General features: G+C 56.5%; 53 protein-coding genes and 4 tRNA genes. 5 read left to right on the forward strand and 52 right to left on the reverse strand.

Annotated elements, in window-relative coordinates; genetic code table 11:
- From DWX63_RS00005 to DWX63_RS00015, 3 genes are all read right to left on the reverse strand, one after another.
- Positions 1–757: hypothetical protein (locus tag DWX63_RS00005; protein WP_147336040.1), on the reverse strand; the 757-nt coding region annotated here is incomplete at its 3' end.
- A gap of 305 nt (positions 758–1062) precedes the next feature.
- On the reverse strand, positions 1063–2949 hold the full coding sequence (locus DWX63_RS00010; RefSeq protein WP_117842395.1) for a DEAD/DEAH box helicase: 1887 nt from the start codon (positions 2947–2949) through the stop codon (positions 1063–1065).
- A gap of 901 nt (positions 2950–3850) precedes the next feature.
- Positions 3851–4717 (reverse strand): DUF6273 domain-containing protein, encoded by an 867-nt coding sequence (locus DWX63_RS00015; RefSeq protein ID WP_158559566.1) that lies wholly within the window; start codon positions 4715–4717, stop codon positions 3851–3853.
- Between the two features lie 267 nt (positions 4718–4984).
- Between DWX63_RS00015 and DWX63_RS00020 the strand changes: the two genes are divergently transcribed.
- From DWX63_RS00020 to DWX63_RS00030, 3 genes are read left to right on the forward strand one after another with little or no spacing between them, the layout of a single operon-like run.
- A complete protein-coding gene (locus tag DWX63_RS00020) occupies positions 4985–5899 on the forward strand; it encodes a Dam family site-specific DNA-(adenine-N6)-methyltransferase (RefSeq protein ID WP_117842397.1) in 915 nt (304 codons plus the stop codon).
- Positions 5900–5952: 53 nt separating this feature from the next.
- Entirely contained in the window at positions 5953–6804 is an 852-nt protein-coding gene (locus DWX63_RS00025; RefSeq protein WP_199411041.1) for a site-specific DNA-methyltransferase, read from the forward strand.
- Positions 6805–6815: 11 nt separating this feature from the next.
- Entirely contained in the window at positions 6816–7865 is a 1050-nt protein-coding gene (locus DWX63_RS00030) for a DNA cytosine methyltransferase (RefSeq protein ID WP_199411042.1), read from the forward strand.
- A 526-nt stretch (positions 7866–8391) separates the two neighbouring features.
- On the opposite strand, the gene DWX63_RS00035 is transcribed toward DWX63_RS00030, so the two are convergent.
- The 26 genes from DWX63_RS00035 to DWX63_RS00160 form a co-directional block, all read right to left on the reverse strand.
- Positions 8392–8468, reverse strand: a tRNA-Pro gene (locus tag DWX63_RS00035).
- An 80-nt stretch (positions 8469–8548) separates the two neighbouring features.
- Entirely contained in the window at positions 8549–9763 is a 1215-nt protein-coding gene (coaBC, locus tag DWX63_RS00040) for a bifunctional phosphopantothenoylcysteine decarboxylase/phosphopantothenate--cysteine ligase CoaBC (RefSeq protein WP_233514427.1), read from the reverse strand.
- A gap of 3 nt (positions 9764–9766) precedes the next feature.
- Complete coding sequence (locus DWX63_RS00045) at positions 9767–10486, reverse strand: zinc ribbon domain-containing protein (RefSeq protein ID WP_117842399.1); 720 nt, start codon at positions 10484–10486, stop codon at positions 9767–9769.
- Entirely contained in the window at positions 10483–11292 is an 810-nt protein-coding gene (locus DWX63_RS00050; RefSeq protein WP_117842400.1) for a Nif3-like dinuclear metal center hexameric protein, read from the reverse strand. The genes DWX63_RS00045 and DWX63_RS00050 overlap by 4 nt, the downstream gene beginning before the upstream one ends.
- Positions 11289–12467: a cysteine desulfurase family protein gene (locus DWX63_RS00055; RefSeq protein WP_117842401.1), complete on the reverse strand. Its 1179-nt coding sequence runs from the start codon at positions 12465–12467 to the stop codon at positions 11289–11291. Before DWX63_RS00055 ends, DWX63_RS00050 begins: the two co-directional genes overlap by 4 nt.
- Before the next feature lie 6 nt (positions 12468–12473).
- Positions 12474–13145: a ribulose-phosphate 3-epimerase gene (gene rpe / locus DWX63_RS00060; RefSeq protein ID WP_117842402.1), complete on the reverse strand. Its 672-nt coding sequence runs from the start codon at positions 13143–13145 to the stop codon at positions 12474–12476.
- An 18-nt stretch (positions 13146–13163) separates the two neighbouring features.
- The gene (locus DWX63_RS00065; RefSeq protein ID WP_117842403.1) at positions 13164–14171 is read right to left on the reverse strand and encodes an NAD(P)H-dependent glycerol-3-phosphate dehydrogenase; all 1008 of its coding nucleotides are present in this window, start codon (positions 14169–14171) and stop codon (positions 13164–13166) included.
- Positions 14172–14180: 9 nt separating this feature from the next.
- Positions 14181–14864, reverse strand: coding sequence for a glycerol-3-phosphate 1-O-acyltransferase PlsY (gene plsY, locus DWX63_RS00070; RefSeq protein WP_117842404.1), 684 nt, complete (start codon positions 14862–14864; stop codon positions 14181–14183).
- The gene (der, locus tag DWX63_RS00075; protein WP_006236029.1) at positions 14857–16191 is read right to left on the reverse strand and encodes a ribosome biogenesis GTPase Der; all 1335 of its coding nucleotides are present in this window, start codon (positions 16189–16191) and stop codon (positions 14857–14859) included. The genes plsY and der overlap by 8 nt, the downstream gene beginning before the upstream one ends.
- Before the next feature lie 10 nt (positions 16192–16201).
- Complete coding sequence (locus tag DWX63_RS00080; RefSeq protein WP_117842405.1) at positions 16202–17644, reverse strand: DUF512 domain-containing protein; 1443 nt, start codon at positions 17642–17644, stop codon at positions 16202–16204.
- Positions 17645–17646: 2 nt separating this feature from the next.
- Positions 17647–18546, reverse strand: a complete 900-nt coding sequence (locus tag DWX63_RS00085; protein ID WP_117842406.1) for a 4-hydroxy-3-methylbut-2-enyl diphosphate reductase — start codon at positions 18544–18546, stop codon at positions 17647–17649.
- 2 nt (positions 18547–18548) lie between these two features.
- The gene (locus DWX63_RS00090) at positions 18549–19277 is read right to left on the reverse strand and encodes a lysophospholipid acyltransferase family protein (RefSeq protein ID WP_117842407.1); all 729 of its coding nucleotides are present in this window, start codon (positions 19275–19277) and stop codon (positions 18549–18551) included.
- Positions 19278–19280: 3 nt separating this feature from the next.
- Entirely contained in the window at positions 19281–19967 is a 687-nt protein-coding gene (gene cmk / locus DWX63_RS00095; RefSeq protein WP_117842408.1) for a (d)CMP kinase, read from the reverse strand.
- Positions 19968–20033: 66 nt separating this feature from the next.
- Complete coding sequence (locus DWX63_RS00100) at positions 20034–20999, reverse strand: pseudouridine synthase (protein WP_370445857.1); 966 nt, start codon at positions 20997–20999, stop codon at positions 20034–20036.
- Positions 20986–21714 (reverse strand): SMC-Scp complex subunit ScpB, encoded by a 729-nt coding sequence (gene scpB / locus DWX63_RS00105; protein WP_117842410.1) that lies wholly within the window; start codon positions 21712–21714, stop codon positions 20986–20988. Before scpB ends, DWX63_RS00100 begins: the two co-directional genes overlap by 14 nt.
- Positions 21715–21725: 11 nt before the next feature.
- The gene (locus tag DWX63_RS00110) at positions 21726–22538 is read right to left on the reverse strand and encodes a ScpA family protein (protein ID WP_117842411.1); all 813 of its coding nucleotides are present in this window, start codon (positions 22536–22538) and stop codon (positions 21726–21728) included.
- An 84-nt stretch (positions 22539–22622) separates the two neighbouring features.
- On the reverse strand, positions 22623–23306 hold the full coding sequence (locus DWX63_RS00115; RefSeq protein ID WP_117842412.1) for a site-2 protease family protein: 684 nt from the start codon (positions 23304–23306) through the stop codon (positions 22623–22625).
- 9 nt (positions 23307–23315) lie between these two features.
- Positions 23316–23612, reverse strand: coding sequence for a hypothetical protein (locus tag DWX63_RS00120; RefSeq protein WP_168170409.1), 297 nt, complete (start codon positions 23610–23612; stop codon positions 23316–23318).
- Positions 23599–25632, reverse strand: a complete 2034-nt coding sequence (locus DWX63_RS00125) for an ABC-F family ATP-binding cassette domain-containing protein (RefSeq protein ID WP_117842413.1) — start codon at positions 25630–25632, stop codon at positions 23599–23601. The genes DWX63_RS00120 and DWX63_RS00125 overlap by 14 nt, the downstream gene beginning before the upstream one ends.
- 75 nt (positions 25633–25707) lie before the next feature.
- A tRNA-Ala gene (locus DWX63_RS00130) sits at positions 25708–25780 on the reverse strand.
- Positions 25781–26323: 543 nt separating this feature from the next.
- On the reverse strand, positions 26324–27481 hold the full coding sequence (locus tag DWX63_RS00135; RefSeq protein ID WP_117767068.1) for a hypothetical protein: 1158 nt from the start codon (positions 27479–27481) through the stop codon (positions 26324–26326).
- A gap of 396 nt (positions 27482–27877) precedes the next feature.
- Positions 27878–27952 (reverse strand) — tRNA-Val (locus DWX63_RS00140).
- Between the two features lie 240 nt (positions 27953–28192).
- On the reverse strand, positions 28193–28696 hold the full coding sequence (locus tag DWX63_RS00145; protein WP_158559567.1) for a hypothetical protein: 504 nt from the start codon (positions 28694–28696) through the stop codon (positions 28193–28195).
- 8 nt (positions 28697–28704) lie between these two features.
- Positions 28705–28890 (reverse strand): hypothetical protein, encoded by a 186-nt coding sequence (locus DWX63_RS00150; protein WP_117842415.1) that lies wholly within the window; start codon positions 28888–28890, stop codon positions 28705–28707.
- Positions 28891–28901: 11 nt separating this feature from the next.
- On the reverse strand, positions 28902–29591 hold the full coding sequence (locus DWX63_RS00155) for a helix-turn-helix transcriptional regulator (protein ID WP_117842416.1): 690 nt from the start codon (positions 29589–29591) through the stop codon (positions 28902–28904).
- Positions 29572–30240, reverse strand: coding sequence for a DUF3990 domain-containing protein (locus DWX63_RS00160; RefSeq protein ID WP_117842417.1), 669 nt, complete (start codon positions 30238–30240; stop codon positions 29572–29574). The genes DWX63_RS00155 and DWX63_RS00160 overlap by 20 nt, the downstream gene beginning before the upstream one ends.
- A 648-nt stretch (positions 30241–30888) precedes the next feature.
- Between DWX63_RS00160 and DWX63_RS00165 the strand changes: the two genes are divergently transcribed.
- Both DWX63_RS00165 and DWX63_RS00170 read left to right on the forward strand, forming a co-directional pair.
- A complete protein-coding gene (locus DWX63_RS00165; protein ID WP_117842418.1) occupies positions 30889–31878 on the forward strand; it encodes a hypothetical protein in 990 nt (329 codons plus the stop codon).
- Positions 31862–32611 (forward strand): hypothetical protein, encoded by a 750-nt coding sequence (locus DWX63_RS00170; RefSeq protein WP_117842419.1) that lies wholly within the window; start codon positions 31862–31864, stop codon positions 32609–32611. The genes DWX63_RS00165 and DWX63_RS00170 overlap by 17 nt, the downstream gene beginning before the upstream one ends.
- A gap of 281 nt (positions 32612–32892) precedes the next feature.
- Here the strand turns inward: DWX63_RS00170 and DWX63_RS00175 are convergent, their stop codons facing one another.
- The 23 genes from DWX63_RS00175 to DWX63_RS00280 all read right to left on the reverse strand — a co-directional run bounded on the left by DWX63_RS00175 (position 32893) and on the right by DWX63_RS00280 (position 57636).
- Positions 32893–33171, reverse strand: a complete 279-nt coding sequence (locus DWX63_RS00175; RefSeq protein WP_117842420.1) for a hypothetical protein — start codon at positions 33169–33171, stop codon at positions 32893–32895.
- Between the two features lie 443 nt (positions 33172–33614).
- A complete protein-coding gene (locus tag DWX63_RS00180) occupies positions 33615–34514 on the reverse strand; it encodes an Abi family protein (protein WP_117842421.1) in 900 nt (299 codons plus the stop codon).
- A 295-nt stretch (positions 34515–34809) separates the two neighbouring features.
- Positions 34810–35898: a hypothetical protein gene (locus DWX63_RS00185; RefSeq protein WP_117842422.1), complete on the reverse strand. Its 1089-nt coding sequence runs from the start codon at positions 35896–35898 to the stop codon at positions 34810–34812.
- A 216-nt stretch (positions 35899–36114) separates the two neighbouring features.
- Positions 36115–36483: a DUF86 domain-containing protein gene (locus tag DWX63_RS00190; RefSeq protein ID WP_158559568.1), complete on the reverse strand. Its 369-nt coding sequence runs from the start codon at positions 36481–36483 to the stop codon at positions 36115–36117.
- Positions 36470–36769 (reverse strand): nucleotidyltransferase family protein, encoded by a 300-nt coding sequence (locus DWX63_RS00195; protein ID WP_117842424.1) that lies wholly within the window; start codon positions 36767–36769, stop codon positions 36470–36472. Before DWX63_RS00195 ends, DWX63_RS00190 begins: the two co-directional genes overlap by 14 nt.
- A gap of 264 nt (positions 36770–37033) precedes the next feature.
- Positions 37034–40108, reverse strand: coding sequence for a metallophosphoesterase (locus DWX63_RS00200; protein WP_117842425.1), 3075 nt, complete (start codon positions 40106–40108; stop codon positions 37034–37036).
- A gap of 370 nt (positions 40109–40478) precedes the next feature.
- Positions 40479–40682, reverse strand: a complete 204-nt coding sequence (locus tag DWX63_RS00205) for a hypothetical protein (RefSeq protein WP_199411043.1) — start codon at positions 40680–40682, stop codon at positions 40479–40481.
- Positions 40683–40807: 125 nt separating this feature from the next.
- Entirely contained in the window at positions 40808–43207 is a 2400-nt protein-coding gene (locus tag DWX63_RS00210) for a tetratricopeptide repeat protein (RefSeq protein ID WP_117842426.1), read from the reverse strand.
- 30 nt (positions 43208–43237) lie between these two features.
- On the reverse strand, positions 43238–43402 hold the full coding sequence (locus DWX63_RS11350) for a hypothetical protein (protein ID WP_199411044.1): 165 nt from the start codon (positions 43400–43402) through the stop codon (positions 43238–43240).
- A gap of 189 nt (positions 43403–43591) precedes the next feature.
- Positions 43592–43837, reverse strand: a complete 246-nt coding sequence (locus DWX63_RS00215; RefSeq protein WP_199411045.1) for a hypothetical protein — start codon at positions 43835–43837, stop codon at positions 43592–43594.
- Positions 43838–44280: 443 nt separating this feature from the next.
- Positions 44281–45042: an SGNH/GDSL hydrolase family protein gene (locus DWX63_RS00220; RefSeq protein ID WP_117842427.1), complete on the reverse strand. Its 762-nt coding sequence runs from the start codon at positions 45040–45042 to the stop codon at positions 44281–44283.
- Entirely contained in the window at positions 45035–46297 is a 1263-nt protein-coding gene (locus DWX63_RS00225) for a glycosyltransferase family 4 protein (RefSeq protein WP_117842428.1), read from the reverse strand. The genes DWX63_RS00220 and DWX63_RS00225 overlap by 8 nt, the downstream gene beginning before the upstream one ends.
- A gap of 10 nt (positions 46298–46307) precedes the next feature.
- Positions 46308–47759, reverse strand: coding sequence for a lipopolysaccharide biosynthesis protein (locus tag DWX63_RS00230; protein WP_158559569.1), 1452 nt, complete (start codon positions 47757–47759; stop codon positions 46308–46310).
- A gap of 77 nt (positions 47760–47836) precedes the next feature.
- Entirely contained in the window at positions 47837–49303 is a 1467-nt protein-coding gene (locus tag DWX63_RS00235; protein ID WP_158559570.1) for an O-antigen polymerase, read from the reverse strand.
- A 39-nt stretch (positions 49304–49342) separates the two neighbouring features.
- The gene (locus tag DWX63_RS00240; RefSeq protein WP_117842431.1) at positions 49343–50479 is read right to left on the reverse strand and encodes a glycosyltransferase; all 1137 of its coding nucleotides are present in this window, start codon (positions 50477–50479) and stop codon (positions 49343–49345) included.
- Position 50480: 1 nt separating this feature from the next.
- Complete coding sequence (wecB, locus tag DWX63_RS00245) at positions 50481–51608, reverse strand: non-hydrolyzing UDP-N-acetylglucosamine 2-epimerase (RefSeq protein ID WP_117842432.1); 1128 nt, start codon at positions 51606–51608, stop codon at positions 50481–50483.
- Between the two features lie 2 nt (positions 51609–51610).
- Complete coding sequence (locus DWX63_RS00250) at positions 51611–52465, reverse strand: sugar nucleotide-binding protein (RefSeq protein WP_117842433.1); 855 nt, start codon at positions 52463–52465, stop codon at positions 51611–51613.
- Between the two features lie 2 nt (positions 52466–52467).
- Positions 52468–53526: a polysaccharide biosynthesis protein gene (locus DWX63_RS00255; protein ID WP_117842434.1), complete on the reverse strand. Its 1059-nt coding sequence runs from the start codon at positions 53524–53526 to the stop codon at positions 52468–52470.
- Positions 53527–54726, reverse strand: coding sequence for a glycosyltransferase family 4 protein (locus DWX63_RS00260; protein WP_158559571.1), 1200 nt, complete (start codon positions 54724–54726; stop codon positions 53527–53529). It lies immediately after the preceding gene.
- 8 nt (positions 54727–54734) lie between these two features.
- On the reverse strand, positions 54735–55379 hold the full coding sequence (locus DWX63_RS00265; protein ID WP_117842436.1) for a sugar transferase: 645 nt from the start codon (positions 55377–55379) through the stop codon (positions 54735–54737).
- Between the two features lie 41 nt (positions 55380–55420).
- Positions 55421–56170, reverse strand: coding sequence for a sugar transferase (locus DWX63_RS00270; protein WP_233514415.1), 750 nt, complete (start codon positions 56168–56170; stop codon positions 55421–55423).
- Between the two features lie 67 nt (positions 56171–56237).
- The gene (loaP, locus tag DWX63_RS00275) at positions 56238–56783 is read right to left on the reverse strand and encodes an antiterminator LoaP (RefSeq protein WP_233514416.1); all 546 of its coding nucleotides are present in this window, start codon (positions 56781–56783) and stop codon (positions 56238–56240) included.
- A gap of 777 nt (positions 56784–57560) precedes the next feature.
- Positions 57561–57636 (reverse strand) — tRNA-Ala (locus DWX63_RS00280).
- Between the last annotated feature and the right edge of the window lie 35 nt (positions 57637–57671).

Here is a 57671-nt window from a genome sequence, read left to right on the forward strand (position 1 = left end):
ACCAATCAGAAAGGTTTTTCGGAAGAGTATCGTCAATCTCGGAGTAGCTGAGCGGGAACAGCTTTTCGGAGGTCGCCGTCACGGCGCAGGGTGGGTTTGGAACTCCACGGTTGTTGAACGAGACCTTGGTGACGGACTTTACCTTGGACTGGAAGTCGGCAGGCATGAGGTTCCATATCTCGCCGGAGTTCATCTTCTTGCGCAACTCGGATCCCTCCCACCCACGGTAGCTGGTATTCTTGGCGTTCATGCGGGATTTAATCCCCGCTGAGGTGGTAAGGAACGTGAGTCCCGCCTTGCCCGAACCGTCGGCCAAGTCATCGTGGTTGATGCCGATGATTCGGTACTCGAGCGTCTGCCCGTTCGTGAGCTTGACCGAGAACTTCGTCCCCGCATCCATGGCTGCCCTAGCTTTCGCGTACGCCGGCGACGCCTCGCCCTTGGCGGCGATGTCCTCGGCCACGGCCTCCTGCTCGCCGAGGCTCCAGTCCTTCGCGTCCTTGGCTGCCGCCGCCTGGACGGTCGCGGAATCGGCTCCCGTGGAGCCGTTGCTCTCCGTGCCTCCATTAGTCCCGCTATTGAGCGTGTTACCCACTAGGTTGAACTGGTTCCGGATGGCCCCGGCCACGCCGGGCCCCGCGAACACGATTACCAGGCCGATGACGGCGATGATCAGTACGCACTCGATGATTGATTGCCCTTGGAAGCGGGTCGTTTCAGGAGCGACCCCCCGAGGCGAAATTGCCGCTGCATGCATTGCGACTCCCCTCGTATGGGGATTGATATTGCATCCAGGAGCGTACGATGCGGTACTGAAAACACGTTTTGTCTTGCCGCCGCGGCAATGGTGGGGATTGAGGGATGACTAAGCGAATCAGTCAGTAAGGGAAAATACTGGAAATCAATCCAGTTGACCGTGGCAAGTGTGTAGCCTGGACGTAAGGATTAGATGGGTCACCACGTTTAGGTTGAGGAAGATGGCTGAAGGAATGGGGATGTGACGTTGTTCGGTCGTAAGGACTGAAAGGGTTTGAGTTGTGAAGTGTGAGGGCCGTGACCCTATCAGGAGTCATCATCGGCCTGCCCGATGCATCTGATGGCACTGAAGTCACCGGGGTTTCTCGCGGGCTCGAAGGCGTACTTCTTTCCGCGCCATACGTAGAAACCGTTCTCGCGAATGGCCTTGAGGTCGGCGGGTTTTATGCAATGGCCGTCGGCTCTCACCTTGAAGGTTGTCCCGCATCCCGAAACCAGCCTCCATGAACCATCTTGTGACCAGTGGTTTGATGTGCAGGTGAAGGATTTCTTGTTCTTGGTGATCTTTAGAGCCTGACCGCATTTGGGGCACAGGCCATAGATATCGGCGAAGGCCTTTTCCTGTTTCTCAAATGCGTTGTCCAGTACTGCCGCCGCCTCACGCTTCGTCAGGTGTTCGACATCGATTGCCTCGGCATCGTCACCAAGCATGCGCCTGATCTGCCCAATCTGGGCGCTGGAGGCGGGCTTGTTGCCCCATTTTTTAACAGATTCAGTGTCCCATAGGGATCTGTCTTGGGAGGGTACGGGATAGTGGTCTAACCAGCGGCGAACTGCGGCCTCGGCTTCAGCCTCATCGTCATATTCACGGACGGTCTTGTTGTTGCCGTTGAAATCGACCATGACGCGGTAAAGGATATCGGGGGCGTGCATGCGAACCGACCAGCCCTTGCCTCGGATGACCTTCGAGCCGTCTGCGCGGCGAATCCAAGCGATATTCTGGCTCGATGATGTGAGGTCGACCTTGCGGACGGAAAGAACCCAGCCCTCGGGAGTGTCCTCGGATGCCTCGATACGGTCGCGTAGACCCGACAGAGGGCCACGGACGGCCTTTTTCTCTTTCTCATCGAGGTCACTCGGGTCGATGCCGATCAGGCTCGGAGCCGTGCAGATATCGTTCTTGTCGGAATCGCCCACGCAGTCTATCAGCAGCAGGTTCTTTTTCCTGTACCCCGTTTCGGGGTCCTCGTAGAGACGCAGGCCGCGCCCGACCATCTGCGTATAGAGGGTTGAGTTTCGCGTCGGCCGGGCTAGTAGAATCGTCTCGATGAGAGGCATGTCAGTGCCTTCGGTGAATACACCGAAATTGATGATGACGGGAATCTTTCGAGCGGTGAAGTCCTCGATAATCTGGCGGCGCTCGTCCATTGGGGTCTTGCCATCGACGACCACCGCGCCATCGATGAGTTCGGCCAACGCGTAAGCATGTTTAACCGACGAGGCGAAGATGAGAGTCTGGCCGCGATGGAATCGGCGGTATGCCTCAGCGACCTGCGCGTTCGATTTCGGGCGATTCACGGCGTCGTTTAGGGCGTTCAGCTGGAAGTCTCCCGCGACGCGCTTCACGCCAGCGGTGGACCATTCGACCTCCACCTGCATGCAGTCGATATCGCAGAGGTACCCGCGGCGGATACCCCAGAGGAGATCGCGCTGGAAGACAATATCCTCGAAGATATCGTCCAATCCCCTACCGTCGCCTCGATTCGGCGTCGCCGTGAAACCGATGTGGAGACGGGGTTGCAGGTAATCGATTATCTTGCGGTAGGTTGGCGCTGAGGCATGATGCGCCTCGTCGGTCACAATGAGGTCGAAATCGCCCGGCTTGAAGTTCCGCTCGAGGCGGGTGCCGCGCGATAGGGTCTGCACCGAACCGGAGACGACTGGCTCGCCATCCGAATGCCTTTCGGCTTTCTCGATTCCCACGGGGCAATCGAAATACTTGACTGGCTGCGCCACCAGCTCGTCCCTATGGGACAGAATCAGCATTCGGCCGTGCCTGTGGATGTTCGCGAAAGTGACGGTCTTGCCCAAGCCGGTTGCCATCTGCACCAGATGGGCGCCGCCGTCTAGGTTGTCGATTATGTCGATACATTCCGCTTGGTAGTCCCTTAATTTCAAACCGCTCGCGGACATGTGGCTCCTATCTCATGGAGGCCTGTGCCGCGGATCCGTGGTATGGGTAATTTGCGTTTATGGATTCGCGGCATATGGCCATGAAGTCCGGCCCCTTGTCCAGGCGACGATCGGTCGCATTGAATTACGGAACCCTACGAGACCCTTTCCCTCTCAGGGTAATCGCTGGCAGGAGACGAAGTCTGCTAAAACCGCCTATATCGACCTCACCTGGGTACTCGGTATCCGAAATGGGTCCCGTCATCCTTTGCGCCTTTCGCCAAGTTTTGAGCACTTGCGGACTCTTTCAGGCCCTTAGTGGCCACGTCCTCCGCGCTCGGCGCTTTCCGATGCTGATCAGGCGTCGGGTCGCGCGGCAGGCAACCGGATGAGTCAAGAATAGCCAGTCGGGCGGTTTTAGGTTGGCTGGAAAGATGCCGCTGCGGCAGGCAAATAGCGTTGTGTTGCGTCTTGAGATAGGTGCTGTCAAGCGGGTGGGGTAAAGTCGGGTCGATAGACGCATAGGTAGGTGGTTATCGAGCGGGTAGATTTTGTGGGGAGTTTGAACGAAATATGGAGACGGTTCGGTAGCGGGGAGGGCGGCGCGTAGCTGGAGCGATGGTTATCTTAGGCTGTGCGATCGGGTTGGGTCGTGCGGGTCGTGATACCTTAGCGATGGTGCAGATAGCGTGGCGGTGTGGCGCAGGTAGCGAGCTACCGCGTAACTAGATTGGCAGGAATGGACAAATAGGCGCGAAATAAGGCTTCTGCTTTGCTGTATGAGGGATGATAACAAGGTGTTTTGCTGCGGGGCACCTTTTGGGGGCGCCCCGTGTGTTTGGCAGAGTGCTTGGGGGCAAAAAAGCCCGCGCGGAATTGTGCAGGCTTTTCAATAGATGCAGATGGATTTAGAAGCACCAAGCTAGAAGCACCAAGCGGGACAGACGCAAAGCAAGCCAGCCGCGCCATCAGTATTCGACGGATTGCCGCTGTAGCCGACACAGAAGTATCTCGTCGTAGAGCTGAACGGACTCACCGAACGCTCCCACCAATGGTAGCCAATCTGCAGGCAGGCATTTTCAGAATGGTTCTCCGTCACCTTGCCCTTGAAAGCCTCATACTGGAAACCCTCGGAGGAAGTCCAGGGATACTCGGCTGCCCAGTAGGAGGTGGGGACGATCTCGGAGTGGCTGAGCAGGAACAGTTTGTCCGAGGTGGCCGTCACGGCGGCATTCTTGTCGGTTCCGCCGACGTTGTTCGTCAGCTTCCTGACCGATTTCACCTTGGACTGGAAGTCGGCGGGCATGAGGTTCCAGATTTCGCCGGAGTTCATCTTCGCGCGGAGTTTGGACTTCTCCCAACCGCCAACGTTGGTTTCTGGTGCGTTCACGCTGGAAGAAATATTCCTCGAGGTGGTGAGGAACGTCAGGCCCGCTTTACCGCTTCCATCGGCCAAATCATCGTGGTCGATGCCGATGATCTTGTACTCAAGCGTCTGCCCGTCCGTCAGCTTCATCGAGAACTTCGTTCCCGTGTCCATCGCGGCCTTCGCCTTGGCGTAGGCGCGCGACGCCTCGCCCTTCGCAGCGATGTCCTCGGCCACGGCCTTCTGCTCGTCGAGCGTCCAGTCCTTGGCATCCTTGGCGACAGCCGCCTGGACTGCTGCGGATACGCCACCCTCTGAGCCTCCGCCCGTAGAGCCGCCGGTCGTCCCGTTGTTGACCGTGTTTCCGACCAGGTTGAACTGGTTTCGGATGGCACCGGAGACCTGCGGTCCCGCGAATACCACCACCAGGCCGATGATTGCGATGATCAGGACGTACTCGATGATGGATTGACCTCGAAGGCGGGCACTCCTAGGAGATACCCCCCCCCCGAGGCGAAAATGCCGCTGCATGCATATGCGGCTCCCTTCGCTCAGGGTTTGCAGATACATCACCGAGCGTAGGACAGGCGTGGCAATCCGCCACGGTCTTGCCGTTGCGGCATTAGTTTATTTAGGAGATCGGACCCATGTAAAAGTCCCAAGACGCAACGACGTCGAGAGGACAGTTCCATGGTTCAGGCCACCGATTCAGAAGTAAAAAATGCAATCGAGAAGGTTCACGTACCGCCTATCAAGACGCAGGGCATCAAGACAAAGCTCGTTCCTTGGATTTCGCAATACGCTTCGCTTGATGCCCAAACGGTTTGGGTCGAGCCGTTTATGGGCTCGGGCGTCGTCGGCTTCAATCTCGCGCCGAAGCGGGCACTGTTCTCGGACACGAACGTCCATATCATCGACTTCTACCGTTCCATCCAGGACGGAGAGCTTACCGCCGCGAGCTGTAGGAAGTTCCTCGAATCCGAAGGCGCCCGCCTGAAATCGAGGGGGGGGGATTACTACTATGAGGTCCGGGACCGCTTCAATGAATCGCATGACCCGTATGATTTCCTCTTCCTCAACAGGTCTTGCTTCAATGGGCTTATGAGGTTCAACCGCCAGCACCGCTACAACGTCCCCTATGGACACAACGACAACCGTTTCTCCAAGGCGTACGTCACGAAGATCGTGAATCAGGTCGAGTACGTCCAAGCAAAGATCACCGAGAATGATTGGGAGTTCCTAGCCATGAGCTACGGGGACGCCATAGATGCCTCGCCTAGCAATTCCCTCATCTATTGCGACCCGCCCTATATAGGCCTCACGAGCACCTATTACGACACCTGGGACGAGGAGAAGGAGAAGGGGCTGCACGATTCACTCATGGAAAGCGGATGCAGGTTCATGGTCTCCTCGTGGGCGCACAACGACTACAGAAGCAATGAACTCATCGGCACGCTTTGGTCGGATTGCCACGTCTCCTACGCAGACCATGCCTATATCGTCAACGGAAAGCACAAGCCCGTGGTCGAGGTGCTGCTGACGAACTATGTAACGGAGTGGCGGGGGGGGGTCGTGTTGCCGGGGAGGCAAGACTACCGAAGGTGAATTCACCTTCGGTAGGTTGGGCGAAACATAGCCCAGCACCGAAAAGGGGTCCCATGGAGACCACTACCGAAAAGGCATCCGATAGCCTGAAAATCGGAATGACAGCCGAAGACACCTTCGAACCTCGGCTTATCAACGGAGACTGCCTCGATTGGCTCAGGACACTCGCCGGCAGCAGCGTGGATCTCATTCTGACCGACCCGCCCTATAACCTTGGGCAATTCATGCGCGACCGTGCTACCAACCTCAAGGCTATGAGGGAAAACTATTTCGGCGCGGCCGGATGGGATGATTCGGATTGCAATCAATGGGCCGAGACTATGAATGGGTTTCTATCTGAAGCTGCCCGCGTCCTGAAACCAGGCGGCTCGTTGGTTGTTTTCATGGCCGTAATCAAGGTGGAGACGTTCGTGCGGCTCGCGCAGGAGAACGGGTTCTACTACAAGACGACGGGGACTTGGCACAAGCTCAACCCGATGCCGCGGAACATGAACCTGCACTTCATTAACTCCACCGAGTCTTGGATCTACTTCACCTACGGTGCTAGGACGGGAACGTTCAACAATTGCGGCCATGCGGTCCATGACTTTTTCGAGACGCCAGTTACCCCCAGAAACGAACGGAGCTATGGGAAACATCCTACGCAGAAACCCGTGGGCCTCATGGAGCAGTTCGTGGGGTTGCTCTCGAATCCGGGAGATCTCGTTCTCGACCCGTTCATGGGAAGCGGCAGCTCAGGCGTCGCCGCGCTTGAGGCAGGACGCAGGTTCTGCGGCATCGAGGTCGATCCATACTATTTCGATATCGCCAGCAAGCGCATGCGAGAAGTGATGGGCAATGACAGGCAACTCAAGTCTCGGCGCGACAGCCATCCCGATGAAGAATCAACGGGAGGCATTCGATAATGAAACCGACTGTGATTGACCTGTTCGCGGGCGTGGGAGGATTCTCCCTCGGCTTCGAGCGGGCTGGATTCGATATCGTCCTCGCGAACGAATACGACAAGTCCATCGCCCACGCATATTCGGAAAACCGGCCGGGTATCCCAATGATCGTCGAGGACATCACAAGGCTCTCCATCGGGGAGACTTTTGACCGCTTTCGGGGCAAGACGACCGTCATCATCGGCGGGCCTCCGTGCCAGGGTTTCTCGCAAAAGGGAAAGCGGAAGAGTGTCAACGACCCCAGAAACTTCCTGTTCCGATATTACTTCGAGGTCGTCGACCGCGTACGCCCGCGATACTTCGTCATCGAGAACGTGCCGAACCTGCTCACCACCGAGCACGGGTATTTCAAGCAGGAAATCATCGAGCTTTTCGGCGGCATAGGCTATGCCCTGAGCTGTGGGATTCTTTGCGCGTCGGACTTCGGGGTTCCGCAGGACAGACGTCGCACCTGCATCATCGGACGGCATGGCGATACCGCCGTGGAGCTCCCGCGTCCCACGAGAACCCGCACAACGGTCTGGGACGCGATCAGCGACCTAGCATATCTTAATTCGGGAGAGGGCGAGGAGGTGCAGGATTATCGGCTCGATGCTCAGTCCGAATACCAGACAAAGTTGCGGCGCGGTTTAGACCGGCTGTACAACCATGTCGCGACAGCCCACTCCAAGGTCACGCTCGAGAGGTTGAGACTGATACCCGCGGAATGCGGCAGGGAAACGCTACCCGAAGAACACCTCACGCGATCTATCTACAGCGGCGCGTGGTGCCGCCTGCGCAAGGACGGCGTATCCAGAACCATCACGACGCGGTACGACACTCCCTCCTCGGGAATGTTCACCCATCCCTATCTCAACAGAGCAATCACGACCCGCGAGGCGGCTCGTATCCAGTCCTTCCCCGATACGTACAGGTTCTACGGAGCCAAGTCGTCCCAGATGAAGCAGGTCGGTAATGCCGTGCCGCCGCTCATGGCAGAGGCGATCGCAAGGCGAATCTTGGAAGACTATCGGAGGAAATGACGAGGCGGGCTATCTCCTGCCCTAGGACTTCAAAGTAATCCAACCCGCTCAGAGTCGATTTGAGGTGGTATGTTCGGGTCAGACGTGTCCAGTATGTGACTTTGCCGAAACGCTCATTATTCGGGTTCTGGGGCGGTTCTTGCGGTGGCGGCTGTGGGTGCGCTCCGCGCAATCATGCCAAAGCTAAAAGATGTCAGATAGTCAAGCCATGTTGCGCCGAATCAAGGGCTTGGCTATAGGCACACGGCGCAACTAGCCGCAGTAGGTAGACGCAGGCAAATGGGTTTCGCGTATGTAGACTAAACAGACGAAATAGATTACATATGCGGAATCAAATCGAATTACCAGATTAACGAAATGTGGAATGACAGTGAAGAGGGGATCCATTAAAATCGAGATTCTACAAAAGCGCAGGTGGAAGGGTGTGTCGTTATTGGCTAAAAAGCAGCCGGTGCTTACCTCGTGCTTACCTTGGTGCTTCCTCATAAAAAAAGGTCAGGCACTAGGTGCCTGACCTGCAAACTTCTGGTCGGGACGACTGGATTCGAACCAGCGACCCCTTGACCCCCAGTCAAGTGCGCTACCAAGCTGCGCCACGTCCCGAAGCTTTTGTTTGTTGCTCTGCTCTCGCTCGCAACAGGGAGTATATTAACCCGAAACTTTGTCCTTGTGCAAGAACTTTTTTACAAATTTTGAAGCAAGTCCAAAATTGTATCTGCGAGCTGGGGTTTTGTTAGCACAGGAAGTTCTTGGGTGCCCGTTGTGCTCACAATCCAGGCCTTGTTCGTGTCGGTTCCAAAGCCCGAATCGGCGCGCGAAACATCGTTGGCGATAATGGCATCGCAACCCTTGCGCGCGAGTTTGCGCTGCGCGTACTCCACGACGTTATCGGTCTCGGCCGCAAAGCCGATCACGCACCGCTCTCCCTTTTGGCGCGAGAGCTCGGCCAAGATATCGACCGTCTCGACCAGTTCGATGCGATCCAGGCGTTCGTTGGCCTTTTTGAGCTTATGGTCCGCAGGGGCCGCGGGGGTGTAGTCGGCGACAGCGGCCGCGCAAATGGCCGCATCGGCCGTCTGGAAGGCGCTCAGCGCCGCCTGCAGCATCTCTGCGGCGGTCTGCACGCTTACGCACGCCACGCCGCGGGGAACGTCGAGCGATGTCGGTCCCAGTACGAGTGTGACGGCGGCGCCGCGGCGAGCAGCCTCCCCCGCCAGAGCGATGCCCATCTTGCCCGACGACCGGTTGCCGATGAATCGCACCGGGTCGATCGGCTCGTGCGTAGGACCGGCGGTGATCACGATGCGCTTGCCCGCCAGGTCTTGCGGCACGGGATTGAGCACCCTGCAGACAGCCTCAACGATGTCCTCGGGCTCGCTCATGCGTCCCGTGTCCACGTCGCCGCATGCAAGGTAGCCGCTGCTCGGACCCACCACGTGAACGCCGCGGTCGCGCAACGTGGCCATGTTGGCCTGCGTCGCCGGCGCCTTCCACATGCCATTGTTCATGGCCGGCGCGATCACGACGTGCCGCGGCGTCGCAAGCAGCGTGGTGGAGATGAGGTCGTCGGCGATGCCGTTGGCCATCTTGGCGATGATATTGGCCGTCGCGGGCGCCACGACGATAAGATCGGGCTCCTGCGCCAGTGAAATGTGATGGATGGGGTCGGAGGGGTCGTCGAACAGGCCCACGGCGACCGGCTCGTTGGTGAGCGCGCGGAAGGTGAGCGGACCCACAAACTCGGTGGCGTGCTCGCTCATAACGACCTTGACGTGCGCGCCGCGTTTTTGCAGCAGACGCACGATATTGCACGACTTATAGGCGGCGATCCCGCCGGTAATACCCAGCAGGATCGTTTTTCCCTCAAGTTGCATTGAATTGTTGGATGCCGCCGTCATCATTTAGGCTTCCTTGCTGGGGAGCACCAGCAGGCGGTGGCAGTACGGGCAGTGCGTAATCTCGCTACCGTCGTGGTTGAGGTCGCTCATGGACGATGCCTGCAGCGCGGTGTGGCAGACCGTGGGGATGTTACCCTGGATGGTCTCGACGGCCAAGCCGCGGAACTGTTTGAGCAGACGCTCGTAATCGGTGAGCACATCGGTCGGCAGCGTAGCGGCAAGGGCGGTGCGTTCCTTGGTGGCAGCGTCAATCTGGGTCTGCAGGTCGGCGGCCTTGGCGCGGGCGGCCTTGGTATCGGCCTTCACACCCTCCTCGAACTTGGCGATGATGGCCTGCGCGCGAGCCTCGCGGTCGAGCGCTTCCTTATGGGCGACGACGACGTCCTTGCGGGTGTGCTCGATCTTGTCCAGGCGCTTGGCCAGGGTGGCAAGCTCGTTCTCCAGGTCCTGCACCTCGCGGTAGTCGGAACCGTCGACGTGACGCTTCTTGGCGGCCTCGATGGCGTTATTGGTTTGGATCTCGGTAGTGTTGAGATCGTCGAGCTCAATGTCCAGATCCTTGCGCTGAGCGTAGAGCTTGGTCATCTCGGACTTGAGCTTCACATAGGTCTTGCGTTTGGAAGCGAGCTCCTTGAGCTCCGGCATATTGGCAAGTTCGCTCTTGTTGCGGGCGAGCTCCAAATCGATCTGTTGCAGCTTGAGTAGCGTAGCGCCGGCGCTCATAAGTTCTCTCCTTTTGTCACAGTCCACCATTGGCAAGGGTTCAGTATTTTAATCGTATGACGGGGGTCGACCCCGGCGTCAACTGCAGAGTTCATCAATATATCCACGAACGGCTCTTCGGAGCGGTCGTGGCCGAGTAGTATCACGCCCAGGCCACGCAAGGCAAGGTCCTGCGCCACGTGGTAGCCAGCTTCTCCAGTCACAATAACATCTGCGCCTGCGGCGATGGCAAGCTCACCAAAATCGCCGAGGGAGCCGCCCAGAATGGCAACGGTGCGGCACGGGTGCTCGGCTTCGCCCCATACGCGCGGGTCACTGCCATAGGTCGTGGCGGCACGATTGGCGAGATCGCGCAGGTTGCAGGCGTCATGGAGGGTCGCATGTGCGCCCAGACCGGTGAGCTCAGGCTCGTCCACATGCTCCAGCGAGCTCATGGGCTCTGCGCCCAGCAAATCGCTCAGGCGAACGCGCGCTTCGTGCGAGCGGTCCAGGTTGGTGTGAAGCGAGATGATGCTCACGCCGCAACGAGCCGCTTCGTACAGCGCAGCGCTGCACTGGGGACGTGCGGAATCGGCCGGACAAAAGGCCTCGGGCGCCTTGATATAGATGGGATGATGAGTCAGCAGCACGTTGGCGCCCGCCTCGAGAGCGCGGTGCACGTTGGCCTCGGTCGCGTCGAGTGCGCAGGCAACACCGGTGATCTTTGCAGCGGGATCTCCCACAGATAGCCCAACATGATCCCAGCCCTCGGCGTCCGCCTTGGGGTAGCGCGCCAGCAGCGCACGTTCAAGCTCGGAGACGATCATGCGGCACCTACGATCGAGAGCAGCGCACTTGCAAAGTCGTCCAGATCGCTCGGATCCACGCGGTCATCGAAGGAAATGCGCAGTGCGCCCAGTGCCTGCTCGCGACCAATGCCCATGGCGCTGAGCACGTGGCTCGGGTCCATGTTGCCGCTCGAGCAGGCCGATCCGGCTGAAACCTCAAAGCCGGCGGCGTCGAGCTTGATGATGAGCTCCTCAGAGTCCATGCCGTCGACGTAGATCGAAACCATACCCGGCAGACGATCGGCCTGCGCGTAGTCGCCTATCGTGGCGTGAATGCGCGGATGGGCTGTAAGCGTGGCGTAGAGCTTATCGGACAGGGCCTGTAGCGTCGCGCGCTCGCGGTCCACATTCGGCAGCAACACAGAAGCGGCAGCGGCAAAAGCCAGCTGCGTGCGCAGATCCTGCGTACCGGCGCGACGGCCGGCTTCCTGGCCGCCGCCAAAGATGCGGGGGCGCAGCGGCGTGCGGTTCTTAACGTAGAGCGCGCCGGACGCCACAGGGCCGCCGATCTTATGCGCGGCAACGGTCATGGCGTCGACGCCCAGCTCGGTGACATCGAGCGGAATATGTAAGTAGCCCTGGATGGCATCGGTATGAAACAAGGCGCCAACGGTATGCGCGGCAGCGGCCAGCTCTCGGATGGGCTGCACCACGCCGGTCTCGTTGTTGGCGACCATAATGCTCACGAGCGCTACGTCGTCGCCCAACAAGTCGCTCAGCGCAGCGGGCTCTATGTAGCCCGCGCGGCAGGGCTGCACCAGGTCGACGGTAAAGCCGGCGGCACGCAGCAGCGGCAGGTTGTCCAGAATCGAATCGTGCTCGATGGCAGATACGATCACGCGGTTACGCTTGCGATCGCGCTGACGAGCGCCCTCGGCAAGACCGAGCAGCGCCAGCTGGTTGGCTTCGGTGCCGCCGTTGGTCAGAACAATCTCGGACGGGCGGACGCGCGCACCAAAGCTGCGGGCAATCTCGCGACGTGCCACTTCTAGGCGCGCAGCGGCCTTGCGGCCAAGCGAATGCAGCGAGTTGGGGTTGACGCCGGCAAGCTCGCTGTCGTCGTACTCGCGCTGCGCAAGGAGCGCCTCGGCGCGCATGGGCGTCGAGGCGGCATAGTCAAGATTCACGGGTATGCGGTTTTGACCTGCAGTCATAAGGGATTATGCCTCCTGTGCGGCCTCGTTGCCCAGCTTCTGCAGCAGCGCAACCTCGGCAGCGGGATCTTCGGACTTAAATACGGCAGAACCGGCCACGAGCACGTTGGCGCCGGCCTTGACGACATCGGCAATGTTCTTGGAAGAGATGCCGCCGTCGACCTCGATGAGGGGCGAAACGTCGTGACGCTCGCACATGGCCTTGAGCTCGTGCAGTTTGGCAATGGTACCGGGAATAAAGCTCTGGCCGCCAAAGCCGGGGTTCACGCTCATGAGCAGCACCATGTCGACGACGTCGATGATGCTCTCGAGCACGCAGACGGGCGTTGCGGGGTTGAGCACCACGCCGGCCTTGACGCCGCGCTGTTGCAGGTGCGTGAGCGTGCGGTGCAGGTGCGTAGAGGCCTCGTAGTGCACGGTGATCATATCGGCGCCGGCATCGGCATACCAATCGACCGTCTCGTCGGGGTTCGTCACCATGAGGTGCGCGTCGACCGGTACATCGGTGGAGCGCTTGACGGCCTTAAGGATGTCAACGCCAAAGGTGAGGTTGCCGGTAAAGTGACCGTCCATAACGTCGAAGTGCACGTAGTCGGCACCGGCGATCTTATCGAGTTCGCCCTTGAGGTTGGCCATGTCGGCCGAGAGGACGGACGGAGCAATTTTGATGGAACCCATGGTAGAAGCCTTTCTGCGCTAGTCGGTGAGTCCGTAGAACTCTTGGGAGGGTACGCGATCGGTAAGAATCTCGAGCGCCCTATCCAAAGTAACACCGTTGTAGAGCGTTTGCTCCACGGCAAAGGTGAGCGGAATGTCTACGCCCAGTGAACGGGCGAGCTCGCTCACGCTGCGGGCGGCGACGGCGCCCTCGACCACCATATGCGTGCGCGCCTGGTACTCGTCGAGCGACACGCCGTGGGCAAACTCGTAGCCAAAGGTGCGGTTGCGCGAATGCTCCGAGGTACAGGTGGCGATAAGATCACCCATGCCGGCAAGACCCATGCAGGTCATGGCCTGACCGCCGCGGGCGTGTACCAGGCGGCTGATCTCGGCTAGACCACGCGTCATGATGAGGGCGAGCGTGTTGTCGCCCGCGCCGGAGCCGGCTGAAATGCCGCACACGATGGCGATGACGTTTTTCATGGCTCCGCAAACCTCGACGCCGGTCATGTCCTGCGACAGGTAGATGCGGAAGGCCGTGGATAGGAGCAGGTCCTTAAAGGTCTCCCCAATCTGCGGTTCTTCGCTGGCGATGACGGCGGCAGAAAGCCCGCCGCAGCAGATCTCCTCGGCATGGTTGGGGCCGGAGAGCGCCGCCACGCGTGCCTCGTTGCCGATCTCGCTGGCAATGACCTCGCTCATGAGCAGGCCGGACTCGGGCTCAATGCCCTTGGTGAGGCAGAGCACCGGGGTGTCGGTGGCGATACAAGGTGCCGCCTGATGGCATACGCTGCGCAGGTGCGTGGAGGGCACGGCAAAGATGATGGCATCGGCGCCGTCGAGCGCCTGGGCTAGATCCGTCGTGGCGACGACGTTTTCCGGCAGCACGTAATCCACTAGATAGCGGGGATTACGGTGCTCGCCGTTAATGCCGGCGGCCGTCTGCTCGCTATGGGCCCACATGGTCACGCGCTCGGCTCGAGCGGCGGCAAGGCCAGCGACGGCGGTTCCCCAGGAGCCGGAGCCAATCAGCGCAACATTCATGACTCTCTCCTACTTATCGTCGGGCTCGGTGACGCGCTTGGTAAACGAGAGTTTGGACTCCTTGCCCGTCATGAGCTTTTTGATGTTCGCGCGATGGGCCCACACCACGGTGATGCCGATCATCGCCATGCAGAACTTTAGTCCCAGGCTGCCGTACGGAAAGACCGCGCAGACGGCGATGGGAAGACCGATGGCCGCGGCAAGCGAGCCTACCGACACAAACTTGGTGATGGCGACGGCCACGATAAACATGCCCAGCAGCGAAAGCCCGATGGGCCAGTACCAGGCGAGGATGACGCCCAAGCCCACGGCGATACCCTTGCCGCCATGGAAGATGAGGTAGGGCGAGAAGATGTGGCCCCACACCGCAGCCAGGCAGATGACGCCGAGCATCCAGTCGCCGGCGGCGCCGGGGGCCATAATGCTCGGCGGAAAACCATAGCCCACGCTCGCGATGAGCGGACGGGCGATGACAACGCAGATGGCGCCCTTAAGGCAGTCGAGCAGCAGCGTGAGCGCGGCCACCTTGGGACCGGCCACACGTAGCGCGTTGGTGGTGCCGATGTTGCCGGAGCCCGCCTTGCGAATGTCCGTGTGGTTGAACACGCGGCCCAAGATCAGGCCAAACGGAATCGCTCCGATAAAGAACGATACCACGGCGCAGATGGCGGTCAGCAGAATCGGATTATGCATCCTTTTGCTCCTTCTTCCTAAAGAAGAGTCGAATGGGTGTGCCGGCAAAGTCGAAGGTCGAGCGCATGCGGTTCTCCACGTAGCGCTGGTAGGTGTCGTTGACCAGGTCGCTGTGGTTGACGAAGAATGTGAACGTCGGCGGGTTGACGCCCGTCTGGGTCACGTAGTGCATGCGCAGGCGGCGCTTGCCGTCCACCACGGTATGACCGAACTCGCGCAGGTCGGTGAGGAACGTGTTGAGGCGTGAGGTGCTAATCTTCTGCGAGCGCGTCTTCTCGGCCGCGTCGACCATTGCCCAAATCTTCTCGACGCTGCGGCCGGTCAGGGCCGAAATGCGCAGATACTGGGCCCAGGGAGCCATGACGCCCAGACGGCGGTCGATGGTCTCCATGCAGGCCTCGCGCTTGCGGTCGTCGTCGAGCAGGTCCCACTTGTTGAGCAGCACCACGATGGCGCAGCCGCGCTCGATGGCCAAGCCCATGACCTTCTGATCCTGCTCGGTGACGCCCACTGAGGCGTCGACGACAAGCAGCGCCACGTCGGCGCGGTCGATGGCGCGCAGGCCGCGGACCATGGAGTAGTACTCGATGTTTTCGTACACGGTGCTCTTCTTGCGAATGCCCGCGGTGTCGACCATGCGGTAGTGCTTACCGTTGCGCTCCACGACTGTGTCGATGGCGTCGCGCGTCGTGCCGGCAATGTTGGACACGATAGAACGGTCGGCGCCCAGGATGCGGTTGAACAGCGACGACTTACCGGCATTGGGGCGGCCGATGATGGCGACGTTCAGCGCGTCGGGGAACTCATCGGCGACCTCGTCCTCTTCCTCCGGAAGCAGGGCCACGATGTCATCGAGCAGGTCGCCCGTGCCGTGGCCATGCAGGGCCGAGAGCGGCGTGGGCTCGCCGATGCCGAGCGAATAGAACTCCCAGATGCTGTCGTTTTCGCGATCGGGGTTGTCGAGCTTGTTCACCAGCAGAAAGACCGGCTTGTCGCAGCGCTTGAGCATGCGGGCGACCGACTCGTCCTCCTCGGTGACGCCGGTGCGGCCATCGACCACAAACAGGATGACGGCGGCTTCCTCGGCGGCGGCGAGCGCCTGGTCGCGGATGGACGTGGCAAAGACGTCGTCGCTCTTGAGCGGCTCGATACCGCCCGTGTCGACGATGGTGAACTCGCGGCCGTTCCAATCGGCCGTGTGGTACGAGCGGTCGCGCGTGACGCCGCGGGACTCGTGGACGATGGCGTCCGAGGTCTGGGCCAGGCGGTTAACGAGCGTGGACTTGCCCACGTTGGGGCGTCCGACGACGGCGACGATAGGTTTCATCTGCTCTCCTTTAATGGGTAGGGTCAGTGGAATTAGTAGAGTCGGCGGGCACAATGCCAAGGATGTGCTCCAGGGTATCGAGCAGCTCATGCGGCATGGTCGATACCACATGAACCTCGGCGCCGCGACTGGTAAGGCTTGCGAGTAAATCGTCACGATGATACTCGTCAAGCGTCATGCCGTCAGCGTTGAACATGAGCTTAGGCACAAAGAGCATAACCCCCGAGAGGTCCTGGGGCAGCTGCTCCAGAATATCGCAGGCGACGATGAGGCCGGTCACGTCCACGTTGCCGCCAAAGTAGCGGTTCTTGATGGCTGTGACGGTGCCGGCGAGACCATGCGGCGACTCCACAAAGCGCGCCACGGTGTCGCGCGCGCTGGCGCCGGAGAGGCACAGAAGGCGCTGATTGCGCTCGGCGATGCCAGCGCGGACGCGGGCCAGACGCTCGGCGTCGGCGGCAAGCACGTCGTCGGTCTCATCCAGATACGAGCGGATCATGCCGATGCCGTCGTAGTACTGCGGGTAACCGTCGTAAAAGTCCGCCTCGGGAGGATCGATGCCGGCGTCCAGATAGAATTCGTCGCTCATCTGGAAGGTGTGGCGGCCAAAGCGCTCATAGGCGCGGTCCTGGAACGGTCGGATCATGGCAATGGTCTCGCGCGCCAGCTCGGGTTTGTCGCTGTAGGACCAGCTAAAGCGGTTTTGGTGCTTGGTAAAACCGAGCGGCACAATGCCCAGGCTGGTGATCTGCTCATGTTCCTCGCAGTAGCGCAGGGTCTTTTCCAGCTCCTCGCCGTCGTTCATGCCGGGGCACAACACGATCTGCGCGTGAATCTCGATGCCGGCGGCCATGATGGCCTCGAGTACGTCCATGCCGCGCTGGGCGTTGCGGCCCATCATGCGGCGGCGGACATCGGGGCTCACGGCGTGGACCGACACGTTCATGGGGCTCATGTTGCGTTGGATGACGTTTTGAACATCTTCGTCGGAGAGGTTCGTGAGCGTGACAAAGTTGCCCTGTAAAAAGCTCAGGCGATAGTCGTCGTCGCGAATGTAGAGCGTGGAGCGGCCGCCCTTGGGCAGCATCGTCATAAAGCAGAATACGCAGGCGTTGACGCAGGTACGCATGCCGTCGAAGATGGGGCCATCGAACTCCAAGCCCCAGTCCTCGCCGGGAAAGCGGTCGAGCTCGACGGGGGTGACGGTGCCGTCGCGCGGGTCGAATACCTCCAGCTCGACGGTATCATCGTCGGCCTCCCAGAGCCACACAATCATGTCGGTAAGCTGCTCACCGTTGACCGTGAGCACGCGCATGCCCGGCTCGATACCCACATCCCACGCGGGCGATTCGGGACGCACGTTCTTGACGAGCGCGCCCTCACCCGGCTCGGGGTCGCGGCTGCGCCCGTAATCGGCCACCTCGGCGGCGTATGCGGGTACGGTCTGGTCCATGGTTAGCGGCAAAGCTCCTTGATGCGCTCGACGGCGCGTTCGATGTGTTCTTGCGGGGTGGAGGCTCCGGCGGTGATGCCGATGTGGTGAGCTTCGGTAAACCACGCGGCCTGGAGCTCAGAAGCTTCCTCGATGTGATACGTGCGCTCGCAGGCGTCTGCGCAAATCTGCGCCAGGCGGCGGGTGTTGCCTGAGTTCTTGCCGCCCACCACGACCATGCAGTCGCAGCGGTTAGCAAGTGTGGCTGCTGCTCGTTGACGCTCACTCGTGGCAGCGCAGATGGTGTTGATCACACGTAGCTCCTGCACGCGCGGGGTGATAGCTGCCACGACCTCGGCGAGGTTCTGTGCGGTCTGAGTGGTCTGCACGACGAGGCCTACCTTGCCCTTGAGCGGTAGTGCGTCCGCATCGGCGGCGCAACTCACGACTTGAGCGTCATCACCAGCGTGGCCCAGAATGCCCTCGACCTCGGGGTGGCCCGGCTCGCCCACGACGATCACGCGGTAGCCTTCGCGCACCAGGCGCTCGGCCGCCACATGGACCTTCTTCACGTAGGGGCAGGTGGCGTCGACCACGGTAAGGTCGCGCTTGCGGGCAGCATCGATCACCTGCGGCACCACGCCGTGGGCGCGGATGATCACGGTGCCCGACGCGGCATCGTCCAGGGTATCGGCCAGACCAACGCCTGCCTCGGCGAGCTCGCGTACTACGATGGGGTTATGGATGAGCGGACCCAGCGTGTGGACCTGAGCGCTCTCCCCTGCCTGCGGCGCGGCGGCCAATGCCATGTCGAGCGCGCGCTGCACGCCGTAGCAGGTGCCGGCGTGAGCTGCAATCTCGATGGTGGGCGCGGTGGCTTGGTCGGACGCAGTCGCGGCGGTGTTCGTCACGTTCTCGCTCATGGCTAGAACCTGCCCGGATGCTCGGCGCACAGCTCGTCGCGCATGGCGTATACGCGGCTCATAGCCTCGGACTCAAACCAGGCCAAGCGCTCCGTACGCTTAAGCCCGGCCGGTGCATCGGAAAGCGAGACGGCTTTGCCGGCACGAATCCAGCACTTCTTGGGACGCATGAGCTTTTTGCCCGCGGGCGTGATATCAGACCAGCCGCAGATGGCGAGCGGGTTGACGGGCGCCTTGCCCATCTGAGCGATGAGCGCAAAACCGCCGTGGACCTCGGGCTTGATCTCGCGCGAGCGGATGCGCGTGCCCTCGGGGAAGATCAGGACGTCCTCGCCGCGCTGCAGCGCATGCTGGGCGGCGCGCAGGCACTTCATGTCGGCGGTGCCACGCTCGACAGGAATGCCGCCCACGCGGCTAAAGGCCCAGCGTACGATCTTGCTCTTGGCGAATTCGGATTTAAAGATGGGACGCACGCGGCGGCCGCCAAAGTACAGCGCCGTCTCCACGGCCAGCACCTCGGCCATCGAGGTGTGGTTGCAGATGACCACGCTGCCGCGGCCTTCCTGGCGCTCAAACAGCAGGTCAGCGTCCTCGACCTTCCAACGCCACATGAGCTTGGAGAAGGCCCACAGGATGCCCATGACCACGGCGACGATGCCGCGGATGAGCGCCGGGAACTCGACATAGGGGGCGTTGTAGTAATCCTCGGGCGTCTGCTTAAACAGGCGCATGGGCTACCTCCTTTGGTTGATGAGGCCCTCGATAATGCGTACGACCTCGTCGATGGTGTGGGCGGTGGAGTCGACGTGCACGGCGTCCTCGGCTGGCACGAGCGGCGCGACCTCGCGGCTGCTGTCGAGCTTGTCGCGCTGTTTGAGGGCGTCGAGGGTCTCGTCTACCTCGGCCTCGAGTTGCTCGGAGGTGAGCGGCTGGGCATCGTTTTGGTGACGCTGCAGCACGCGGCGGCGGGCACGCTCGCGCGGGTCGGCGGTCAGAAAGACCTTGACCTGTGCGTTGGGGAACACGACGGTGCCGATGTCGCGACCCTCGGCCACGATATCGCGATCCTCGGCGGCGCGGCGCTGATGGATGAGCATGGCGGCGCGCACGCCCGGGTAGGCCGAGACCTTGGACACGTTGGCGTCGACCTGCGGGGTGCGAATGGCAGCCGAGGCATCCTGGCCATCAATGGTCAGGCGTGTGTCTTCGCCAGTGCCGTTGGTAAAGCGGATTTCGATCTGCTCGGCGAGGGCATCGATGGCGGCCTCGTCGTCCAGATCGATGCCGCGGTCGAGCGCGGCGAAGGTGACGGCGCGATACATGGCGCCCGTGTCGAGCTTGTTAAAGCCCAGCTGGCGGGCGATCTCCTTGGCGATGGTGGACTTGCCGGAACCGGCGGGGCCGTCGATGGCGACGATCATGCAATGCTTCCTTTCGATGGTTGACGTGCTGGTATGGTTCGTGGGCGCTGGGGCACGGCGGGTTGCCTAGCCCGTGTAGCGCTCGCGGTAGGTGTTGCGCTTGGGTGCGGAGCCGTGGCTGCCGTGGTGACGCGTGCGGCTGGCGGGCGTATCTTGGGGCTTGCCGCCGTTGCGCTTGGCGCTCGCCTGCTTGGGCGGGATGCCGCCGGCCTTGAGGATCTGCACCTCGCGGTCGGTGAGCTCGCGCCACGAGCCCTTGGCCACGTCCTCGAGCTCAAGGCCGGCAAAGTTGCAGCGGTGCAGGCGGATCACAGGATGGTGAATCTTGCCCAGCATGCGCTTGACCTGGTTCTTGCGGCCTTCTCGGATGATGACCTCCACGGCGGTGGTGCCGGGCTTGATGCCTTGCGGAGCCACGGCTTCGGCCTCGCGCGCGTTAATGACACGGCAGATTGCCGGCTGGCACAGGCCGTCGTCGAGCTCGATGCCACGGCGGAGCGGCGTGAGATCGCGGTCGGTCAGCTGCCCGTCCACGAGTGCCTGGTAGGTCTTGTAGACGTGCTTGCTGGGGTGCAGCAGATCCTGCGACAGGTCGCCGTCGGTGGTAAAGAGCAAAAGGCCTGTGGTGTCGCGGTCCAGGCGGCCCACCGGAAACAGGCCCGGAAATCGGTCGCGGGGGACCAGATCGGCCACGCAAGGGCGCTCCTGCGGGTCGCTCATGGTAGTGAGGTAGTCGGTCGGCTTGTAGAGCATCAGGTACACGGCGCCCTGGTTGAGCTTGACAGGCATGCCGTCGACCTCGATGTGATCGCGTTCGACGTCGACCTTGGTGCCCAGCTCGGTCGCGACCTCGCCGTTGACGGTCACGCGGCCGGCGGTCATTAGGTCCTCCGAGCCACGGCGGCTCGCCACGCCCGCGCGCGCCAAAAAGCGCTGCAGGCGCATGGTGTGCGGATAGACGGGCTGTGCGTCGGTTGCGGGTACTGCGTTGCCCATGGCGCGCGTCTCCCCTACTTCGTTAGTCCTCGTCATGCAAATCCTCCGAGGTCTCGTCGACGACCAGGGTTTCCAAGTCCTCGACTGCCTCAACATCTTCAACATCGGTATCGAGCAGATCGCGCTCTTCGTCCAGGTCCTCGGCCTGCTCCTCGAGCGTGGACTGAATGCTTCGGCCGCTCAGGCGCTCGCGGATAAACTGACGCGACTGCTCGTCGGGGGCAAACTGCTCCAGGTCGGGCAGGTCGCGGGTGGAGCGCAGGCCGAACTTCTCCAAAAAGGCGTTGGTCGTGCCGTAAATGATGGCCTGACCGCGCTGGGGGTCGCGTCCGAGCTCGCGCACCAGACCTTTGTCCACGAGCGACGCGATGACGCCGTCAGAATTGACGCCGCGGATGCCTTTGACCACCTCGCGCGTCACGGGCTGGTGGTATGCGATGACGGCCAGTGTTTCGAGCGCCGCCTGCGACAGCTTTTGCGTGTCCCAGCTCAGCACATAGGCCTCGACCACGTCGTGGTAGGCGGGATGCGTAAACAGGCGCCACCCGCCGGCGACCTCGCGCAGCTGAAAGCCACGGTTGGCCTCCTCGTACTCAACCTTGAGCTCGGCGAGCAGCGATGCGCACTCGCCGGGGGCGATATCCAGTGCGCCGGCGAGCGCGGGCGCACTCACCGGGTCGCTCGACACCAGCAGCAGAGCCTCAAGGGCGCCTTTGATGCTGTTTGCCTCCAGCGTGGAAAGGGTTGACATGGTTGCGGCTCCTATTCGGTGAGCTCGGGGCCCTCGCCGGGCACGTATGCCTCGGCGCCCTCGACGCGGTTGATGCAGATGGTTCCGAAGATCTCGTCCTGGCTCAGCGTGAGCGAGCCGCGCTTGGCAAGCTCGAGCATGGCCAGGAAGGTGACGACGAGCTGCTCGGTGGTGGCGTCGCCGTCCAACAGCTCGCGGAAGGTGCAGGTTTGGTGCGCCATGGTAAAGCGGTCGACTGAGGCCACGGTCAGGTCGAGCGGCACGCGATGCGGCGCCACGTGCTCGGCCTCCAGCAAGAAGGTCTGGCGCTTGCCGTCCAGGTCGGCACAGATAACGGCCAGGCCGCGCAGGGTGATGCCAGCCAGATAGTCGGGCATGAGCCCTAGGAACTCGGGGTCGGGGCCGGCCACACGCGGATGCATACGGCTTTCGGCCTGCATGCGGGCACCGAGGGCCGCAGCCGCGCCTTTAAACTGCTTGTAGGCAATCAGGCGCTGGATCAGGACCTCGCGCAAGGCGTCGCCGTCGAGCGCGCTGAGTTCCTCGAGGTCTTCGTCGAACTCGTCATCGTCGTCATCAATTTTACGCGGGGCCTCCTGCGGCACCAGAGAGGCGGCCTTGATGTCCAGAAGGGTTGCCGCGACCAGCAGAAAGTCGCTCGCCACGTCCAGGTCCAGCGCCTCGATGCGCTCAGCCTCGGCAAGGTATTGCTCGGCCACCTCGCTGATGGAGATGGCGCCGATATCTACTTTTTGGCGGGTTACCAGCTGCAGCAGCAGGTCGAACGGTCCGCTGTAGACCTGAGTCGACACGCGATACGACATCTTCGACCTCCTTTGACGGCGCCTTCGCGGCGCGGTTTGGGTGCATGTTGCGACCGTTTTGCGCGGTCGACCTGTAAGTTTACCTTAGATGCCGGCGATTGCGAAGTTGAGCAGCCACTCGGCCAGCGGATACACGGTAACGTCGAAATAGCGGCCGATCACATCAATGCCAGTCCACATGGGCAGCAGGTACAGCACGATGATGAGGATGGGCATGGCGTATTGCTGCAGGTGGTAGTAGTTGTTGAGCGCCTTGCCTTTGAGGAACGGCACGATGATCGACGAGCCATCGAGCGGCGGGATCGGGATGAGGTTGAAGAATGCGAGTGACAGGTTAACCACGATAAACGTGGCGCCGAAGTTCATGATCTGTGACGCCAGGGCAAAGGAGATGCCGGTGTAGAGGTTGCCGTACGCCACGTGCATGAGTGCCGCGGCAAGGCACGCGAGTGCGATGTTCGACGCGGGGCCGGCCGCGCTCACCAGGACCTCGTCGCGCTTGGGGTGCTTGAGGTTGTTGAGGTAGACGGGCACGGGTTTGGCGAAGGCGAACACCGGGCCGCCGGCCGCGAGCATGAGCAGCGGCAGGATGATGGTGCCAAACGGGTCGATATGGTTAAGCGGGTTGAGTGACACGCGGCCGCGCGAACGGGCCGTCTTGTCGCCGAGCGCCCAGGCCGCGGCGGCGTGTGCGCTCTCGTGGATCACGATGCCCACGATGACGGCGACGGCGCTGGCGAGCAGGTTCATGAGGTAGCTGCTGGACATAGCGCTCCCCTAGCGGACGCGGCGCGAGGCGCGCGTGAGCAGGTAGTCGATCACAAACAGGATCACGGCGACGATGGCGTAATCCAGGCGGAACACGCCGCCAAAGGGCGACGTGATGACGCCATAGCCGGCGATGGCGCTCGGCAGTGCGCGCGAAAGCTCAACGACAAAGCCTACGATCTGCAGCTTGGCGGTGAGGCCGCTAAAACACAGCAGCACGGTCATCGCGCTCATAAAGATGCCGCAGATGCGACAGGCGATGGCGATGATGCTCATCGCCACGGCAGCGGCCTTACGAGAGTTCACGCGCGGTCTCCTCTTCGATCTGGGTGGAAAGCTCCAGCCATTCGTCCTCGAGCTTGGGTAGCTCTTGCTTAAGGCCGTTATATTCCCCCAGCGCGGCGTTGAACTTGTCTTGATCGGCATAAAGCTCTTCGCTTGCCATCAATTCCATAAGCTCGTCATAGCGGGCGCGCTTTTTGTCGAGCTCCGTCTCGATCTTCTTGAGCTGGTTACGCACGCCCTTGAGCTTTTTGTTGAGCGCAGCGCGGGCTTGGGCCTCGGCGCGCTTTTGCTCCTTGGTCTTTTTGCCCTCAGCAGGCTTGGGGGCGGCGACGGGGGTGTCGGCCTGGGCGGCGCTGGCCTTGGTGGACTTGGTCGTGGCCGGCGCGCTCTCCGTGGACGCCTCGGCGGCGGCGCGGGCTGCGAGGTCCTCGCGCTTGTAGAGGTAGTAGTCGTAGTCGCCGTCGTAGACCGTGACTTGGCCGTCGCGGATGTCGATGACGCGGTTGGCCACGGCGCGCACCAGGTGTTCGTCGTGGCTGATCAGCACGATGGTGCCGGGGAAGTTTTGCAGGGCGTTCTCGAGCATGTCCACCGAGTCGATGTCTAGGTGGTTGGTGGGCTCGTCCAGGCACAGGAGCGCCTCGGGGGCCACGAGCATCTTGGCCAGGGCCAGACGCGCTTTTTCGCCGCCGGAGAGGACGCGAACCTGCTTCTCGATGGAATCGTTGTCGCTAAACAGGAAGGCGCCCAGTAGGCTGCGCTGCTGTGGCACGGTCCACTTGGGCGTGACGGTGTCGATCTCTTGCAGGACGGTGTTGGACTCGGTCATGCCCTCGAGTGCGTGCTGGGCGTAGTAGGCCACGCCCACGTTGGTGCCCAGGTCCCGGGTGCCGGTGGTGGGCGGCTCCAGGCCGGCGAGGATCTTCATGAGCGTGGACTTGCCAGCGCCGTTGGGGCCGACGAGCGCCACGTGCTCGCCGCGGTAGAGCTTGAGGTCGATGTCGCTGTAGATGTGCTTGTTGCCGTAGGACTTGGAGACGCCCTCCAGGCCCACGACCATGTCGCTGGAGCGCGGCGGGTCGGGGAACTTAAAGTCGATGTGCTTGTGGCCCTCGGGTAGGATGACAAGCTCCTTTTTGATCTGCTCGATCTTGCGGATGCGCTCCTGGGCCTGGGCTGCCTTGGTGGGCTTGTAGCGGAACTTGTCGACGAAGACCTGCATGTGGGCGATGTCGCGCTCCTGGGCGGCGCGCTTGGCGCGCATCTGCTCCAGGTTGTCCTCGCGCTGCTTGAGGTAGCTGCTGTAGTTGCCGGTGTAGGTGGTCACGCGGCGGTTCTCGAGGGCGGCGACGTGGTCGACGCAGGCGTCCATGAAGGCGCGGTCGTGGCTGACGATGAGGACGGCGCCGTCGTAGTTGGCGATAAAGCCGCGCAGCCACTGGACGCTTTCGAGGTCCAGGTGGTTAGTGGGCTCGTCCAGAAGCAGCAGGTCGGGATGGCGCAGGAAGAGCTTGGCGAGCGCGATGCGCATCTGCCAGCCGCCCGAGAACTCGGAGCACGGGCGCTCAAAGTCGGTGACCTTAAAGCCCAGGCCGGACAGGATTTTGCGGGCGTTGCTCTCGAGCTCGTAGCCGCCCAGGTGCTCAAAGCGGTCCTGGACCTGGCCGTACTCGTTGAGGAGTGCGTCGACGTCCTTGCCCTGCTCGGAGAGCTCGGTGATTTGGGCCTGCAGCTCGTTAGCGCGCTCGCCCATGCGGCGGATTTCCTTGGCGGCGGCCATGACCTCGGCAAGGATGGTGGTGTCCTTGTGCTCCAGATTAGTTTCCTGCTCTAGGTAGCCCACCTGGCAGTCCTTGGCGTACTGGACCTGGCCGGCGTCGGGGCTGTCGATGCCCATGATGATTTTGAGCATGGTGGTTTTGCCGGCGCCGTTAGGGCCCACGAGCGCGAAGCGCTCGCCGGGGTTGATCTGGAAGGACGCGCCGCTAAAGAGGACGCGCGCGCCGAAGCTTTTTTCGATCTTGTCGACCAGGAGGATCATGCTGCCGCCTTTGACCTTGTGTTCCTATATGAAAAAAGGCCCCAACTTGCGTTGGAGCCTCATTCAATGCTCGGGTGGAGACGAGGGGGATCGAACCCCTGACCTCTTGACTGCCAGTCAAGCGCTCTCCCAGCTGAGCTACGCCCCCGTGCGAAAAAGTACTATACGGGAACTCCCCCGCCGATGCAAGGACAATTTCGGAAAAACTTTCGCCCCGCGCGGCGTGGGAACGCAGCCGGCCGCGGATGCAGGCGCGGGAACGGGCCCCGAAGCCCCGCGATGCCCTTTCCGCCCGCGGGGACGCGCCCCGCGGGCGGCGGCCACGCCGCCGCCCTCCTCCCCGGCGCCCTCGGGACATCTCGAATCCCGCCGTCCGCCGTTTATCGCCTCCGCAGCGCGGTCCGCCATCCGCCCAACGGCCGTCCCGCCGGCGCCGGGCCCACTATCGGGTCCAGCCGCGCCCCCGCCCGCCCGGCGATTTCAAAACCATGCCGGTTTACGGGGCCAGGCCGGGAAGCCCCGAGCATGCCGCAATCGGCAAAATCAAAACCGCAGGTAGGCGACTTGCGCATTCCGTGAAATGCAGGGTATGGACGGCCGGTCCGGGTCCAGCCCCGTAATCCGACATAGTTTTGAAATGACACTAATTCACTGGCAACTAAACTAGATTGTTCTAGTTCCTTATCGCCGGCTAATTTCCGATGTCCATCCAGTTGCACAAAACATTTGCTCGCAGTCGCGTCTCGGCGCACTTCATTGCCTCGGATTTGGCTTTATATCGAATCCCCAAACGGCTGCAAACGCTTTTGACTATGATGTCTAGCTGCTTTTTGTCGTTAAGCATATCGTGGGTTACCAGGAACACGTCGAAACCCATGCTCTGAAGCGCAGTCATACGCTCCGCATCGTGGTCAAGTACCGCGCCTGATCCATGGATGACTTCACCTTGGATCTCGATAATTACTGCCTTCATTAGCATTGGGTTTACAATCACGATGTCCCCGTAGCAGACCTTTTGACCTGCGATGCTTTGGGCAGCCTCGGATAGAGGGGTTAAATCGTTGAGGTACACGTATCTGAATCCTGAACCACCTAGACGTCGAGAACGACTTAGGAGCAGGACCCCCGCAACCTCGAGTGGAGATGCAGCAATGCCGATAACCTGCTGAGCGGCATCATAAAACTGCTTTCCCCACATTTGACTTTTGACCTTGTCGGCGAAACGATGCAGGTCGCTCAGTTCGATGAGCGGCTTTCTCATCCAAAGAGAAGTACCTTTGAGTTTCGTAACCTCTCTTCCATCCTCACGCTTGCTTGTTTGGCCATCACTATCTGGGTCCTTTACGGTTGCGCGGGCATAAACTCGTTTCCAGGGAATCTCGTCTTCGCCTTCTCCAAGTTCGAACAGATCCTGCGTGCTGGAATTGCGATTCTTTTCTACCGCCAGTTTTAACTGCATTTCGGCAGCGGGAGCCGGCTCGAAAACAGAAAACCAGCCGCAAAGTTCGTACATAGCCAGTACGAGATCTATTTGAGACACAAAGCGTGTCATAGTAAATAACGTGTTTAGCGGATTGGTGACACTAAAGCCAAAATGAGTGTCGATTGTTGTGCCGGCATCCGATGCCCCATCCCAGCGAATTGTAGAGCGCAATCCCGAGTGGTGATTACAACAACCTGGCGAAGCAACAGCGATGATCGGGGTCTTGAGGACGTCGGTTACGAAAGGGGCTTGGGATAGAGCTCGCCAACCGTCTTCGGTGTTGGGCAGGCGCGGGTAGAGGTCGCGCACTTGCGGTGGGCAGCGCCAGTAGCGGAATGCGGTGTTTGCGCAGACGATTTCGTCCATTTGCGCCTCCCCTGGTATCGGCCATAGGCTGTGCGGATTGCGGACATCGCCGATTATCTACTGGGGCATCATGCGGGTAAGTACCGGAAGCTGACCAAACGCTGACCAAAAGCTTGACGAGTTCTGTCGAAAATCCCTCGTGTGACAGAAATCCGCTGGAAGGAGCTCTGGGCGTGTGGTCCCCGTCTCCACATTTGTGCTCGGATCATATGAGTAATTCAATGAAATTACGCATGCTTTTTATGCAAAACGTGCAATGACGTCAGCAAAAAAGGTTGCGATATAAAATGACGCCTTAGACGACTACGATTAATTTTTTGGTGTCAGTTTTGGTGTCACCCTTGGTGTCAAAAAGAAAAAGGCCAGAGGCTTAACACCTCTGACCTCCGCTTTAGATGGTGGGCGATACAAGATTCGAACTTGTGACCCCATCCGTGTGAAGGATATGCTCTACCCCTGAGCCAATCGCCCGTCGCCTTTCGGCAAAAGAGATACTATCATAGCCTCGCGTGGTTTACCAACAACTTTTTGCCCCCGATTTTAAATTCGTGGGCACATGCCGTTCCATCACAAACAAGGCGCCCGGCAAACCAGCAGCTCAACCACCCTTTATCGCTTGATCCACGAGGTCTCGGGGCGGCTGCACGGGGTGCTGGGGATCTCCATGTGGTGTCCAATCAATTCAATAACCGTCGTGCAGATGCTTTGATTCTATACGTGCGACGGGTCGCCTATGCCCGCAATGCAACCGCGGCGCAGATCCTCGGCGAGCCCGCTGGTCGTACGGTTTCCGGATACGAGGTCCTGGATCCAGGCGTAGTACTGGTTGTCTTTAGGCTCGGGGCTGTCGGACAGCACGACCGGAGTGCCTGCGAACCTTAAGACGGACAATGCATAGACAAGGCTGGTACGTTTGTTACTGTCCTCGAAGATGTGGTCCTTGACCATGTGCTCTGCCACGTAGGTGACCTGGTCAAAGATGTCTGCGAAGCGATCGGCCGGCGATTGACCGAATATTGTACAGAATGCACCCGCAAGTACGGACTCGACGCGTCCAAGCTCAAGCGCTGCCCGGTCGCCTGTGGCGTCGGTTGTATAGCAGCGCCCGACCGTCATCAGCGTGCTGCGTAGGCGCATCACGACCACGGCCATAGCTTCGAGCGAACCGGTATCATCGAGCACAAGCGGCGCGAACGGATGAGCGCTCCGCTGCATAGCCGCCATCATGAGTTCTCCAAGAGCCTGAGCGCGTTGGGCATGCCCGCTATGGTCTGCCGAATAGCTTCGTCGATTGACGTGACGCCGTCGAGCAAAATCGGAGATGCTGAATTTACCTCGAGCGCAGATGAATGATCTTCTTGAGCAACGCAATCAGCTCCGTCATCTTGTTGAACGTAGTTCCAAGGCATGTCTGCCTCCTCTATAGCCTTTCGGACGGAATAGCCCGCGAGTCGTACTCCAGGGCGATCGGTTGCCAGACGAGGTCTTCGATGGCACAGCTTAGGGTGTTTGCGAGCGCCAATGCCGAAGAGACCGAGGCGCGGCGTAAATCCAGCTGATTCTGTTCGTAGAGCTGTATAGCGCGAAGTTTAACCCCCGATTGGGCGGCCAGCTGTTTTTGCGTTAGGCCGGCCGCCTTTCGTGCCGCTTTGAGGCTCTTTTTGTCTGCCTGGGCTTTGTTCCATTTATCGATGACAATCTGGGCGAACTTGTCTTTGGAGGCCTCGTGAAGCGGATGGTACGAGCCGATAATCCAATCGAGTGGAGCGACTTCGAGTAGCTCATTAAAGCCCAAACTGCACATCCATTGCGCATAGGCCAAAACCCAGCCCGCCCAATACTGAGGTGAACGGTCGAACGGATAGCTCTCCCTACATTCTGCGGGTTTCAGTCCTGCACTGGCAATTATTTCACGCGCAAGTTCGTCACCCGACATGCCGCAGACAACGCGCGCCACACCACGCTCGAATTGCCTCATCTCGAGAGAATTCAATAGGATTGTCGTTAGTTCGACAGGACTCAGCCCTTGGTCACAGAGGGCAAAATCGACCGCCTCGCCCAGCGTTCTCATGGCATCCTCGAGATACATCTCACTGTAGGCGTGGGTCATCGCCCGTCATCCCCTCTCGAATGATATCGACGATACGAATTCCCTCAAACGGGTTTTCGGCAAGCAATTCCCGATACTGCACCCTTGCCGCTTCATCTCGCTCCTTGGCCAATGGACCATACAGAGCTTGTGGCGCACGTTCAAAAACGGCAAAACGAATGCTCTTAAACGCGCGCTCGCTTTTGAGCACAATCTGCTCTCCCAGGTTGCCGAGCTTCATGGCCCGACCCAACTGCTCAACGGTGATTGTGTTGTTCACAAAAGCTCTGGCATAGCTAAAGTACGAGTCGTCCGCGCGCCATCCCCTTATCACGTCGCAAACGCTCGTGTCAGGTAGAAAATGATCGTGGAGATATTCGCACGCCCCCACGGCGATAGCGGTGTCCTTGCGAAAAGAACGATGCTCTACAAGCAACGCTATCCAATGCAGAACTGAATATTGCGGCGATAGCAGGTCGAGTACCTTGAGATCGGCCATGTCGAGTTCATATCGATTTGCAAAGCCGTCTGCGTCCCTAGAGCATGCCCATTCCCTTGCAAGGTCGAGGCTCTCTGTGCAATAGAATCCCTGTCCATAGTCGTTATGGACTGTCCCCAGGCCAATCTGGGGAGTCTCAATGATCTTCTGAGAACCATACCACAGTTCCACGCGAGTCTCCTAACAGGTATCGCCCTAGCGATAGTATAGCAAACTATCGCTAGGACGATACCTGTATTCAGAGAGCAAAAGGGTGTATGGAACCGAGTTTGAGTTCAATACCGGCTTCTAAGACTCTCCGAGTCCGGAAGTATGCGGCAAAATTCAGACTTGTTGACCACGCTGGAGCACATCAACGCTTCTACCTGCGGCTTCTTTGCGCCAAAAGGGCGGTGTGGTCGGGGGTTCCGGAATTTGCCGCATACTTCCGTTTTGAGAATTCGGAAATGCGGGGAAAACCGAGATCTGTCGACCAGACCCTGGTTTTATGCTTCCGCGACCTGCGGTTTTGTACGTAAAAATTTGGTTGCGCTCGGCGGGTTCCGATTTCTCCCACACTTCCGGAAATGAGTCACATCAACAACGGCGTTCGATTGCGATGAATGCTTTCCTAGTGCGAACAGCACCAAGGCCATGGCAATTCAGTGGCTGTCGGCGGTCTTGGCGAGTGTGGAGAACACGCCACTTGCACTCGCTTTGGGTTTTGCCGGATTTGAAACGGTAGCATACACAGGGCGTCTTTATATGTAACTTAATAGTTTGCCTTGTAACATCATTAATGTTACATTTCAAAATAGCATGTTACAAAGGAGGCGAGGCATGCGGGAATTCGTTGAGAAGATGCTGCATACGAGGGTCGAGCGTGAGCACGTTGACGTCTCGGGGCTTCCCCTGTATCTGAGGGGGTTGTACTCCCTTGAGCGGTGGACCGTCTTCGGCGTGCCGTTCGTGATGGCTTCCCCCATCGAGAACGTGACGGTGAAGACCATGGCGAAACACCGCAACACGCTGGAGACAGCTCTGGGGATTCCCGTGGCTTTCGCTCTCGAGAGCGCCACGGGCTATAGGGTCGAGCGAATGCTTGAGGCCGGCCTCGCCTTTGTAGCTACAGACAAGCAGGTGTACCTACCGTTCCTGGGAGTCGCTCTGAATGGCGGCAAAAGCCATGCGGGCGGCCGTAAGCAGGTGAGCATCGAGACGCTCTCGCCCCAGGCGCAGCGTCTCGCCATCATGGCGCTCTACGGTGAACTCGACGGAGCCAACGTAACTCAGGCGGCGAACGTTCTCGCCGTAGCAAAGATGACCGTCTCGCGCGCGTTCGATGAACTCGCTGCTGTCGACCCCTCGATCATCGTGTCCGAAGGGCGCCGACGGGTCCTACGCCCTGACCGGAATAAGATGGCGCTGTGGCGGCGGCTTGAGCCATACATGGCAAGTCCGGTCGCAAGGGAGCATCGCCTGACCCGCGTACCCGATGTGGGCCTTCCGCCAGGAGGAGTTTCGGCGCTGAGTGAGATCTCGATGCTGCAGGACGACCCCTGGCCGACTTTCACCGCGACCAAAGCGCAAGAGCGCGTCCTAGGGCTGGCGACCGATGCACGTAACGCTGAATTCGACGAACCAGAGGAGCCCGCGTGCGTAGTGCAGGTGCTGCGCTACGAGCCCGAGCCAGCGCCCGGGTGTATTGTCGACCCGCTTTCCGCCATCCTATCCCTTCCCGACGATGTGAGGGACGACCCGCGCGTCGCGGGCGAGATCGAGTACGTCCTGAATCGAGTGCTTGGGGTTGATTATGAAGGGAATCGATAAGTTCAGGGAACGCTTCGCGGGCTGCGAGGGCGAATATGTCCTAATCGGTGGCGGAGCCTGCGACCTGCTGTTCGGCGAGGTCGGGCAAGATTTCAGGGCAACGAAAGATCTCGATCTAGTCCTACTGGTGGAGGCGCTGACGCCTGAGTTCGGCCGCGTGTTCTGGGACTTTGTTCGGGAAGGCGGGTACGAGAACAAACAAAAGAGTAGCGGGAAGCCGCAGTTCTACCGGTTCTCTAAGCCGAAGGACCAGGCCTTCCCCGCCATGCTGGAGTTATTTGCACGCACCGACATCAACCTGCGCGACGGGGATTCCGGCCTTTTGCCGATACACATCGGCGAGGAGGTTTCTAGTCTTTCTGCGATTCTGCTGGACGAGGAGTACTACAAATTGCTCGTGGAGAACAGAGTATCGGCGGGCGGCGTCGCTGTCCTGTCGATCGAGGGACTAATCCTCTTCAAAGCAAAGGCGTGGCTCGACCTGTCTGCCAAGCGTGCAGATGGAAAGGCAGTCGATGAGAAGAGCGTAAAGAAGCACCGTAACGACGTCTGCCGCCTCGCCACCTTGCTCGCGGGCAACGAGCGTCCCGCCATGAGCGAGGGTGTTCTTGCTGACATGAGGCGCTTCATGGAGGCCTACGAATCGGACCCCGTCGATCCCAAAACAATCAGGATCAAGGGTGTTGGGGCGCAACAGGTCGTTGAGGTGCTGAAGGACGTTTACTTGCGATAACACGTATACATGACGCGCCTTCAACCAGAACGATTGAAGGCGCCTTCTCCGCGAGCATTGTTTTGATTGCGTTGGTCGTGCTCTGCGACCAAGGTCTTCTCGGTAGGCTTTCTTTTGATTTCGTTGGTCGCGCCTTACGACCAAATTCTGGGACAAGCATATAAATAACTGGAAAACGATGCAAGACGAGTCAAGAAGCCCTGCAATCGCGCTCGTTAACCTAAGGCGGCAAGCTGTTGGTAGGCGAGATCATGGGTTATTTGCCGTTCAACAGTAGAACGTCAGAGGGCCAGTTCCGAAACCGCCGTTCCGGCTTTCTGGCGTTCGGCGAGTTCGAAGATAAGTGGGGCGTTTGGTCTAACAAATTCTGTCAAGAAATTGAGGTCATCAGCAGAAAAGCCTTCGACGTTGAACCATTTGACCGCAGGCAAGAAGCATTCCGCATGGTCAAAGCCAAAGTCAACCGGGCGCTCGACGACTCCGCGAACGGTTCCGTCTTCTCTTGTCTCTGAGTAGGCAAACTGGGTGCCATCATTAAGCTGAACGTAGCTCCATAACACGACTGCCTCCTTAGTGTTTATATCCAAGTATAAAGAGCAGACTAGATGTAACGCGGCGTGAATTGAATTATTCCTATAAGACACGAACTCTGACAACAGGCCATCTCCGAAAGTGCGGGGAAACCGAGATCTGCCGACCAGACCCCAGTTTCGAGCTTCCGCGATCTGCTGTTTTGTTGCTAAAAATCAGTTTGTGCTCGGCGGTTTAAAATTTTTACCCGCACTTCCGAAAATCGGGCCATTCAGCAACGATATGCGGTGCCCAAGAGTGCTATGCCAGGTAAGAAGAGCGTTAAGAAAAATGCGCCCGAGCCAGCCGACCCCCCGCCTTGCATCCATTATGGCAACCGATAACCACAACGCGCCTGAACCAAGGGATTGACGCTCAATTCCGTCGTCAATAATTTCCTAAAACAAGTGATTTACTTTTAGGCGGGTCGAATCTAAATTTTATACCTAGTTATCTTTTTCCATTCGGCTGGGAAACCCATGGCATCAAGGAGGCGCTCCTCGCCGATGCTCTCATCCAATGACAAGTATCCGTTAACGCACTTGACGAGCTTGGCCTTGAATGTCTTGAACTCGTCGTCGCGAAGGAGGTATCGAAGGGTGATCACTGCCGAGAAAACGTCTACCTTGCCGCAAGCGTAATCCGGCCCAATCTTTTCGATGCCGAGCTTGGCGTGCAAGACCGTGTCAGGAATCTCGACGTGACACCTGTGGGAGAAGAGACGCTCTCCATGCGCGCAGACGTTCCTGTAGAGGGCGAGTACGCGGATAAACGACGAGAGTTCTTTCGGGTTTCCGACCCCGAACCTCTTAGCAATCTTGGCCTTCTCGCTGTCCCTGAGCGCCGTGAGCATTTTTGAAGTCTGTCCGAAGGTCATGGCGTTCACGGCGACCCATAGAGGCACGTTCTTATATGCCCCGCGGTAGTAGGAAAGGTATTCGTGGCTGGTATCCTTGTTGGCGATATAGTCAAGCATGTTCAGCAGCTTTGGGAGAACTCGCTTCGCGCTCTTCGACGTCGCGTAGCAGCGGGCGTCTAGATACTTGCTCTGGGACTCGCCATATGCAGCGCAGAACTCGTAGGCCAGCGCCGACCTGATCTTCGCCTCGACCTTGAGCAGCGCATCGAGCATTATCTCCCTAAGCTCGACGTCGAACTCGTAAAGCGCTAGGATGTCTCCAAAAGTGGCACCTTCGCGGTATACCCGGGTGCTCGGGCCGCGGAAAAACGACTGGTAGCCGTTCACGACCGGGAAATAGCCGATGTCCGCAAGCACCCTTCGGCAAACCTCTTCGTCCTCGATTCTGAGGCCGGAGCTTCTGAGCTTCTCCATCTGCTACTGGTAGGTAAGGAATTCTTTGGGCATCGTCGCTCTTCCCGAAAATAAAAGGGGAACCCGCAGGCTCCCCTCCGGTTCCAGGCATCGAAAGTTTCTGGACCCTAATCACTGTAATGATACTATTTTCAAACTTGCGCGCTGTCAAGCACATGCACTGAGTATCCACCGGCACACATTACCAGCACGTCCGGCATTGCTCGCATGAAAAAGGCAACACTCCTTCACTGAAAGCGTTGCCTCTAAAGCGTCTGCAGAACTCCTACATTTAAGCCAGATGTTCCTCGCCACATCAGCAACAATGTGAGGTGGTGAGGAACGCTGTGCCAAGCAGAAATAGCGTTAGGGACACGGCGATCCAATTTGTGTCGCTGGTTTTGGGAAGCGACAAGGAGGTCTTGGTGGCGGCCTTGGGCTTAGAGGCCTTGGTGGCCGTGGTCTTGGCCACAGCGGTCGTGGTCACCGTCTTAGTCGCGGCCGCGGGCTTCAGCATGGGAATCGTCGACGGATCCGTAGCTTGCTCGACGGTAGCGGGGTCAGCGCCAGGGGCGGACAGACCATCGCCCGGCACATCGGGCCCACCGGTCTCCCCCGCCGGCGTCGTTGCATCTACGGGCTCGATCGTCACACGCGATGCCACGGACCCGTCGGCAGCCACCACGCCGCCTGTGCCAAAGGCCCCGCCCGCAGGCGCCACAAAGCGCGCGGTTGCAAGCGACCCGCCCAGACAGGCGACGCCGGCGTCGGCGCCCGACGCATCCAGCCAGGACGCATCGATGGTAAGCTGCCCGGCCGCGCCACCGCCGGCAGCCCCGCCCAGCAGACACACACCATAGGCGCGCACGCCCGCCCCGGAGCCCGCGCCCGCGGCGACAGCGCGCCCACCGTCGCGAACGGCAAGACCGTCCGCGATCACGCCGGCCACCCGCGCATCCGCGATGCCGGCGCCGTCGGCCCGCGCGTCAACCTTGCAGCCGTCTACCGCGAGCGTCCCCGACACGTAGATCCCGCACTGCGAGCCCGTGGCCACCAGCGAACCAGTGCCGCGGAGCGTCAGATCGCCCCACACCTCCATGCCGCAACGCGAGATATCCACGTCGGGCGCGCTCGTCTCGACAACAGTGTTCTGCCCGGTCAGCGTCACCACCAGGTCGCCGACGGCGCCGATGGCCTTGCCCGTGTAGCCGTTAAGCTCCAGGTGGTCGGCATCTGTCCAGGCCCACCCGGGGCCCGACGCGCCCGGCTCGTAGTACGTGGCGCCCGCGATGAACAGGCTGTCCGCGCCCGCGGCATAAGAAGGCCCGCCCAGCAAAACGCATAGGCAGGCCATGGCAGTAAACAGAATGTAGTGATGGCTGGTGTGGAACGCGGTGGCAAACATGACCGCTCCGATCTTCGCAAGAGTCAATGGAGACTGCGCCAGAAAACTACCTGGTAGCAGCAGTTATTAGTGTAGCGAGATCGGGAGAGTGGCGAACGAATTACCTGTAAGCGAACCCGGTAATTAGGCGTAAATCGTTTTGCCAATCGGTGAAAGGAAGCTAAGTTCGACGAAGCTCCGTAGACTGTCGAGGGCAAAGCGACAGCCAACGACACATCAGCTCTGACGCTCCTTAAAGATTCGCAAAGCTTTCTCTAGCTCGGGAATATCATCGACGATTACTTTCCAAGCAAGGGATCGATCAACCTCTCGATAACCATGAGCTACGAAGTTGCGAAAACCCCTAATATCATTCCAGGGATACTCCGGAAAAGCTGATTGGACCTCATCAGATAGATGGAGTGCGTCCTCGGCGATTCTGTAAACAGGGCTCATGATCGCGTCGTAGGCAAGTTCGCCTTCCTCGCTCCTATCGCAAACAAAGGAACTCTCCGTAGAGCCAAAATGGCCGATACGTTTAGCCAGCGTCTCGCAATCAGACAGAATGACATCGATGAGCTCAGCGTCTCGCTTACGCCGCTTCATAAAGACGCACCTCATCCTGTTCAATGTTTTTGCGGAAAGCCGGACGCATGTGCTCAGGCGGATTAGTCACAATCTCAACCTTTCGCCCGAGCTCCTCTTCAAGTTCAAGGGAGATTTCGTATAACGTGCCAAACGTCATGCTGTCTCCGCAAACGAGGCGCAAATCGATATCACTATCTGGCGTCTGCTCGCCGCGAGCAAAAGAACCAAAAAGATACGCCTCGCGGACATCGTAGCGAGACAGTACGCGAGAAACAGCGGCAGATATGTCGACAAAAGTGATCATGGCTCAATTTTACTTTCCGATTGTATGGAAGGCAATTCTAACGTGTCTACTCAGCAGGCCGTCGTAATTAGATGTTGAGTCAGATAGTAAGTTGAATCACCTCATGCGTCGGAGCTTTCAGAAGTCGTGTCGTTTTGATCGACATTGTTGTCAGGGCGATCAGATACCTCCGTTGCCATAGACATGAGTCTTCGCAGCGCCTAGCGAGAAAGGCTTACACCAACATTCTCGACACTACCCATCATATATATGCAAATACCTTGCTCATGAGGCCCCGCAATCGCCGTTTCGGTTTTCCGCGGTACTCTGCCTATTTCTCGCAATTAGCGATTTTGGCGAATCACAAAAGAAGATCTTTTTGCTTGCTTTTTGCAGCGTGCTTGGCTTGATGTTTGGCGTATTGATGATGTGTTTGTTCGTTATTACCTGAATGCAAAGAATCTCGAAACGCCTGTTCTCCTTCTGCGCTTTTTCCATTAACGTTACTGCTTGGTCTATATAATCCTCTGAAGAGAATGTGGAGTTTTCCATCATCATGAGACGCTGAATTCGATACGTCGAGCACTCTTGTTCGCGTGTGCTGAGTAGCTTAACGGTATCTCCTGTAGAACAATAATATGAAGCTTGGTCGTAAACGCTGAGACAGGTGGCAATTCCAACCTTGTATAGGATATCTTTCAGCTCGTCTTTTGTGATATTCGATAGGCTGCCATCCTCAGAAATAATCTCAAGCAATTGGTCGATTATTTCGTCATAGTTTTCATCTGTTTTGTGCAGCATTCCGAAAATAATTCTGTTGGGCAATTCATAAAGAGCCTTAATTGTCTGGTATTTTTCAATTTTGGGTGTTGTTGCAAAATGCATGACGAATGATTTTCCAGCTATTTCGAGATACTTAAGCGCGCGCAGTATTCTATTGCTGTTGGTGAGCCGGTCCTTTTCGTCGTAGTCGTAAAGGCCGGCATATTCCAGTAGGCCTTCTTCCTGGCGCTTATTGGATATCTCTTCCTCGCACTGTGAAACCATATTGTCAGCAGCGTGTCGATCGTCCTCGTTTGCCATATTTATTTTTGCATATTGACCGGTAGTCAAAAAGCGAATGTTTTTCGCTTCAACGGAAAACTCCTCGAACGGGGAGAGTGCTTCTTCTGCGCAAGAGAGAAGCTTTCCTGCAAAGCTAGAATTATTTCGCAGATACGATAAGAAGAGAAGAATATTCTCATTGATGTTGAAGCAGATGTTCTCGACCAGGTAATCTACGTCACCGTGTATATCATCTCCCTTATCTTTCATAAGGTTAATTCGCCTTGCGACAAAGTAAGCGAAGACAGTGTTAGAAATGAAATAGTAGCATGGTGCCGTCTCCCCCATGCGTATTATGTCTGCTTCGCATGCGAGCTCAACGAAATCTCTTGGGCAGCTTTCGAGGGCATACTCATCAGCGTATTGCTGGATTTTATCGAAAAGGGTGCTGGCCTCAATTGTGGCGTTTTTGGCTTTATGCATGCGGTACGCGATCTCGCCTAGAAGCGCGAGGGCTTCGCGGACCCCGCCCTCCTTTGTCGCTCCGTATTTCGATTTGCTCCATGCTTGTCTTAGCCGGTTTACAATATTAGCTTCGAAGATTTCGTTAAAAGGAATTGTCTTTTCCCTGCCTGTAGGGTTTTTATCGGCATAGTAGATGACACTTTGAAGGATGAACTCCGGGCTGAGGGAGAAGATGTCGCTATGCGAATGGACAGCCCTATCGATTGCTCCAATAACCCCCTGGATATTATTGGGTGCAACATGTAGTTCTCGACATGTGTTGTATACCAGCTCGTCCCTTTTACCTTTAAAGAAGTTTTTGATGCTATAGGTGACTATGGCATCGTCGTCCCCCAATTCTCTCCGAACATCTTCGATGATGCCTGTGTCGATTTTTTGAGATGAAGTAAGGACGACGCAACCGACATTGTTCAGGGCCTCTCGAATGAACGCTGCATCTGATCCGTTGCGTTTTAGTCTGTCGAAATCATCGATAAATAGGACTTTCTTCTGGATGGAAGATTGTTTAAATCTCGCTGAGGCTGACTCATTACGGCCGTATTGCTCTCCAATCAAGTCGTCAAAAAGATACTTAATTGATGGTCTACTATTGCTTTCGCCAAGAAATAGCGGGCTGTAGCCTTGGGCGATACTTGAATTGTACAGATGCATTAAGAGCGCCGTTTTACCCGAACTTTTTGAGCCAACGATATTAAGGCATGGGTTTGTGCTGATGAAATCAAAGAACTCACTGTCTGACGCGATGACGGGAAAGGGGCCATCGTCAACATGAATGCTGGTTTCAAGGACTGGAAAAACGAAATAGCTTTCCAATGGGGCGTTGATGAGGTTGAAGTTTGGTTTCAGCGCTTCTATGAATTCTGTATTGGGAATGGCTTGACCAGGTGTTTTCGGTCTCAAAGTCATTAATTCACGGTTGTGTTCGGTGTATATGGAACATTGCCTGTCCCAAATGAAGTAAATTGTTGTGAGCAGCATCGTCTCAGAGTTGTAATGTAGTAGCGAGAATGACGACTCGTCGTATGATGAGGTACTTATAACACCGCCCCTTGAAACGGTTAAGTGCTGTCTATTACTATTTGTATACGACTCGGCGAAGCCATCGTGCTCATGTCCTATAAACAAAATGTCGCAATGCTCATACAGTCGCTGCTCGAGACGTCTTTTCGATTCATCGTCGAACCACTCACAGCCATGGTGCATTATTACAATATTGAGATTCGTATTGCTACTTTTCTCAATTGAGCATATCGCTCTTTCGGGAAGGTAATGTATCTCTTTGTCTGTTCGCTCTCTGGTTGAAAACGGAGCACTATTGAGCATCGTCGCCTTGATGCAGTAGGCTTGATCCCCGATGTCGAATTGTTCAGTGGAATCCGAGTATTCACTGCGAAAGAGGCGGTGCTCGTTTGCGAACTCGAAAAATGGATCCATTTTCTCGAGTTCATGCGCGTATGCGTCATCCAAGGAATTGCGTTTTCTTTCGATTAGCATTTCTGCAGTCGGGGAGCCTTGCGGTATCGAGATATCATGATTTCCTGGAACAAAGAGAATCCCTGGTTTTATTCCTTTGGAACGAAACCCGCAAATCAAATCATCGATCAGGCGTTTTGCGACGTGATACTCGGCTGCACTTCCTGATTTCGCAAGGTCGCCAGAAATTATGAGGAATGCGCAGTCGAACGGTAATTCGCATGGAACAGTATCGACGATTCGGCGAATCTTATCCGATGAGTAGTCGTGGTTCACCTGAAGGTGAATATCGCTGAGATGGAGAAAGAGAACCTGCATTTCGCCCTCCGTTGTACCTTATCTAAATCCGCGCCGCACGGACGCAGACAAACGCTCTGATGTTGATTGTACAGGATGCAGCCATTAGAGGATAAAAGCCGACCCTTTTGGTCGATATCGCTGTCTGAGTGCTCCCCGGAATGCGCTCACGAAGCTTCTAACGAGTATGCAAACCTCAACTCGCACGATTATGCGCGCGTCACCCAACCCCGTGCTGCGCGCCGCCCAAGCCAAACACAAAACTCGCCTCAGCCCACACTAAAAGAGAGGTGCACCGGCGCAAGCCGATACACCTCTCGATTCAATCCAGCAGTATCGCCACCAAACAGAGACCCCGTCTGCGCTAGTCCCTCTTAAACAGATCCCTCATCTACACCTTGTCTGCCACGTCCGCGAGCTCGTCGCTCCAGCGGTTGGCAACGATCGCGTCGCAGCCGGCCTTGAAGGCCTCCAGGTCGTGCGTGACCTCGGAGCCGAAGAACTCCGGCGCGTCCAGCGTGGGCTCGTAGACCACTACGGGCACGCCCTTGGCCTTCACGTCAGCATACTGGCGGCGGGGAGTCATGGTGGTCATTATTCGACGACTGGGATTGGTCAAAACAGCTAGACCATTAGTGGCAAAATCCTCTGGCGCTAACACGGCAAGAACGCTTTCTACGGATACGCATTCTTCGGCGGTTCGACGTTAACCATATTCCGCTAAAGCTCTGCCAAAAACTTTTCAGCGGCCTTTACCGCATCTCTCGACTTTCCCGTATCAACAGCCCATTCAGTTAGGCACTCTTTCTTGTCATAATAAACCTTCTTGTGCAACTCAAGCGCTTTACGCCCCTCGATGCGCGCCTCATCGATCAAGCCAGCATCCTTGAGCTCTCTTGCTTTGTTAGAACTAACATTGGCCAGCTGAAATCTAGCTCTCAAATAAGAGGAATCTCCCGTGGGGAAACCACCGCTTTTAAAGCCTCTATAGGCTTTTTCAAGCATGTTTTCAGCTTCAGGATACTTGCCCATCAACATGTTGGCAACGCCCTTGTTGGTAAGCACGATTAAAGCCTGAAGGCTGTTTGTGCCAAACAGAGCCTTACGCGCTTTGTAGGCCTTGTCGTAATACTTCAAAGCCCTTTTAAGGTACTCTTGCCCTTCGGAAGCGTTGCCCTCTTGTTTAAGCTTGGCACCGTATTGTTGGCATGTTGCTCCGTAGTTGTTAATAAAGCGAGCCTCATCGGCATCTAGTTCCCTGGCTTTTTTATCCTTAAGCGCTCTCACAACTTGATTCTGATAGTAGAAAGCCTTGTCGAAGTCTTTGAATCGTTTCCAGGAAATACCAAGATCATTAAGCGCCGAAAGATAAATGAGCCGTTCATTCGGATAATGCTTCCTTACGTCATTTAAAACTTCAACGGTATCTGCGATGGCTTGTTCATGCCATGTTCTTTCGCCTCTGGTTAACCAAAGTTGAGTTTTAAGAGCCGCAGTCTTGAGTTTTGCTCTCAAGAAATAAATGGTAGGTTCATCTGCAGGGCTTGTAGGAGCGTAAGAACATTGAATTTCTTTATAAAGGTCATATGCCTGCTCAACTTGACCGTTATGCCATGCCGCCTCGGCATATTGCATACGAGCATTAAAAGCTGCCTCGGATCCAAGAACGTCCACACCTTCTACAGCAAGAAGTTGCCTTGCCTTGAGCACATGAAGTCTATAAGTATCCTTTGCATAGGCAGTCCTTTTATCGTCTGAACCCAACTGCCCGAGCAAATCTCCACACGCCTTGAAAAGCTTCAATACTACAGGGCCCTTAGCAGATCTACGAATGAGATCGGCGACAACCTCATGCATTTCGAAGCTATCTTGTCGCTTCCATACAAAGGAAAGATTTTCAAGTTGAGCAATAGCATTGGGATCAACGAAGGAGTCCCCCACTGCCATCATAAATTCGTAGTCCCAGTACTCAATAAAAGCAGCGGGATAGATGGCAGGCTTAAGGGAGGCATCGAGGCCCCGTAAATACACTTCGACGAGATTATCATAATCAACAATGCAAAGAAGGTTACGCCTTGCCTCTGTGACTGACGATCTATTAATCATGTCAGCAAGCATTATTAAGTATACGGGTATTCCTCCGGCTTTCTCCACAGCCAAGCTACGCAACTCGGAATCACTGACTCCGCATTTCACCAACAGTTCGTCTGCTTCGGTCAAGCTCATAGGCTCAAGCTGAACAGGAAACCGGACAACATTTCTCCATGCAAGCCTGCAGCGCCCAGCGACAATCCAGAGAGACCCCTTTGCCTCCGAGATGGTTTTCGCCCAATCATAACGACCCACTCGCCATTCACCAGCAACCCAACCCAGCTTCTCAAATGTATCCAGAAAGAAGATGAGCTTTCGTTCATTGCGACCAGTCCACGCTTCGATATCAGACTTAAGACTACCCGCCAATGACGTTTTCAAATCACTGGAGGTTTTCTCTTCCGTTAGGCTCTTCCATTCATTACACGCTTTGGCATTTTTAATAGAATCAACTGCATATGCCCCAATCTCAATGGCAGCATTAAGGATAGAGCCACCAAGGCCTCGGGTAAATTGATCAATAAAGGGAGCAGCAAGACCCGACAACATCGTCGAAATCTCGACTCCCTTATTTTTTGCCTGCTCAAAATCAGCGCAGAACTCGGCTTTAGCCAATGCAAAATTCGATGCTTTTGCTTTCCATGCGTAGTAATTCATCCTAAAGGTTGGACTTGGTACTCCGTTGCATGCAAGAAGATCCGAGAGCTCTTTTAGAATCTTTTCTTCAGAGGTTATCTCTTCTCCTTCAAAGCTATGCCTGGTAACGACGGTATTGTGGGTAAACTTATGAGTAAAGTCGGAGTACAACTCCTCCATGAGGAATGTCTTCCCAAGCCCGCCGGTCCCGTAGATCGAAAAGACCTTGCCAATCCCGTTTTCCTTCGAAAGCACTTCGGCAGCAACTTCTTGAATATGCGCTCGCGAACTTGCACGACCGCTCATCTCAGACGACGGCTTTAAGGTGTAGTCATTGGCCATGCTTGCTGCATAGCTCTGATCGTCGCCAAGAACCAAGACATCAGTTCCCATTGCAGTACCCCAATCTATTAGCTTCAGAAGTTATCGATAATCGCTTCCGGTTTCTTTTCGAAGGGATTTCAAAGTTTTATCCTTTCTGGCCTTACGACCATCAGAGTTCCTAAGTGTTCCTGCAGGAAGGTCATGCTTCTTCTCGTAAGTGCCAACCGTACAATCGCTTCTGGTTTTCCTGACTTTTCCAAACATTCCTTTCCTCCTTTATAGAACGTTATTTAGTCATGATGTTTGCGACAGCAAATAGTTCTAGATACGTGTCATTAGTATAAGGCGCACATCCTTCGCATCGCCAGGCGAACTAAATCAAGGCCCTAACAGAAATGAAGGGTATGAGGCAAAGAAATCTATAGCAAACACGCAAAGAAATAAATATCGCGACTAGCCCATCTTAAACAAATCCCTCGTGTACACCTTGTCCGCCACGTCCGCGAGCTCGTCGCTCCAGCGGTTGGCGACGATAACGTCGTAGCCGGCCTTGAAGGCCTCCAGGTCGTGCGTGACCTCGGAGCCGAAGAACTCCGGGGCGTCCAGCGTGGGCTCGTAGACCGCCACGGGCACGCCCTTGGCCTTCACGCGCTTCATGACGCCCTGGATGGAGCTCGCGCGGAAGTTGTCGGAGCTCAATCCGAGGTGCTATGAAGCGCGTCAACAGGGCGCCGAGAAAGGAACCCATCTATTCAGCATAAATCCCCCCATCGGAACCAGCGATGGGATTGGAAAACAACTATTTCAAAAAAGATGTGATACTTCGCAACAAGGCACTATAAGCTGCGTTGAGGAAGACGATCAATCATCTATGCCGCCATGTGAGAAATGGCCCCGTACACCTCCAGACGGACAAGTCCATAACCTGATAGAAGCAAGGACACCCGTGCAACTAAGTGCTATGCCGAAACGGCAAGAGACCTACAGTTGATAAAATTGTAGAGACGCCTTCTTGAGACAATTTGGCAGTCAACAGTGGCGCACAACCCGCTCATTGTCGCAACCCCCGCGATGTTACGCGCGGGTTGGCAGTGTCCACTTTGCGGTTAAAGTTGTTGCGCGGTTTTCCAATCACCGATGTTTTAGCGATTTATCTTTTCGATCTGGGCTGCTATACGCTTCGCCATCAGGCGATACCCCTCGCCATTGGGATGAAAACGATCTTTGTTGTAGCAGGAATCCCAGCCAGAAAACTCGACCTGAGACTTGAACAGGCAATAGAAATCGATGAAATCTAGAGAGCGCTCCGAAGCCAGAGTGCTAATCCTTTGACTATAAAGTTCGTACTGCTTGGGCGTCCCCGGGAATAACTTCTCGCTAATGTAGACACATGAGCAGGGAACGACTTTGAAGCCCAAGCCTAACAACCGGTCAAGCAGCTCTGCATACTGGGGCGAAAACGACTCCAGGGGCATCCATTGTTCCGTACCATCAACAATCTTGATCACGCCCGACAATACTTTTCTGCAAAGGTTATCAGCATGCTGCCCCATACGCTTTGCGAACGTGTGTGAATAAAAAGGGCGCGGCATGAGCATGCCTCCACCCTGGAATCGTTTGGGAATGTGCGGGAAAACACGACCTGTACGACTGGGACGAAGCTGCGCATCAACATTGCCATACAACACGACGCACACATCGCCTTCCCTTGTAAAGCGCACTTTATTATCATTCAGCAGCTGCAAGGCGTAATCGACCATCGTGCCAGTATAGGCAAGGTTTACCACCTCGTAGGATTCACCCAGCAGTTGCGAAAGCTCGCCAGAAAAGTTTACTTTCTTGCTGCCAAGCCCCTGTGTAATACTGTCACCCAGCAGGTATACCTTGTTCTTGTCGTCACTCACTGCGCGCCTTCTCTACCAATTCCGTAATTGCTATAGCTGCATTCGTGTAATAGTCGTCCCAAGTCATATTAAGAGCGCACTTTCGCGCTGCCTCCGCCATGCCCGGAATCTTGCTTCGATTGTCGAGGAACCAGTTAATTTTGTCGCGAAGCGCCGCCGCATCCTGCGTGGGCACTACAAACCCATTCTCTCCTTCAATCACACAGTCGGCCGCACCCGTGTTGTCCGAGCAAACTACGGGCAGCCCCGAGGCAAAACCCTCCATGATGGAGAGGGAAAATCCATCTCCAAGCGATGGGAAGAGCATCACATCGGCAGAAAGCAGCCGTTCAGACACTTCATCGTGCTGAATCATTCCTTTAAACTCAATGTTTGAGGAAAGTGAGGCAATAATCGAATCTGGGATGCAAATAGAGCCCACGCAAACAAGTTGCGCACGCGATGCGTCAATATCTCTGAAAGCCTCCAGAAGGTAGGAAATCCCCTTGTGCTCAGCAACTTGCCCAAGATACACAAAGGTCAACGGCTCATCATCCGCTTTCGCCTGGCGCGGCGCATATAAAAAAGAGGAGACATCAACACCATAGTGGCACACCCTGCATTTGTCCTGGAGGATTCCCGAATAGCCAAGTGTGCGTTCAACGAATGTTGAGCCACACAAAAAAGCATCAGTAGCCGCAAGTTCGCGCTTTGTCCTATCAACGTCAATCGGATTCCAGATCCTCTTCCAGCCGTGAAGGCTATCCGAGAAGTCAGGCTTGAGCTGAACGTCCTTTTCGTACACAGAGCGTAAATAGAGAGCATTGCCAGCCGACATATCGGCTATGCAGATCGTAGAGGGCGACAGGCGCTTCACCTCTTCAAATAGAACGGCAGAATGGCCGTCGTATCCAACAACGGCGTCGGCTCCGGTTTTTGCAGCTAGCTTAGCGACTTTTCGAGCGAAACGGTCGTCGACAATGCGCTCTACCTGGGAGCACCAGCGCTTCGCAAACGACAGATTATGCGAGAACAAAAATGCAAGTCCACCGAACTCCGAATATTGAATCACCAACTCGTTCGGGAGACCGTTGCTATGCCTAGCAGTTGCTTTCTTTCGCCAAAATGGCGGCAATAATCTTGCCGTCATAGCCGTTAAGGTATGGGGACGATAGTATACCGTTGTGCAATATGCCTCAAGCATATGAGTACGATTGAGTGCTTCGGCCAGTCGATATGAATGTTGGCGCTGTGGGTGCGCGACGATTATTTTCATGGACTGAATCCTATCCTTTGCTACGAATCGATTTAAATTGAGAACGTAAACGATTGCGACATGCGAATATGCAAAATAAAAGTGCCGCAACGAATGCGTAGCGTACAGGCCCGAGCGTGTAAAGAACGAGCGATATCGCCGCAAAAAGGCATGTCAAAGCGCCAATAAAGCACAGGAACCTGGCATCATAGATACGAAGGCCCACTCCCTTGCTCTTGAGTGTCTTCTTCATAAACAAGTAATGAAGCATAGCGGTACCTATATAGCAGACAGCCGTAACGTATGCGGAGGCGATATATCCGAACAGCGGGATAGCGATAACGTTTAGGACGATATTCAAAACAGCCGACAGTACCGATGCGGTTGCCACATAGCCTGCTTTGCCGTAATAAATTTCGACGTTCACAAACAAGGTGTAGAGAAAAGTAAACACGACGCCAGTAGCTATGGGCGGAATACACCATATTGCTTCCGCATAATCTCCCGTTGCAAGCACAGCAACGCACTCCGGCGCCAGAAGCATAAGGATAAACACCAACACGGCGACAAGCAGAGCCACAGCGTTAGACACGCCCGCAATAGACCGACAATCGCCCGATTTCAGCTTGCTATAGAGCCATGGTACAAGCGATGAGTTAATACCGTTGCTGACCATAACAAGCAAAAGACCTGCGGAGTGCGCCACCCCGTAGATTGCAACTTTGGCGTTGTCGAGAAACCAGCTGATCAGGACTTTGTCGGCTTGATTGAGCAATACCTGCGATGCGTAATGCGGCGTAAGGGGCACGCCCATCTTAACCGAAGCACTCCACCAGTCACGGTCAAAGCAGTGCTGCGAGTGCTTAAGAAAGTCAATCATCACAACTACCGTGGCTGCTAAGTAAGGAGCGAGATTGCTCACTACTCGCGCAATCACCTTATAACCGCTGGGTGCCAGTTGCACAGCAACTATTCCGATGGCAATGCTAGCGATGGAGATACCGAGCGTTACGGTCAAGAGAGGTTTGTACGCATAGTCAAAGCGACGACGGGTAAGCCAAAGCGTGACAATTGCAGAAGTCCAAATGTCAATAAACATAAGGGAGGTCAGAAGAGTCCCCATGCCTGTGAATGCGTTAATAGGAAACTGGAGCAGGAGGTACAACAGGTAAAACATTACGACTAAAGTCGAAATGAGAACTGCCTGGGACGTTGAATAATCAGGACGCTCGTATTCATGATCAGACATGCCCTTGTTGAATACCTCTTGTTGTATATTAAGGGTAATCACAAGGCCAAACAACATAACCCAAGTTACATAAAGGCTGTAAGATCCATACTCATCGATCGAGAACAACCGTGTAAAAATGGGCATCGATAGGACAGATAGCCCTCGCTGAATTATTGCGCATAACGTAAACCACAAGCCCGCTTTCACGGGCAAAGACATCGCGCGGTATTTGGAAACTACCTTATCTAGCACAACACTCCAATCGTATGGGTCGGCATTCGCGCTCATCTGGCACGTTGCCTGCGATTAATTCTCAAAATACCGTTCGGTTATTCACAATTGCGATTGTTTAGAAGCTCAGCCATTGCGATTGGAGCAAGAAGGAAAACGAGCATTGAGAAGTTTTGCGGCATATATCCGCGAATAATAACCTGGAATAGCGCGGGAAAAATAACACAGTACATCGCAAGCGCGAGTGAGTTTTTACCCCCTTCAGTAAATAGACCTCGGCAATAACGGCACAGCAACCCAAGAATGAACATGCAAACGATGATGCCAACAAATCCAAATTCAACGTAATACTCGCTCAAATTCGGGTATGCAACACCGTCAAGAACAGCTCTTTGTCCGTAAAGATGATTGATGATTTCATAAATCATTGGCTGAGGCTTTCCAAGCCAAATCGCACGGGGAATAAATAGCGTTAACGATCCGATAATCATTTGCCTTCCATATAGGAAAGAATGGAGACCAGGGACTACGCCAAAGATTCCGTAATAGACCTTGAAGTCATCGATTTCTGCATAGAAAGGCTCAAAGAGACCGGCCATATCGACGCCATGCATATCAAGACCCGCGCCTGCTCGAATGCCGACGCGAGCAACCTGCATAACGGCGAATATCAGTACGAGTGCGCCAACAAGAACAAGTACATTTGTAAGTGCAGGAGACGAATTCTTGCGGATATAGTGCAGTGCAGCGCACGCCAATAAAGGAATGAGCAAAGGAGCGCGACTTCCTCCGAAGAAAATCACGCCAAGCATAATGAAACCAGCAGCAAGTTTGGTAATTCGGTTTCGCCCGAACATATAAATGAGAAGCCAGGCGCTAATTAGCGAGTAACTGCAATATGAAAGAAAACTGAGTGGGCTGTCGTTAACCGTAAGCTCACCCTGTGAAGCAAGGCCTCCCGATAAAACATATGACAGGCTGAATCCCCTACTCAGTTGATACGCCAGATACAAAGCAAGCGAAAAAGCATAGATAACGTATGCCGTTTTTACTATTATGTGCTCGTTTGTTACATCTTTATAGAAAGCTTTTAACCTTTTATTCGAACCGTTATTTGACTCAAGACCATACGCAACTGTAAAAGCAATATGACCAAGCACTACAAAGGTGCAGCCGATTAACGCATATTTGGTGGAATCCACACCGTAACGAACGGTTTCTCCCACAGAGAGCTGAAACACTGCAGCAACGTGATACACAAGAATATAAACAACTGTAATCATTACGTAAGGCTCGAACATATAAACGGGGCGCCTGAAATGCCTTACTAATATTGCAGCAGCAAAATAGAAGCCTTCGAAAGTGAGCGCAATGAAATACTCTGACTCAGCGGGAGTCGTCGCACCAATTGCCTCGAAGAATGTCCAAATGGCCCCGCCGATCAATAGTAAAGACAGCAGAAAAACCGTAAGAAACGATTTAGCGCCCTTTGCATAAGTGCGAGCTTTAATTACTCCAGCCATCTTAGACACTGTTATGGCATTCAGTGTATTCACCTCTATCATTTCGTTCCCATTTGGAGCATTCATGCCTAATAGCTATTGTTAGCTTGCCATGTCGGTTCTTTCATGCAAGGCAAGAATAATCTCTAGGGCCTCGCATACGTTGCCAACAACATGAGAATCCGTGCGGCGCAATGTTTCCCGGCAGCCGCCAGTGTCGTAGGATACCACGCGGGTGCCGCAGGCTTCGGCTTCCAAATTGACCGTAGGATAGTTGTCCTCGTTGGTTGGGTTGAAGAACACGTCGGCAGCGGTGTAGACCTCGGCGAGTTCTTGGACGGTACCAGTCTTACCCAAGGCCACGGCAGTTGAAACCTCACTTTGCACTTGCTCTATCTGCTTATCGTTCAGACCCACGAGCACCACGGCGAAGCGGTTACTGTCGAGTTCCTTTGCCAAATGTACGAAGTCAGGCAAGCCTTTGCGCTTGCTCCACTTCGATGCAACGCCCAAAACCATAAAACGCTCGCCTATGTCATAGCGCTCACGAAAGTCGCTCGGTGTAGGCTTGAAAACATCGGCATTGATGGTGTTGTGTACGACCTTTACGTCGTATTTGCCCAAGAAACTCTGCATTACCAAATCGGCAAGCCATTGCGAGGGTGTTATAAGCTGTACGCGCTCAGGCGGCAGCATGGTGAACAAGCGTTTTTTTTGATCGAACGACCAGCGCACCGCGCCGTCACCCGCAAGAGTTTCGGGGTACGTCCGTTTTTGCGGACATGAGGTGCACGCGGCGCACCTAGTCTTCCACTGCGTGCACTTCACATATGTAAAGTAGATGCAGTGCCCCGTAAACGCCCAGCAGTCGTGCAGAGTCCAAACTACCTTGCAGCGGTGGCTCGCAAGCCAATTAAAGAGCATTTCAATGTTGATGTAGTAACCGAGCAGTAGATGCAGATGTACCACATCAGGGTCTATCTCGTCGAGTTTCGCCAGCAGTCTGCGCGTGATGCCCTTTGAATGGAAGCCAGGTTTTCCGTCCAAGCGCGTTTGCAGCACGTCGACGCATACCTCGGGATATGAGGCGATGCACTGCATATGCTCATCTTGCTCGAGGTTGCCGCGAGCCCAAAAAACCCAGGACTCATCATCCCTGGCGATGAGCTCGCGGTGTTTCTTGAATATGATTGAATCAGCCCAACCGCCCGAATACGCGTTAATCTGAACGTATTTCACGCTACTGCTTCCTCCACACCATCTTATTTATAATGCCGGTGTAGCTCTGAACGAGCTTTATCACCTTCACGGCAACGTTGCGGTCGGCGTAGGCAGGGACCTCTATGCCATCATCACCATTGGTATGCATCGTAACAGCAAGATCGACCGCTTGAAGAACCTGCTCAGCGGTAATGGATCCAACGCAAAACACGCCAGCGTCCATAGCTTCGGGACGCTCGGTAGACGTTCGCACGCTTACCGCAGGGAACCTGAAATAAGATGCTTCCTCAGGAAGTGTTCCCGAGTCGGAAACGACGCACAGGGCATTTCTCTGAAGCTGGTTATAGTCAAAGAATCCAAGGGGCTTATGTTGGATAACTCGACTATCAAACTTAAAACCAAGATGCTCTATCATCTTGGCGCTCCGCGGATGGCAGCTATAAAGTACCGGAACATCGTATTTCTCTGCCATCGCATTGACAGCATTCATCAAGCTGAAGAAGTTATCCTCGATGTCGATATTTTCCTCACGATGGGCAGAGAGTAGGATGTACCTGCCGCTTTCCAAACCAAGTTCTTTGAGCACCGTAGATGATTCGATGTTCGCCATGCAGCGATCAAGAACCTCTGCCATGGGACTACCCACAACGTATGTGTTCTCCGGCTTTACACCGGTATCAAGGATATATCGGCGCGCATGCTCGGAATAGCAAAGATTCACGTCACTCGTCACGTCTACCACACGTCGGATGACCTCCTCGGGCAGGTTCTCATCCTTGCATCGGTTGCCGGCCTCCATGTGGAATACGGGAATCTTCAGGCGTTTTGCGGAAATCACGCAAAGGCATGAGTTTGTGTCGCCCAGAACCAAAATTGCATCAGGACGCTCTTCAGAAAAGAGCTTATAAGATTTAGAAATCACATTGCCCATAGTCTGGCCAAGGTCGTCGCCGACCACGCCTAAATAGTGATCGGGCTCTCGAATGCCGAGGTCATCGAAGAATACTTTATTCAGTTCATAGTCGTAATTCTGCCCTGTATGCACGATAGAGAGGTCGAAGTACTTATCGGCTTTGCGCACGATTTCGGACAACTTGATGATTTCCGGGCGGGTGCCCATAACCACCATTAGTTTTAGCTTGCTCATATCTATATCACCTCGTAGTGGGGGTAGAGCTCCTTGTGATCCCTTATCCAACCAGCCATCTCGTGCACCTGCTCTGGATAAGATTTAGGACGGTAGGTTGGCTTGAAGTTGGTGCGTACGAGCGTCTTATCTAGCTGCAGGCCCGCATCGGGAAATATCTCAACGGTTTCACCGCGAAGATCCCGATTAAACAGCTGGAGAAGTTCATATTTGTTGATGGGCCCCTCGGGAACCATGTTCACCAAGCCGTGTGCTTCTTCGCGCGCCTCATGCTCCATCGCTTTCGCCAGTTCGAGGGTGGTGAGTCCAGTCCAAATTGCCCCCGTGAAGCCCTTAATAGGTCCATTCTGCTTCATAAACCAGTTGAGAAGCCCTATGCCGTTGGGATTAATGTCTGGCCCGACAATGGAGTTGCGGAACGTCAAGTTCTTTTCATCATCGAGTTCGCCCGCGGCTTTGGTCCGGTCGTAGGCGCTCCCCCCATCAGGCTTGCTCCACTCAGTGTAGGGACCCGTGTTGCCAGCAAACACGCAGTCGGTACTCATATGAAAAACGCGCGTTGGCAAGTCGGCAGTCACGTCAGCAAGAAAATGCGAAAGTTCACCGTTGAGCCACGAGGCGTTTGGATTCGTTTCAGCGGCTTTGTTTAATACGCCAATGCAGTTAACAACTACATCGTAGCCATTCCAATCAATCTGCTTAAGGGTATCAACATCTGTTGCGTCACCGATAATTTGTGAATCTAGAAACTGAAGATCGTGACGAGAGAACCCCGTAACGGAATGACCGGCTTCCTTCAGATATAAAGAAATTAGGTGGCCTGCCATTCCGGAGGCCCCAAGTACAAGAAACCGCAAGATTATTGCACCGCCTCGTACTCACGGCCCTCAAGCGCAAGCTGTACATACTCGGCAGACTTGATCTTGGCAATCGTTCCCTGTAGATCGAGACGTTCGGTATTATGGCTCGTATATGCGTCGTCTGCCTGAGTATGGACCTCACCTTCAACGAAAAACTTGTCGTAGTTCAGGTCGCGCGAGTCGCAGGCGACGCGGTAGTAGCCGCCCATGTCCTCGGCGCGCAGGCGCTCCTCGCGGGTCATGAGGGTCTCGAAGAGCTTCTCGCCGTGGCGGGTGCCGATCACCTGGGTGCCCACACGGCCGAAGACCTCCTGCACGGCCTCGGCGAGGTCGCCGATGGTCGACGCCGGCGCCTTCTGGATGAACAGGTCGCCGGGGTTGGCGTGCTCGAAGGCGAACTGCACCAGGTCCACGGCCTCGTCCAGGTTCATGAGGAAGCGGGTCATGTTGGGGTCGGTCACGGTGAGCGGCTCGCCCTTGCGGATGCGGTCGATGAACAGCGGGATGACGCTGCCGCGCGAGCACATGACGTTGCCGTAGCGGGTGCAGCAGATGGTGGTGCGGCCGGCGCCGTTGCGGGCGTTGGCGTAGATGATGGACTCCATCATGGCCTTGGACTTGCCCATGGCGTTGATGGGGTATGCCGCCTTGTCCGTGGACAGGCACACGACGCGGTCCACGCCCTCCTCGATGGCGGCGTGCAGGACGTTGTCCGTGCCGATGACGTTGGTGCGCACGGCCTCCATGGGGAAGAACTCGCAGGAGGGCACCTGTTTGAGGGCGGCGGCGTGGAAGATGTAGTCCACGCCGTGCATGGCGTCGCGCACGCTCTGGGCGTTGCGGACGTCGCCGATGAAGAAGCGCACCTTGGAGGCGAGCTCGGGGGACCTCTCCTGCAGGCGGTGGCGCATGTCGTCCTGCTTCTTCTCGTCGCGCGAGAAGATGCGGATCTCGGCCAGGTCGGTGTCCATGAAGTGCTTGAGCACGGTGTTGCCGAACGAGCCGGTGCCGCCGGTGATCATGAGGGTCTTGTCTTTGAAAGTAGAAGTGTTAGTCATCTATTGCGCGCCTTTCATCGTCAAAACGAGTAGCTTTTCGATCTCGTTCATAAACCGTTGTTTGGTGAAATTGGCCTTGTAGTAAGTGCGGCCATTCGCACCGCAGGATGCATAGGAGTCGGAGTTATCCAGAAAAACCTTCATGAGCTTCGCCAGGCCTTCAGCATCGCCGGCAGGAACCGCCTTGCCGCACCCAGAATCGTTGATTACCTGCGCTGCGGAACCGTCGATAGAGGCAAGAATCGGCTTGCCAGCAGCCATGAAACCTTGCAGGCGACTGGGAAGCGTCGAATTGATTCCAGGGGCTCCGGGAACATTAAGCGTAAGCAAACAGCAATCAGCGTTGCGATAGTAGTTCGGCATCTCCTCGTACGGACGACGCCCGTGGAACACGACATGCTTTTGCAGCTCGTGTTCAGCAACATACTGTTTGCAGTACGGCATGGCGGAACCGTCACCTACAATGTGCAGCTCGAAATCATCGCGGTGCTTAAGCGAGTTCACGGCCTCTAGCACGCATGGCATGTACTGAAGCTTGCCTATGTTGCCCATAATCAAGAAACGCACCTTATCCGAAGGACGCGCGGTAAGGTCCATGTCCAGGTATGAATCCTCGGCGTATTGCGGCAGGTAAAATACCTTATCTCGGCTGATTCCGAACTCCTGATCAAAGTAATCGACATAGGAGCTGGCATTTGTCGCGCTAACGTTTGCCTGACGGTAAATCTTCGAGCTCATAGCCTTAATAAGTGGCAACGCGAAGTTGAACTTGTCGGGTAGCATCGCCTTGATTGCATCAGGCCAGATGTCGGCGCAATAAAGGAACACGGGGATGCCGGTTCGTTTTTTCATTCGCATGGCGGGTTCGGACATAAGAACAGGAGACAGCTGATACGCGAATATCACGTCGAAATCGCCCGGAAGTTTACCAATCTTTTTATCGGCCTCCCGCATGTAGCTGATGTAGTTCTTCGCAAGTCCTCTGATTCCGGACTTCCTGGGAATTTCCTCCACGCGAATAATGTTGACGCCGTTTCGAACCTGCTGGCGGTTCTTGCCGTGCATGTATTCCTCGGGCACAACGCCCTTTGGATAGTTAGGAATACCAACAAGCGCAGTCACTTGGTGGCCGCGCCGTACAAGCTCCTCGCATATCTCGGTTATCTGAAAATGTTCCGGCCAATAATGCTGGCAGACCATTAGAATTCTCAACGTCCTGTCCTTTTCTTTCCAAACATTGCACCGAAAGTGCCGGTAAAACATCTCCAGTCCATGCGGAAGCACCTGTTCCGCACGTAGTGGAGTTCAATCTTCTGGCGCAGGCCGCTCTCGAAGGTCGCGGCGTTGCGGTCGGTGGCCTGCCACAGGCCCGTGATGCCCGGGGTGACGCTCAGCAGCTCCGCCTTCTCCTCTTCGGAGAAGTGCTGGTCGAGCTCGTCGCGCGTGATGGGGCGCGGGCCAATCACTGACAGGTCTCCCTTTAGCACGTTGAGGAACTGTGGCACCTCGTCGATGGAGCACTTTCGGATGAACCGGCCCACCTTGGTGATGCGCGGGTCGTTGTCGACCTTGCGCTCCACCTCCCACTGGTGCAGCTGCTCGGGGCTCAGGTACTTGCGCACGTCGTTTGCATCGAGAACCATGCTGCGAAGCTTAAGCACGCGGATCACCCGGCCTCCCCTGCCCACGCGCTCCTGTGTGTAGACCGGGCAACCCGGTGACTCCGCGCATATCGCGGCGCAGACACAGGTCATGGGAATCGCCAGCACCGCGGTGCATCCGGCGCTGAAGGCTATGTCGAACGTTCTCTTGCATATGCGGTAGAAGAGGGTCCCCGTAGGTTTCCTAGGCATGGGCTAGCACCCCGCCATCGGAAAAGTCTCGGGAGATGCCTCTAGCAGGCACCCCCCCCCGTTATCATTTCGACGACCGTGAGCGCCACGATCTTCAGGTCGGTGGCCACACCGCGCTTGGCGATGTACTCAAGATCGCGGCGGACCATGCCGTCAAAGTCGGTATCGTTGCGGTCGGTCACCTGCCACCAGCCGGTTATCCCGGGCTTCACGGCCAGGCGCTGCAGGTCGAACTCGGTGTACTCCGCGACCTCATTGGGCAGCGGCGGGCGAGGTCCCACGACGGACATCTGACCCAAGAACACGTTCAGGAACTGCGGGAACTCGTCGATGGAGTGCTTGCGGATGAACCTGCCGATCTTGGTGACGCGCGGGTCGTCCCTCATCTTGAACATGGCGCCGGCGATCTCGTTCTGCCCCTTGAGCTCGGCGAGGCGCTCGTCGGCGTCCCTGTACATGGAGCGGAACTTCCACATGCGGAAGGTGGACAGGCTGCCGTCGCGGTGGGTCTGCCCCACGCGGATCTGGCTGTAGAACGGGTTGCCCTCGCTCTCCAGGCGAATGGCCGCGGCGAGTACCAGGCTCGGAATGGCGATGACCGCCAGCACGCAGCCGCTGAACACGATGTCGAAGGCGCGCTTGAGCGTGCGGTAGGCCAGGCGTGTGCGGTCCCAGTCCTTCACGGCCTGCATGGCCTTGTAGCGCATGCTCGCGTCGCCACCGCTCATTGCCTGAGCAACCAGCGCGGCCCCTGCCGGCGCTCCTTCTGAATATTCAGATTTGTCTGACACTATTTCCTTCAAACCTACGTCCCCGCTCCCGGGGATCCTCCCTGTCACGATAAACAGTCGACCGAAGCTAAGCGATCGCCTTTTTAAGGTTTCGCATTACGCGCTGCTCGGCCGAAAGCACGGCAAGGCCAACGCGGGTAGTTACGCGTCGGCCGCATAAGTCGAGCTCCAAATAAGCAGTGCTCTTGCGTCTGTTAATGGTTTTGATAAGGCCTTCGTGGCCCAGAAGCGGACCTGCCGTCACTACGACCTGGTCGCCGTCCTTTAAGGCCTCGCTCATGGGCACTACGCGGTCTCCCCTATGCGTAAAGCTGCCAATGAGCTGGGTCTCTTCTTTTGCCAGCGGCACAAACTGACCGTCCTGGGAAAGCACCCGGGCAAAGTCGTCCATGCGCAGCAAATACTGTTGCACGGTGCGGGGATCTGCCGTATCGCAGATCAGATAACCGGGAAAAAGCGACTTGGTCGTATTGACCCATTCGCCGTGTACTTTGATCTCGGTTTGAAATTGGGGATAAAAGAGCTCCTGCATGGCGCCAGCCGGCACCAAACGCTCGATGCGCTCGCGCATTACGTCTTCGCGACCGTTAATGACCTGGATCACATACCACACGAGCACCACCCCCTTGCTGTCTTACGTGTGGCTCACGGGGTTTGGGTATGGCTTCGCCAGGGCGCTTGTGCGCGAAGGCGCTCCATATTCAAACCCTGAGCCCAGTCAGACAAGCACGTGGCTCTGCCCCACCGTGAACGGTATGTATAAAAGCAGCGCTGAGATCACAAGCACGTATCGCAAGAATGCCTGCAACCTCAGCTGACTGCGTGCGAGCCGGTCAAGTAATTTCAAAACTGGACCGCACGCAAACAGCTGAAGAACTGCTACGTATTTGCATGCGATCTAATACTTATTTGCATTTTAGAATAAACTCAATACAAATAAACAACGTCGCATGACTTATTTATTGGAGCTCGTGGTGTTTCTGGCACCGCCGTTACGGCCGGATGCTGATCGACCCTGCGCTTTGTGACTCGCTGGAGCCGCGAGCACAGTTGAACTCATGTAACGTTAGGTATCCTAGCACAAGCTGTTAGTGAAACTGATTTGGGCTGCGTTGGACAACATATCATTCATTTGACGTGCTTAAGGGGGTTGTTTTGGGATGTTGTTCACGTTGGCGCAGGTTATTGGGGTGCGAGCGGTGATTAAGGGTGATCCTGAAGCCCGAATTGACCAGCGAGGCGTACTGGTAATCGCGTTTGTCTAACAAACTATGTACAGACATGGGAAATAAATTGTGCAACTTTTTGTTGGCGTAGGTGGGATTTGTGGCGTGTGGTGTTATGGCATGAAAAAAGGCCTTCGGGAGTCCGAAGGCCTTTACATTCACGATGGTGGAGACGAGGGGAATCGAACCCCTGACCTCTTGACTGCCAGTCAAGCGCTCTCCCAGCTGAGCTACGCCCCCGTGACGAGGTAGTACTATAGGGGAATGTTTTGCTT

This window comes from Collinsella sp. AF20-14LB, assembly GCF_003459505.1.
Lineage (GTDB): Bacteria > Actinomycetota > Coriobacteriia > Coriobacteriales > Coriobacteriaceae > Collinsella.

Bases quoted from the DNA above. Each gene is read 5' to 3' on its own strand.
- DWX63_RS00010 (WP_117842395.1), bottom strand. From the start codon at position 2,949: ATGTCCGCGAGCGGTTTGAAATTAAGGGACTACCAAGCGGAATGTATC.
- DWX63_RS00020 (WP_117842397.1), top strand. From the start codon at position 4,985: ATGGTTCAGGCCACCGATTCAGAAGTAAAAAATGCAATCGAGAAGGTT.
- DWX63_RS00025 (WP_199411041.1), top strand. From the start codon at position 5,953: ATGGAGACCACTACCGAAAAGGCATCCGATAGCCTGAAAATCGGAATG.
- coaBC (WP_233514427.1), bottom strand. From the start codon at position 9,763: ATGACGGCGGCATCCAACAATTCAATGCAACTTGAGGGAAAAACGATC.
- DWX63_RS00045 (WP_117842399.1), bottom strand. From the start codon at position 10,486: ATGAGCGCCGGCGCTACGCTACTCAAGCTGCAACAGATCGATTTGGAG.
- DWX63_RS00050 (WP_117842400.1), bottom strand. From the start codon at position 11,292: ATGATCGTCTCCGAGCTTGAACGTGCGCTGCTGGCGCGCTACCCCAAG.
- DWX63_RS00055 (WP_117842401.1), bottom strand. From the start codon at position 12,467: ATGACTGCAGGTCAAAACCGCATACCCGTGAATCTTGACTATGCCGCC.
- rpe (WP_117842402.1), bottom strand. From the start codon at position 13,145: ATGGGTTCCATCAAAATTGCTCCGTCCGTCCTCTCGGCCGACATGGCC.
- DWX63_RS00065 (WP_117842403.1), bottom strand. From the start codon at position 14,171: ATGAATGTTGCGCTGATTGGCTCCGGCTCCTGGGGAACCGCCGTCGCT.
- plsY (WP_117842404.1), bottom strand. From the start codon at position 14,864: ATGCATAATCCGATTCTGCTGACCGCCATCTGCGCCGTGGTATCGTTC.
- der (WP_006236029.1), bottom strand. From the start codon at position 16,191: ATGAAACCTATCGTCGCCGTCGTCGGACGCCCCAACGTGGGCAAGTCC.
- DWX63_RS00080 (WP_117842405.1), bottom strand. From the start codon at position 17,644: ATGGACCAGACCGTACCCGCATACGCCGCCGAGGTGGCCGATTACGGG.
- DWX63_RS00085 (WP_117842406.1), bottom strand. From the start codon at position 18,546: ATGAGCGAGAACGTGACGAACACCGCCGCGACTGCGTCCGACCAAGCC.
- DWX63_RS00090 (WP_117842407.1), bottom strand. From the start codon at position 19,277: ATGCGCCTGTTTAAGCAGACGCCCGAGGATTACTACAACGCCCCCTAT.
- cmk (WP_117842408.1), bottom strand. From the start codon at position 19,967: ATGATCGTCGCCATCGACGGCCCCGCCGGTTCCGGCAAGTCCACCATC.
- DWX63_RS00100 (WP_370445857.1), bottom strand. From the start codon at position 20,999: ATGACGAGGACTAACGAAGTAGGGGAGACGCGCGCCATGGGCAACGCA.
- scpB (WP_117842410.1), bottom strand. From the start codon at position 21,714: ATGTCAACCCTTTCCACGCTGGAGGCAAACAGCATCAAAGGCGCCCTT.
- DWX63_RS00110 (WP_117842411.1), bottom strand. From the start codon at position 22,538: ATGTCGTATCGCGTGTCGACTCAGGTCTACAGCGGACCGTTCGACCTG.
- DWX63_RS00115 (WP_117842412.1), bottom strand. From the start codon at position 23,306: ATGTCCAGCAGCTACCTCATGAACCTGCTCGCCAGCGCCGTCGCCGTC.
- DWX63_RS00125 (WP_117842413.1), bottom strand. From the start codon at position 25,632: ATGATCCTCCTGGTCGACAAGATCGAAAAAAGCTTCGGCGCGCGCGTC.
- DWX63_RS00135 (WP_117767068.1), bottom strand. From the start codon at position 27,481: ATGGACGAAATCGTCTGCGCAAACACCGCATTCCGCTACTGGCGCTGC.
- DWX63_RS00145 (WP_158559567.1), bottom strand. From the start codon at position 28,696: ATGCAGCGGAGCGCTCATCCGTTCGCGCCGCTTGTGCTCGATGATACC.
- DWX63_RS00150 (WP_117842415.1), bottom strand. From the start codon at position 28,890: ATGCCTTGGAACTACGTTCAACAAGATGACGGAGCTGATTGCGTTGCT.
- DWX63_RS00155 (WP_117842416.1), bottom strand. From the start codon at position 29,591: ATGACCCACGCCTACAGTGAGATGTATCTCGAGGATGCCATGAGAACG.
- DWX63_RS00165 (WP_117842418.1), top strand. From the start codon at position 30,889: ATGCGGGAATTCGTTGAGAAGATGCTGCATACGAGGGTCGAGCGTGAG.
- DWX63_RS00170 (WP_117842419.1), top strand. From the start codon at position 31,862: ATGAAGGGAATCGATAAGTTCAGGGAACGCTTCGCGGGCTGCGAGGGC.
- DWX63_RS00180 (WP_117842421.1), bottom strand. From the start codon at position 34,514: ATGGAGAAGCTCAGAAGCTCCGGCCTCAGAATCGAGGACGAAGAGGTT.
- DWX63_RS00185 (WP_117842422.1), bottom strand. From the start codon at position 35,898: ATGTTTGCCACCGCGTTCCACACCAGCCATCACTACATTCTGTTTACT.
- DWX63_RS00190 (WP_158559568.1), bottom strand. From the start codon at position 36,483: ATGAAGCGGCGTAAGCGAGACGCTGAGCTCATCGATGTCATTCTGTCT.
- DWX63_RS00195 (WP_117842424.1), bottom strand. From the start codon at position 36,769: ATGATCACTTTTGTCGACATATCTGCCGCTGTTTCTCGCGTACTGTCT.
- DWX63_RS00200 (WP_117842425.1), bottom strand. From the start codon at position 40,108: ATGCAGGTTCTCTTTCTCCATCTCAGCGATATTCACCTTCAGGTGAAC.
- DWX63_RS00205 (WP_199411043.1), bottom strand. From the start codon at position 40,682: ATGACCACCATGACTCCCCGCCGCCAGTATGCTGACGTGAAGGCCAAG.
- DWX63_RS00210 (WP_117842426.1), bottom strand. From the start codon at position 43,207: ATGGGAACTGATGTCTTGGTTCTTGGCGACGATCAGAGCTATGCAGCA.
- DWX63_RS11350 (WP_199411044.1), bottom strand. From the start codon at position 43,402: ATGTTTGGAAAAGTCAGGAAAACCAGAAGCGATTGTACGGTTGGCACT.
- DWX63_RS00225 (WP_117842428.1), bottom strand. From the start codon at position 46,297: ATGAAAATAATCGTCGCGCACCCACAGCGCCAACATTCATATCGACTG.
- DWX63_RS00235 (WP_158559570.1), bottom strand. From the start codon at position 49,303: ATGATAGAGGTGAATACACTGAATGCCATAACAGTGTCTAAGATGGCT.
- wecB (WP_117842432.1), bottom strand. From the start codon at position 51,608: ATGAGCAAGCTAAAACTAATGGTGGTTATGGGCACCCGCCCGGAAATC.
- DWX63_RS00255 (WP_117842434.1), bottom strand. From the start codon at position 53,526: ATGACTAACACTTCTACTTTCAAAGACAAGACCCTCATGATCACCGGC.
- DWX63_RS00260 (WP_158559571.1), bottom strand. From the start codon at position 54,726: ATGGTCTGCCAGCATTATTGGCCGGAACATTTTCAGATAACCGAGATA.
- DWX63_RS00265 (WP_117842436.1), bottom strand. From the start codon at position 55,379: ATGCCTAGGAAACCTACGGGGACCCTCTTCTACCGCATATGCAAGAGA.